The 57,671-nt window shown below is 35.6% G+C and carries 43 protein-coding genes, 1 tRNA gene, 3 rRNA genes, 2 pseudogenes and 1 riboswitch (2 of these 50 cut by a window edge); of the genes and pseudogenes, 20 read left to right on the top strand and 29 right to left on the bottom strand.

Translation table 11 applies throughout. The annotated features are described in order from the left end of the window. The 7 genes and pseudogenes from NQ499_RS02530 to NQ499_RS02500 form a co-directional block, all read right to left on the bottom strand. On the bottom strand, positions 1-1,591 hold the 5' portion of the coding sequence (locus NQ499_RS02530; RefSeq protein ID WP_040390168.1) for a GDSL-type esterase/lipase family protein. Its footprint begins 353 nt before the window's first position; only the first 1,591 of its 1,944 coding nucleotides appear in the window; the start codon lies at positions 1,589-1,591; its stop codon lies off the left edge, out of view. 75 nt (positions 1,592-1,666) lie between these two features. Then, complete coding sequence (locus tag NQ499_RS02525; protein ID WP_006506768.1) at positions 1,667-2,890, bottom strand: SGNH/GDSL hydrolase family protein; 1,224 nt, start codon at positions 2,888-2,890, stop codon at positions 1,667-1,669. A 50-nt stretch (positions 2,891-2,940) separates the two neighbouring features. Further along, positions 2,941-3,024: transfer RNA gene (locus tag NQ499_RS02520), tRNA-Leu, on the bottom strand. Positions 3,025-3,070: 46 nt separating this feature from the next. Further along, positions 3,071-3,757: a DUF134 domain-containing protein gene (locus NQ499_RS02515; RefSeq protein ID WP_006506769.1), complete on the bottom strand. Its 687-nt coding sequence runs from the start codon at positions 3,755-3,757 to the stop codon at positions 3,071-3,073. 77 nt (positions 3,758-3,834) lie between these two features. Further along, a complete protein-coding gene (locus tag NQ499_RS02510; RefSeq protein ID WP_006506770.1) occupies positions 3,835-5,103 on the bottom strand; it encodes a galactokinase in 1,269 nt (422 codons plus the stop codon). A 322-nt stretch (positions 5,104-5,425) separates the two neighbouring features. Next, positions 5,426-5,599, bottom strand: a pseudogene (locus NQ499_RS02505) (family 1 glycosylhydrolase); the annotation flags it as partial. 426 nt (positions 5,600-6,025) lie between these two features. Further along, positions 6,026-7,627 carry a SulP family inorganic anion transporter gene (locus tag NQ499_RS02500; RefSeq protein WP_040390122.1) on the bottom strand — a complete coding sequence of 534 codons (1,602 nt, stop codon included), beginning with the start codon at positions 7,625-7,627 and terminating at the stop codon, positions 6,026-6,028. Positions 7,628-7,804: 177 nt separating this feature from the next. On the opposite strand from NQ499_RS02500, the gene NQ499_RS02495 reads away from it, so the two are divergent. Beyond that, on the top strand, positions 7,805-8,758 hold the full coding sequence (locus NQ499_RS02495) for an alpha/beta hydrolase (RefSeq protein WP_006506590.1): 954 nt from the start codon (positions 7,805-7,807) through the stop codon (positions 8,756-8,758). Between the two features lie 51 nt (positions 8,759-8,809). On the opposite strand, the gene rrf is transcribed toward NQ499_RS02495, so the two are convergent. The 8 genes from rrf to NQ499_RS02455 form a co-directional block, all read right to left on the bottom strand. Then, positions 8,810-8,918: ribosomal RNA gene (rrf, locus tag NQ499_RS02490) — 5S ribosomal RNA — on the bottom strand. A 61-nt stretch (positions 8,919-8,979) separates the two neighbouring features. Beyond that, positions 8,980-11,867, bottom strand: a 23S ribosomal RNA gene (locus NQ499_RS02485). 235 nt (positions 11,868-12,102) lie between these two features. After that, positions 12,103-13,632 (bottom strand): 16S ribosomal RNA (locus NQ499_RS02480). The 16S, 23S and 5S rRNA genes sit together here, the layout of an rRNA operon. A gap of 283 nt (positions 13,633-13,915) precedes the next feature. Next, positions 13,916-14,737: a Cof-type HAD-IIB family hydrolase gene (locus NQ499_RS02475; RefSeq protein ID WP_006504437.1), complete on the bottom strand. Its 822-nt coding sequence runs from the start codon at positions 14,735-14,737 to the stop codon at positions 13,916-13,918. A gap of 202 nt (positions 14,738-14,939) precedes the next feature. Beyond that, a complete protein-coding gene (locus NQ499_RS02470) occupies positions 14,940-17,666 on the bottom strand; it encodes a prolyl oligopeptidase family serine peptidase (protein ID WP_238319810.1) in 2,727 nt (908 codons plus the stop codon). 117 nt (positions 17,667-17,783) lie between these two features. After that, the gene (locus tag NQ499_RS02465) at positions 17,784-18,611 is read right to left on the bottom strand and encodes a helix-turn-helix transcriptional regulator (protein WP_006504435.1); all 828 of its coding nucleotides are present in this window, start codon (positions 18,609-18,611) and stop codon (positions 17,784-17,786) included. Positions 18,612-18,725: 114 nt separating this feature from the next. Next, on the bottom strand, positions 18,726-19,139 hold the full coding sequence (locus tag NQ499_RS02460; protein WP_006504434.1) for a very short patch repair endonuclease: 414 nt from the start codon (positions 19,137-19,139) through the stop codon (positions 18,726-18,728). Positions 19,140-19,151: 12 nt separating this feature from the next. After that, a complete protein-coding gene (locus tag NQ499_RS02455) occupies positions 19,152-20,651 on the bottom strand; it encodes a Sau3AI family type II restriction endonuclease (protein ID WP_006504433.1) in 1,500 nt (499 codons plus the stop codon). 142 nt (positions 20,652-20,793) lie between these two features. On the opposite strand from NQ499_RS02455, the gene dcm reads away from it, so the two are divergent. Continuing rightward, positions 20,794-22,050 (top strand): DNA (cytosine-5-)-methyltransferase, encoded by a 1,257-nt coding sequence (dcm, locus tag NQ499_RS02450; RefSeq protein WP_006504432.1) that lies wholly within the window; start codon positions 20,794-20,796, stop codon positions 22,048-22,050. A 25-nt stretch (positions 22,051-22,075) separates the two neighbouring features. Here dcm and NQ499_RS02445 read toward each other — a convergent pair whose 3' ends face one another. Together NQ499_RS02445 and NQ499_RS02440 are read right to left on the bottom strand one after the other, a co-directional pair. Beyond that, positions 22,076-24,013, bottom strand: a complete 1,938-nt coding sequence (locus NQ499_RS02445) for a hypothetical protein (RefSeq protein ID WP_006504431.1) — start codon at positions 24,011-24,013, stop codon at positions 22,076-22,078. A 35-nt stretch (positions 24,014-24,048) separates the two neighbouring features. Continuing rightward, positions 24,049-25,266 (bottom strand): restriction endonuclease, encoded by a 1,218-nt coding sequence (locus tag NQ499_RS02440; RefSeq protein ID WP_006504430.1) that lies wholly within the window; start codon positions 25,264-25,266, stop codon positions 24,049-24,051. A 269-nt stretch (positions 25,267-25,535) separates the two neighbouring features. Here NQ499_RS02440 and NQ499_RS02435 point away from each other — a divergent pair, with 269 nt between their 5' ends. Beyond that, on the top strand, positions 25,536-26,318 hold the full coding sequence (locus tag NQ499_RS02435; protein WP_006504429.1) for a MurR/RpiR family transcriptional regulator: 783 nt from the start codon (positions 25,536-25,538) through the stop codon (positions 26,316-26,318). Between the two features lie 20 nt (positions 26,319-26,338). Here NQ499_RS02435 and NQ499_RS02430 read toward each other — a convergent pair whose 3' ends face one another. Both NQ499_RS02430 and NQ499_RS02425 read right to left on the bottom strand, forming a co-directional pair. Next, a complete protein-coding gene (locus NQ499_RS02430) occupies positions 26,339-27,124 on the bottom strand; it encodes a Nif3-like dinuclear metal center hexameric protein (RefSeq protein ID WP_040389549.1) in 786 nt (261 codons plus the stop codon). Between the two features lie 37 nt (positions 27,125-27,161). Beyond that, positions 27,162-28,493 (bottom strand): PTS sugar transporter subunit IIC, encoded by a 1,332-nt coding sequence (locus tag NQ499_RS02425; RefSeq protein WP_006504427.1) that lies wholly within the window; start codon positions 28,491-28,493, stop codon positions 27,162-27,164. Between the two features lie 352 nt (positions 28,494-28,845). On the opposite strand from NQ499_RS02425, the gene NQ499_RS02420 reads away from it, so the two are divergent. Next, the gene (locus NQ499_RS02420; RefSeq protein WP_006504426.1) at positions 28,846-30,072 is read left to right on the top strand and encodes an alkyl/aryl-sulfatase; all 1,227 of its coding nucleotides are present in this window, start codon (positions 28,846-28,848) and stop codon (positions 30,070-30,072) included. A 34-nt stretch (positions 30,073-30,106) separates the two neighbouring features. Here NQ499_RS02420 and NQ499_RS02415 read toward each other — a convergent pair whose 3' ends face one another. The 5 genes from NQ499_RS02415 to NQ499_RS02395 form a co-directional block, all read right to left on the bottom strand. Beyond that, complete coding sequence (locus NQ499_RS02415; RefSeq protein ID WP_081455786.1) at positions 30,107-31,726, bottom strand: prolyl oligopeptidase family serine peptidase; 1,620 nt, start codon at positions 31,724-31,726, stop codon at positions 30,107-30,109. Positions 31,727-31,847: 121 nt separating this feature from the next. Further along, positions 31,848-32,543, bottom strand: coding sequence for a MurR/RpiR family transcriptional regulator (locus NQ499_RS02410; protein ID WP_006504424.1), 696 nt, complete (start codon positions 32,541-32,543; stop codon positions 31,848-31,850). Beyond that, complete coding sequence (locus tag NQ499_RS02405; protein WP_006504423.1) at positions 32,540-33,289, bottom strand: MurR/RpiR family transcriptional regulator; 750 nt, start codon at positions 33,287-33,289, stop codon at positions 32,540-32,542. Before NQ499_RS02405 ends, NQ499_RS02410 begins: the two co-directional genes overlap by 4 nt. A gap of 77 nt (positions 33,290-33,366) precedes the next feature. After that, on the bottom strand, positions 33,367-34,152 hold the full coding sequence (locus NQ499_RS02400; RefSeq protein ID WP_006504422.1) for a Nif3-like dinuclear metal center hexameric protein: 786 nt from the start codon (positions 34,150-34,152) through the stop codon (positions 33,367-33,369). A 45-nt stretch (positions 34,153-34,197) separates the two neighbouring features. After that, the gene (locus tag NQ499_RS02395; protein ID WP_040389548.1) at positions 34,198-35,424 is read right to left on the bottom strand and encodes a hypothetical protein; all 1,227 of its coding nucleotides are present in this window, start codon (positions 35,422-35,424) and stop codon (positions 34,198-34,200) included. 139 nt (positions 35,425-35,563) lie between these two features. On the opposite strand from NQ499_RS02395, the gene NQ499_RS02390 reads away from it, so the two are divergent. Beyond that, positions 35,564-36,907 (top strand): MATE family efflux transporter, encoded by a 1,344-nt coding sequence (locus tag NQ499_RS02390; RefSeq protein ID WP_006504420.1) that lies wholly within the window; start codon positions 35,564-35,566, stop codon positions 36,905-36,907. Positions 36,908-36,926: 19 nt separating this feature from the next. Here NQ499_RS02390 and NQ499_RS02385 read toward each other — a convergent pair whose 3' ends face one another. The 3 genes from NQ499_RS02385 to NQ499_RS02375 form a co-directional block, all read right to left on the bottom strand. After that, on the bottom strand, positions 36,927-37,793 hold the full coding sequence (locus NQ499_RS02385) for a DMT family transporter (RefSeq protein WP_006504419.1): 867 nt from the start codon (positions 37,791-37,793) through the stop codon (positions 36,927-36,929). Positions 37,794-37,839: 46 nt separating this feature from the next. Further along, the gene (locus tag NQ499_RS02380) at positions 37,840-39,429 is read right to left on the bottom strand and encodes a Cof-type HAD-IIB family hydrolase (protein ID WP_162013141.1); all 1,590 of its coding nucleotides are present in this window, start codon (positions 39,427-39,429) and stop codon (positions 37,840-37,842) included. An 80-nt stretch (positions 39,430-39,509) separates the two neighbouring features. Continuing rightward, positions 39,510-39,827: a single-stranded DNA-binding protein gene (locus NQ499_RS02375; RefSeq protein ID WP_006504417.1), complete on the bottom strand. Its 318-nt coding sequence runs from the start codon at positions 39,825-39,827 to the stop codon at positions 39,510-39,512. 123 nt (positions 39,828-39,950) lie between these two features. Between NQ499_RS02375 and NQ499_RS02370 the strand changes: the two genes are divergently transcribed. Continuing rightward, on the top strand, positions 39,951-41,219 hold the full coding sequence (locus NQ499_RS02370; protein ID WP_155812557.1) for an O-acetylhomoserine aminocarboxypropyltransferase/cysteine synthase family protein: 1,269 nt from the start codon (positions 39,951-39,953) through the stop codon (positions 41,217-41,219). A gap of 202 nt (positions 41,220-41,421) precedes the next feature. Next, on the top strand, positions 41,422-42,672 hold the full coding sequence (locus NQ499_RS02365; RefSeq protein WP_259848588.1) for an RNA-guided endonuclease InsQ/TnpB family protein: 1,251 nt from the start codon (positions 41,422-41,424) through the stop codon (positions 42,670-42,672). A 93-nt stretch (positions 42,673-42,765) separates the two neighbouring features. On the opposite strand, the gene NQ499_RS02360 is transcribed toward NQ499_RS02365, so the two are convergent. After that, positions 42,766-43,134: a desulfoferrodoxin family protein gene (locus tag NQ499_RS02360; protein ID WP_006505171.1), complete on the bottom strand. Its 369-nt coding sequence runs from the start codon at positions 43,132-43,134 to the stop codon at positions 42,766-42,768. Positions 43,135-43,365: 231 nt separating this feature from the next. Here NQ499_RS02360 and NQ499_RS02355 point away from each other — a divergent pair, with 231 nt between their 5' ends. Further along, positions 43,366-43,773, top strand: coding sequence for an RrF2 family transcriptional regulator (locus tag NQ499_RS02355; RefSeq protein WP_040389732.1), 408 nt, complete (start codon positions 43,366-43,368; stop codon positions 43,771-43,773). Between the two features lie 27 nt (positions 43,774-43,800). Here the strand turns inward: NQ499_RS02355 and NQ499_RS02350 are convergent, their stop codons facing one another. Beyond that, positions 43,801-44,637, bottom strand: a complete 837-nt coding sequence (locus NQ499_RS02350; protein ID WP_006505173.1) for a DMT family transporter — start codon at positions 44,635-44,637, stop codon at positions 43,801-43,803. 150 nt (positions 44,638-44,787) lie between these two features. Between NQ499_RS02350 and NQ499_RS02345 the strand changes: the two genes are divergently transcribed. The 12 genes and pseudogenes from NQ499_RS02345 to NQ499_RS02290 form a co-directional block, all read left to right on the top strand. Then, a complete protein-coding gene (locus tag NQ499_RS02345) occupies positions 44,788-44,979 on the top strand; it encodes a DUF3006 family protein (RefSeq protein ID WP_006505174.1) in 192 nt (63 codons plus the stop codon). A 10-nt stretch (positions 44,980-44,989) separates the two neighbouring features. Further along, positions 44,990-46,720: an ABC-F family ATP-binding cassette domain-containing protein gene (locus tag NQ499_RS02340; protein ID WP_006505175.1), complete on the top strand. Its 1,731-nt coding sequence runs from the start codon at positions 44,990-44,992 to the stop codon at positions 46,718-46,720. A 499-nt stretch (positions 46,721-47,219) separates the two neighbouring features. Further along, the gene (locus NQ499_RS02335; protein ID WP_040389733.1) at positions 47,220-47,540 is read left to right on the top strand and encodes a hypothetical protein; all 321 of its coding nucleotides are present in this window, start codon (positions 47,220-47,222) and stop codon (positions 47,538-47,540) included. A 141-nt stretch (positions 47,541-47,681) separates the two neighbouring features. Beyond that, a riboswitch (ZMP/ZTP riboswitch) is annotated at positions 47,682-47,767 on the top strand. Between the two features lie 38 nt (positions 47,768-47,805). Beyond that, on the top strand, positions 47,806-48,984 hold the full coding sequence (locus tag NQ499_RS02330; protein WP_040389734.1) for a phosphoribosylaminoimidazolecarboxamide formyltransferase: 1,179 nt from the start codon (positions 47,806-47,808) through the stop codon (positions 48,982-48,984). Between the two features lie 37 nt (positions 48,985-49,021). Continuing rightward, entirely contained in the window at positions 49,022-50,017 is a 996-nt protein-coding gene (gene murB / locus NQ499_RS02325) for a UDP-N-acetylmuramate dehydrogenase (protein ID WP_040389735.1), read from the top strand. 64 nt (positions 50,018-50,081) lie between these two features. Further along, positions 50,082-53,285 (top strand): DEAD/DEAH box helicase, encoded by a 3,204-nt coding sequence (locus NQ499_RS02320; protein WP_006505178.1) that lies wholly within the window; start codon positions 50,082-50,084, stop codon positions 53,283-53,285. Between the two features lies 1 nt (position 53,286). Beyond that, on the top strand, positions 53,287-54,267 hold the full coding sequence (locus tag NQ499_RS02315; protein WP_006505179.1) for a LacI family DNA-binding transcriptional regulator: 981 nt from the start codon (positions 53,287-53,289) through the stop codon (positions 54,265-54,267). A gap of 115 nt (positions 54,268-54,382) precedes the next feature. Continuing rightward, positions 54,383-54,652: a PTS transporter subunit EIIB gene (locus NQ499_RS02310; RefSeq protein WP_006505180.1), complete on the top strand. Its 270-nt coding sequence runs from the start codon at positions 54,383-54,385 to the stop codon at positions 54,650-54,652. A 10-nt stretch (positions 54,653-54,662) separates the two neighbouring features. After that, positions 54,663-55,013 carry a hypothetical protein gene (locus tag NQ499_RS02305; protein WP_259848587.1) on the top strand — a complete coding sequence of 117 codons (351 nt, stop codon included), beginning with the start codon at positions 54,663-54,665 and terminating at the stop codon, positions 55,011-55,013. A 203-nt stretch (positions 55,014-55,216) separates the two neighbouring features. Further along, positions 55,217-55,366 carry a hypothetical protein gene (locus NQ499_RS02300; protein WP_259848555.1) on the top strand — a complete coding sequence of 50 codons (150 nt, stop codon included), beginning with the start codon at positions 55,217-55,219 and terminating at the stop codon, positions 55,364-55,366. Between the two features lie 117 nt (positions 55,367-55,483). Then, positions 55,484-57,304: a transposase gene (locus tag NQ499_RS02295; RefSeq protein ID WP_259848586.1), complete on the top strand. Its 1,821-nt coding sequence runs from the start codon at positions 55,484-55,486 to the stop codon at positions 57,302-57,304. 209 nt (positions 57,305-57,513) lie between these two features. Next, positions 57,514-57,671, top strand: a pseudogene (locus NQ499_RS02290) (glycoside hydrolase family 32 protein); its annotated part runs 661 nt beyond the window's last position; the annotation flags it as partial.

Here is a 57,671-nt window from a genome sequence, read left to right as displayed (position 1 = left end):
ACCAAGCACCATGTCCATTGACCTGAGACAATGTATTCTTACCCCAGTTGATCTTGCCATTTTCCACATAGTACCATGTCCCATGATACTGTACAAGGTTTGTATAATGCCAGTCAATCTTACCATTCTTCACATAATACCAAGTCCCATTATAAAGTACAAGACTAGAGTAGCTGGTCTGATGAACACCGTTATGAATATAATACCATTCATTATTGAAATAAGTGAGTCCCTGATAGTTCCAGTTGATCTTGCCATTTTCTACATAATACCAAGTACCATGACCATTAACCTGACATAATGTATTTTTATTCCAATTGATCTTACCGTTTTCTACATAGTACCAAGTCCCATAATATTGTACAAGATTTGTATAATGCCAGTTGATTTTACCATTCTCTACATAATACCATGTACCATTATAAAGAATCAGATTATTATAATCTGTATCTAAAACACCATTAACGATATAACACCATTCACCATTAATATAAGTCAATCCATTACATGAATGATTCACTACACCATCAACTATATAATATGTCTTTCCATTATAGTCTACTAAACCTGTATAATCCTTATCTAGCTTACCATTATGAATGTAATACCAGTCTCCATTAAAATAAACGACTGTATTCTTGTTAATTACAAGACCATTTTTCACATAATACCAATAACCCTTATTCTTTACTGGACCATTCATATTCTTATTTGTATGACCATTGATCAAATAATAGGTTGTTCCATTATATGTCCATGAACCAGTGTAAGATGTATCCACTTCACCTGCATCCACTTTATAATATTCATCTTTATACTTAATAGCACCGGAGATGGACTGATCCACAATACCATCTACCATATAGTAATTGTGATAAATACCTGTTGTATTTATAAAATAACCATTTGAAGTGGCATAAGTGCCTGCTCCTATAGTAATAGTAGAGGCATAAGAATTGACTCTTATATCTTCACATTTCATTAAATAGCCACCAATTGTTTCACCAATGGCTTGATGACCTTTCACATTAGGATGATAACCATCTGATGCGAAGTAATTCTTATTTTCATTTAAGGCATATTCACTATTGGTGATATAAAAACCACCTGCTTCTTTTGTGCCATCTTTATATGCTTGGATGACATTCTTAAATCGCGAATGATCACTTGTAGCATCTCCTGTCATACCAACAAGAATCTTTGCATCAGGATATAATCTCTGTGCTTTTTTTACTGTTTCATAGACTTTATTCTTAATAGTGTCATAGGAATAAGCCATATCATTATAGCCACCTGCAATGACTACATATTTCGCATTCTTTCCTTTTCCATCCTCTAATAAAGTACTAAATGTCTTACCCGATAACTGAGCAACAAATCCTATACCACCATAAGATTCCTGTGTATAATCAAGTCCTGCTTTATGACTTGCCTGAACATACCACACATCATCTCCAGTAATCATTCCATCGCTAGAATAACCCTGCGTATAAGAGTCTCCAATATATTGTACAAGATCATGATTCTCTGCATAAACAGGTGAACTCATGCAAATAAGTAGAAAAATGAAAACACCTATTATTTTTTTCATAATTACCTCCATATAAAAAACGTGGATACCCACGTTTCTATATATATTCTTGTTTTATATTTTTGTCAATAGTGTTTACTTTAACCAGCGAATTTCATCACCATGAATATAATACCATGAACCATTATAGAGATTAGAGTTACTATAGCTATTCTCTAAAACACCATTCTTAATATAACATAACTGACCATTCATATGAATCATGCCTGTTTTACTAAAGTCTACCATACCATTCACAACATAATAGTTCTGTCCATTGTATTCTACTAATCCTGTGTAGCTCTTATCCATCTTACCTTGATGTACATAATACCATTGATCATCAATCTGCATTAAAGTATCCTTATTCGCAACAACACCATTTTCTACATAATACCAAGTTTTATTTGCTTTTATGGAACCTGTAATAGTCTTATCTGTATGACCGTTTGTAAGATAATACTGCTGATCATTATAAGACCAGATTCCTGTGTATGATGTATCTACTTTACCTTCATCCACCTTATAATATTCACCATCATTTTCTACAATACCAGTCTTAGATGTATCTACAATACCATTGACCATATAATAGTTATCATAAAGACCTGTGATATTTATAAAGTGTCTATTCTTAACTGCATAAATACCTGCACCAATCTTAATAGAAGCAGCTTTTGTATAGACAGGCACATTATTACATTTCATGAAATAACCACCTATTGTTTCACCAAGAGCACGCTGTCCATATTTATTAGGATGATGACCATCGGATGAAAAATAGCTCTGATTACCATTTAAGGCATTTTCACTATTAGTAATATAAGTACCTCCTGCTTCTTTTGTACCATCCTTATATGCCTGCATAACAGTCTTAAAATGTTTATTTACAGAATCTCCTGTCATACCTACATAGACCTTTGCTTTTGGATAGAGTGTCTGTGCCTTTTTCACTGTTTCATAGACTTTATTCTTAATTGTCTTATAAGAATAATCCTTATCATTATAGCCACCTGTAATGACTACATATTTCGCATTTCTTTTACCTTTACCTTCATCTAATAAAGTACTAAATGTACGACCATCAGACTCCTTCACAAATCCTACACCACCATACGACGCTGCTGTATATTTGAGATGTGCTTTACGGCATACCTGAACATACCATAAATTATATCCCACGATCATACCTTCACTAGTATAACCTTGTGTATATGAATCACCAATAAACTGTACAAGATCATTGGAATAAGCATCAACAGATGGAGTCAGGCTTATACAAAGTACAAAGGTAAGGAATAAACCGAATAACCTTTTCATATAGAACCTCCTCTTACTAAAAAAACGTGGTCTCCCACGTCTTGGACCATTGGTGCTCGGAATGGGATTTGAACCCACACGGCATAAGCCACCAGTACCTGAAACTGGCGTGTCTACCATTCCACCATCCGAGCATTCAACAGTGTTGATTTTATTCTCGTTTTATTTATTTGTCAATTACTATTCATGATGACATTCGCAATTATCATGACTGCATCCACAAGTTGCTTCTGCATCAGGAGTTAAAGTACCAGCTAAATAAGCTTTCACTACAGCATCACAATCACCAGTTACTCCACCCACTACATTAATATTAGAACCACTTAATGCCATAATAGCACCTCTTCCAATACCACCACAGATCAATACATCTACATTCATATTAGATAATAAGATAGCTAATGCACCATGACCTAATCCTTCTGTACCTACAACCTGTGATTCTTTGATTTCATTATTTTCAATATCATATAATTTAAACTGTGAAGTTTTACCAAAGTGTTGAAACACTGATTCATTTTCATAAGTTACTGCAATTCTCATAATATGTTCTCCTTTTACGTCTATCACAGGATATCCTGCCTTTTTTACACATTCATTACATTCAATTCTTAAAGGATAGCCTTCCATTATACTGCGTGCTATCTTTTTTCTTGCCCCGGCATATATTTCAGTGACTGTTGTACGTGAGATATTCATTTTTTTAGCACACTTAGCATGAGTATAAGATTTATAATCAATTAAGCGTATGACTTCAAATTCATCTAAAGCAAGCTCTATATAGCCTCTTTGAGGAATACCATCAGGTACAAACATATTGTAGTCAGGAACTCCTGTAATTGTCCTTGATCTCTTTGGTCTAACCATACACGCCTCCAGTTACTGACATATGTCGGTAACATTATATCACAAACACTATGAAAAAAAAGCAGTTTTTCGCTGCTTTACAACAATCTAATAGCGCCTTGTTCTCTTGTATAAATCACATGACATGATCCTTTTCCTAAAATAGAATCCATATAAGCAACATAGTCTTTTAATCTACTCGTTTTCACAAAGGCAAGCATGGTTCCTGAGAATCCTCCACCATTGACCTTTACAACTCCATCATCACCTAAGAAATTCTCACTTAAGACAATAGCTGTTCCAACATTTTGGCAACGTGTACTTCCCTGTGGATAAATATTCTGAAGTGCTTTAAAAGTCGAATCGCCCGATTCTCTCACTAATTTAAGGAATGTATCAAAGTCTCCCCTTTCAAGAGCTTCTGACTGCTTTAAAACACGTTCTTCTTCTTTAAAGAAATGAAGTGCTCGAAGTGCTGGTCGATCTCCTACTCTTGCTCTAACAATACGATAATTCTTCATAAACTCATCATAAGAGACTTCTCTTAAGACATCTTTCTTAAAGAAGTGAGCGACCTTAATCATTTCTGCAGGCACTGCATCATAATCAGCTGTAGTATCTGATCGAATCAGATTAGAATTCACACTGCATAAAGTATAATCAAAATTAGAAAAATCAATATTCAGTTTATAAATATCTGGTGAATTAAAATCTTTAAAATCCACTTTAATAAATCCACCTACACAGCAGACACATTCATTCATTAAACCACTTGGTTTACAATAAAATGTATTTGTCGCAAAGCGACCAATCTGGACAAGATATTTATTTTCAATCTGCCCTTCATTATATAGATGGTTAATAATTGTACCAATCATAATATCAAAGTTAGCACTTGAACCTAGACCTACATTTCTAGGAATGCTGCATTCAATATAAGCATTAAAACCACCAATATGATAATTCTTCTGGTTCAATCCAAATAAAACACCATTGATCAATGATTCCATTGTACCTTTCTTGGCTTCATTATATTTTATATTTTCTGTATCTATTTCATTAATACTCATTTCATTATAGATTACTTTTGCATAGCGTTCTTGTTTCGCAATTATCGCAATAGAATCTAACTGAATAGCAGATGCAAGTACACGTCCACGCTGGTGATCTGTATGATTGCCACCAATTTCACATTTACCTGGAACACTGATGATCATAATATCCTGATCACCAAAATAATCAATAAAGGACTGGACGGCATCTTTGTATCTGAGTATCTGTTCATCTAATTTTTCTGAATAGATTTCCTTTAATATAGAAATCATTTCACCACTAGAAAGTCTTTTCATTACATCAGATGCTTTCATGATTTTACCTCCTTTTTTGTAATCGGTCGCATTTCTATTTTAACACTTATTTCATCTAATACAATGTTTCTAGGTCTTTTTTAACTGTAATCTTACATAATCAATTTATATAATATTTGTGCATAATGTGCATAACTGTGAATAATTCATTTTCATGTGTATATATCGTATATTTTTAAATTGTATGTAAACTACAGTTTTAAAGCACCTATTTTAAGGTGTTAAATAGCCTTACTTATACACTAAGACTATTTAGGTTTTGTAATGACTTTGTCATTATATGTAAACGAATACAAAAAAAGAATAGTGATTATTCACTATTCTAGTCATCTAATGCAGCTCCATTTGTTTCAATAATATGCTTCATCCAGTTATAAGACTTTTTCTTTGTGCGCTTGAGTGTACCATGTCCTTTATCGTCCATATCTACATAAATAAAGCCATAGCGTTTCTTCATTTCACCAGTGGATAAGGAAACTAAATCAATAGGTGCCCACATATGAAAAAAAGTAGGTTTTCCTACTTTTTTTCCAACATTTCAATAACTTTACTGACTACTCCCATGGGCAAGCCCGTGGGGTTCTTACTGTCAAGTTTAGCTTGTAATCGTACATCATTTTCAGACTTTGGAATACAAGTGTAAATCTATTTAAGTAAGAACTTTTATTACCAAGCAGTCCAACGACCACATTAACGGTAAATTTCTATCTTACGATATGGAAGTATAATCAATCTCCCTGATGTTTATTTTATACTATTTTGATTCCACTATTCAATACTTTGATTCTATTAGTCTCAATTCTTTTAATTAAGGCTTCTTCTTTACTGTAACACTTTCCAAATTCTGAAATACATCCGTCTCTATCTATAGTAAAAATTATGTGGCTTTCATCCCATAGGCAAGCCTAGGGGTTTTTCGCAACTAATTTATAACATCCCAATAGAATACGTCTTCACCTACATATGTATCAAAATGATGTCTTCTTAACTGTCTCATAACATTATTTTGTACACCTGTAAAATAGAACTGTACTTTATGTGCACGACATAACTCTACAACATCCATTAATTCATGAATACCTGAATCATCAATAGAAGGAACACCTCTTACTGAGAGAATGATATGATCACATCCATCGATGAGTTCTCTTACTTTTGATAAGAGCTGATCCTGGTTTCCAAAGAATAAAGGTCCTGCGACATAAACAACACGTGTTGTAGAATGGTTATAATTGATTTCTTTATCTAATCTATGTGGTTCAATGGCACTTGTTTCAACATGTAATGAAGAGTTATTAATCACAAACAAGAACATTGAAACACAGATACCTAATACAATTGCGACTGTTAAGTCAAAGACAACTGTTGCAAGCATAGTGACTAAGAACTGTGTCATGCTTGTTTTAATACGGTTTCTAAATATAGATTTGATTTCGTCCCATTCATTCATACGCCATGCCGTCATAATTAATACCCCAGCAAGAGCTGATAAAGGAATCTGTGACATATAAGGACCTAATACAAACATAGAAATAAGTAATGCGATTGCATGGAAGATACTGACTAATCTTGTCTGTCCACCTGCCTTGATTGCGACACTTGTACGTGCAATAGCGGCAGTGGCTGGTACCCCACCAAAAAATGGAATGACCATATTACCTACACCTTGCGCAAATAGTTCCATATCTGCATCCAGCTTTTCATTTTTCATCTTACCCGCACTTGCGCCACATAGTAATGATTCAATCATCCCAAGCATTGCAATACTAAAAGCAGGAATAATAAGATGAGTTACAGTTGTAAGATTCAGACTAGAAATAGATAGTCTTGCATCTGGAAATAATGTAGTAGGAATCTTACCTACGACTGTTACATCGAACTGTCCTACGATATTTACAATTAATGCGATAATAATACCAGCCAAAGATGATGGGAATACACTTGCCCATTTCTTAGGCCAGATCAACATAATAAAGACAACAAGTAAACCAAACATTAAAGCATACTTATTAATAGGAAAACCTAATTTAAAATAAGATAGTAGCTTTTCAATTGTATTGCCTCCTTTAGAAGTCACACCAAAGAAGTTATCAATTTGTCCTGTCGCAATGATAATCGCAATACCACTTGTAAATCCTGTAATAACACTACTTGGAATAAAAGATACAACCTTACCAAATTTAAATAATGAAGCAATCAATAACATGACCCCAGAAATAAAACTGGCTACAAATACACCCTGTAAACCATAAGTAGTAGATAAGCCAATAAGAATGGCTGACATAGCCCCTGTCGGTCCTGAAATCTGATAAGAGGCACCTGATAGTCCCCCAATAAGTAAACCAGCGACAATGGCTGTAATTAAGCCTGCACCTGCATCAGCGCCACTACTAACACCAAAAGCTAAGGCAAGTGGTAAAGCGACTGCTGCAACAGTTAAGCCTGCTAGTATATCCTTAACTAACTTTTGTGAGTTATACCCCTTAAACTCACTTTTTAATCTTAAAACATAGTTGTTTAACACAATACTCCCTTTTCCTTTCAAAAAAATACCGTTTCAATATAACATAGAATTCTTAGAAAGTAGAGAAGAAATATTACTTTTACATAATCTATATATTTGTATGTTTTTTAATTCTTTGATATTAAAACTATTAACTTCAAACCAATATTAGTATACAATACAGCCTGAGGTGACTATATGAAAAAAAAGATTATAGGATTGATTGTATTGATATTATTATGTGGAAGTATTGGTGTCGGTCATTATTTTGTGAATTATGCATTGTCTCCTGCCAGTAACTCGAGTGAACGAAATGTGAAGACAACAGTACATGCTTCAAATAGTAATGAATTGATTATGAATAAGAATAAAGAGGATGAGATGAAGAAAGCAGATGCTTTCTATAAGGAAACATCCTTAACATCAATTACAAGTAAAGATAAGTTAAAACTATCTGGTAATTATAAAACTCAAGACACGCATAAGTGGGCTCTTATTATTCACGGTTATAAGGTGGATAATAGAAATATGATGCCTTTTGGAAGAACATATTATGAGCATGGCTATAATGTATTATTACCTGATGATCGTGCTTCTGGTAAGAGTGAAGGAGATCATATTGGTATGGGTTATCTTGATAAGGATGATATGATGCTCTGGATTAAGTGGATACTAAATAAAGATCCAGAAGCACAAATAGTAGTACATGGTGTATCTATGGGTGGTGCAACGACTATGATGTTGTCAGGAGATAATCCAGAACAGGTCGTTTCTTATATTGAAGATTGTGGTTATACGAGTGTATATGATATATTCTCTAGCGAATTAGATAAGAGATTTGGTTTACCTCCATTCCCTGTCATGGATATATCGAATATTATGTCAAATATTGAAGCAGGTTATGATTTTAAGAAAGCAAGTAGTTTAGAAGCAGTTAAAAAATGTAAGAAACCAATGATGTTTATTCATGGTACGAAAGATGATTTTGTCCCTTATTCTATGGGATTAGAAGTATATAAGGCTGCAAAGTGTGAGAAGGAATTATATAGTGTCAAAGGTGCAACACATGCCAATAGCTTATATATGAATCCAGACGCTTATTGGAATAAAGTATTTAAGTTTATTAATGATAAGACATCTATCGCAAGATAGATGTTTTTTTGTACTAAAAAAGCCCTCCTGGCGGAAGGCATAAAAAAAAGGACCTGGCAGCTTGCTATTGTCGCGTCTTCACACTATCGTCGCCGTTATGATGCTTAACTTCCGTGTTCGGGATGGGAACGGGTGTGTCCATCATGCTATCGCCGCCAGATCCTCGAGGGATCCCTCAAAACCAGATACGTCATCTCTACTATTCTCTACTCTTTCCAATCTTGGCCAAGTCCTCGGCCTATTAGTACCGCCCCGCTAAGCACATCGCTGCGCTTGCACTCGCGGCCTATCAACCTCGTCGTCTTCGAGGGGCCTTACTTGTCGCCAATGGGAGGTCTCATCTTGGAGGGGGCTTCACGCTTAGATGCCTTCAGCGCTTATCCCGTCCGGACTTGGCTGCCCAGCTGTGCCACTGGCGTGACAACTGGTGCACCATCGGTCCGTCCACCCCGGTCCTCTCGTACTAGGGGCAGCTCTCCTCAAACCTCCTGCGCCCACGACAGATAGGGACCGAACTGTCTCACGACGTTCTGAACCCAGCTCGCGTACCGCTTTAATGGGCGAACAGCCCAACCCTTGGAACCGACTTCAGCTCCAGGATGCGATGAGCCGACATCGAGGTGCCAAACCTCCCCGTCGATGTGAACTCTTGGGGGAGATCAGCCTGTTATCCCCAGGGTAGCTTTTATCCGTTGAGCGACGGCCCTTCCATTCGGATCCGCCGGATCACTAAGCCCGACTTTCGTCCCTGCTCGACCTGTATGTCTCGCAGTCAGACACCCTTATGCCTTTGCACTCTATGCATGGTTTCCATCCATGCTGAGGGTATCTTTGGGCGCCTCCGTTACTCTTTGGGAGGCGACCGCCCCAGTCAAACTGCCCGACTGACACTGTCCCGTGGCCCGTTGCCTCCGGTTAGGACCTAGATGCATGAAGGGTGGTATCCCAACAGCGGCTCCCCGTACGCTGGCGCGCACGGCTCACAGCCTCCCACCTATCCTGTACATCATGCATCCAAGCCCAATGTCAACCTGCAGTGAAGCTCCATGGGGTCTTTCCGTCTAGTCGCGGGCAACCTGCATCTTCACAGGTACTAAGACTTCACCGAGTCTACAGCTGAGACAGCGCCCAAATCGTTACGCCTTTCGTGCGGGTCGGAACTTGCCCGACAAGGAATTTCGCTACCTTAGGACCGTTATAGTTACGGCCGCCGTTTACTGGGGCTTCGGCTCGCTGCTTCGCTTGCGCTGACAGCTCCCCTTGACCTTCCAGCACCGGGCAGGCGTCACCCCCTATACTTCGGCTTGCGCCTTCGCAGAGAGCTGTGTTTTTGGTAAACAGTCGCTTGGGCCGTTTTACTGCGGCTCCATTTCTGGAGCACCCCTTCTCCCTAAGTTACGGGGTCATTTTGCAGAGTTCCTTAGCTATAGTTCTCTCGCTCACCTCAGGATTCTCTCCTTGCCCATGTGTGTCCATTTTCGGTACGGGCCGATGCGTGTTGTGCTAGAAGCTTTTCCTGGAAGCCTGCTCTCAGCTTTTCCGTACTTGCCGCAGCTTTCCGTATGCTTCGCGCCTTCCCCCTGCGCGCACCGGATTTCCCTGGTGCGCAGGTATCTCGCTTGCCCCAGCTATTCCAGCAGCTGGTTGCCTGAGCCTTCTCCGTCACTCCATCGCCACACATCGGGTACGGGAATATCCACCCGTCGTCCATCGGCTACGCCTTTCGGCCTCGCCTTAGGTCCCGACTATCCCAGAGAGGACGAGCCTTCCTCTGGAGACCTTGGGCCATCGGTGCGTGGGATTCTCACCCACGTGCCGCTACTCACGCCGGCATTCTCTCTTCCATGCGCTCCACATGCCCTCTCGGTCATGCTTCTCCGCTGCATGCAATGCTCCCCTACCACATTCCTGTCCATAGCTTCGGTGTCATGCTTAGCCCCGGTAAATTATCGGCGCAGAGTCATTCGACTAGTGAGCTGTTACGCACTCTTTGAAGGATGGCTGCTTCTGAGCCAACCTCCTAGTTGTCTGCACGTCTCCACTTCCTTTTCCACTTAGCATGCACTTTGGGACCTTAGCTGATGGTCTGGGCTGTTTCCCTCTTGACGACGGACCTTATCACTCGCCGTCTGACTGCCGCAGATGACACCGTGACATTCGGAGTTTGATTATGCTCAGTACCGCGGGATGCGGCCATCGCATATTCAGTGCTCTACCTTCACGGCTCTCTCGCTGCGACGCTAGCCCTAAAGCTATTTCGGGGAGAACCAGCTATCTCCGGGTTCGATTGGAATTTCACCCCTAGCCACAAGTCATCCGCCAACGTTTCAACGGGGGTCGGTTCGGTCCTCCATCGGGTCTCACCCCGACTTCAACCTGCTCATGGCTAGATCACCCGGTTTCGGGTCCACGACCTCAGACTATGTCGCCCTGTTAAGACTCGCTTTCGCTGCGGCTCCGCATCTCCTGCTTAACCTCGCCTGCTGATCGTGACTCGCCGGCTCATTCTACAAAAGGCACGCCATCACCCTTTGACGGGCTCTGACTTCTTGTGGGCATGCGGTTTCAGGTTCTCTTTCACTCCCCTCCCGGGGTTCTTTTCACCTTTCCCTCACGGTACTGGTTCGCTATCGGTCACAGAGTAGTGTTTAGCCTTTCGGGATGGTCCCCGATGATTCCGGCAGGATTCCACGTGCCCCGCCGTACTCAGGTGCCGCCTCGATCCATGTCGAGCCTTCGGATACGGGTCTCTCACCCTCTGCGGATCCCCTTCCCATGGGATTCTCCTGACTCTTCATGTCATCTTTCTCGGCGGTCCTACAACCCCGGACTATGTCCGGTTTGGGCTCCTCCGCTTTCGCTCGCCGCTACTTACGGAATCGACTTCTCTTTCTCTTCCTGCAGGTACTTAGATGTTTCAGTTCCCTGCGTATTGCCCCGTCATGACGGTCGTCATGCGGTCTCCGCTTCGAAAGCGGAGGGGTTTCCCCATTCGGATATCGGCGGGTCATCGCGTGCTTACCGCTCGCCGCCGCATTTCGCTGTTCGCTGCGTCCTTCATCGCCTCTCTGTGCCCAGGCATTCTCCGTACGCCCTTTCTTCCTTGACCTTGTGATTGGTTCTCTTTAGTTCGCTTGAGTATTTCTGTTCTTAGTATTTTTTGCCTTCAGACCAGATGTACTAGACCTTCTTATCTTTGTTTGATTTCTCGATCTCACTTACATCTTATCTTTGTGTGCAGAAAGTTTTTAAAACTTTCCATTTGATGATCATATCTGATTTTCAAGGATCTCTCCTGAGTGCCAGAGCACTCAAAACTGAACATTACACGTCTGTCTCCCTAGAAAGGAGGTGATCCATCCCCACGTTCCCGTAGGGATACCTTGTTACGACTTCACCCCAATCATCAGCCCCACCTTAGACAGCTCCCTCCCTTGCGGGTTGGGCCGCCGGCTTCGGGTGTTGCCAACTCTCATGGTGTGACGGGCGGTGTGTACAAGGCCCGAGAACGTATTCACCGCGGCATGCTGATCCGCGATTACTAGCGATTCCGGCTTCGTGCAGTCGAGTTGCAGACTGCAGTCCGAACTGGGAACGGGTTTCTGGGGTCCGCTCCGGCTCGCGCCTTCGCTTCCCTCTGTCCCGTCCATTGTAGCACGTGTGTGGCCCAGGTCATAAGGGGCATGATGATTTGACGTCATCCCCGCCTTCCTCCTCCTTGCAGAGGCAGTCTCGCCAGAGTCCCCAACTCAATGATGGTAACTGGCGACAGGGGTTGCGCTCGTTGCGGGACTTAACCCAACATCTCACGACACGAGCTGACGACAACCATGCACCACCTGTCTTCTCTATAGCTATGAGGATGTCTCCATCCCTTTTAGATCGATGTCAAGACCTGGTAAGGTTCTTCGCGTTGCTTCGAATTAAACCACATGCTCCACCGCTTGTGCGGGCCCCCGTCAATTCCTTTGAGTTTCATTCTTGCGAACGTACTACTCAGGCGGGTCACTTATTGCGTTGACTGCAGCACCGGGGTTTGACCCCCGACACTTAGTGACCATCGTTTACGGCGTGGACTACTAGGGTATCTAATCCTATTTGCTCCCCACGCTTTCGGGAATGAGCGTCAGTTGCGGCCCAGACCGTCGCCTTCGCCACTGGTGTTCCTCCATATATCTACGCATTTCACCGCTACACATGGAATTCCACGATCCTCTTCCGCACTCTAGCCGCCCGGTTTCCATGGCTTACCGAAGTTTAGCTTCGGTCTTTCACCACAGACCCTTGCGGCCGCCTGCTCCCTCTTTACGCCCAATGATTCCGGATAACGCTCGCCACCTACGTATTACCGCGGCTGCTGGCACGTAGTTAGCCGTGGCTTTCTGGTAAAGTACCGTCACTCGCACACCATTTCCTGTGTCCGACGTTCTTCCTTTACAACAGAGCTTTACGACCCGAAGGCCTTCTTCGCTCACGCGGCGTTGCTCGGTCAGGGTTTCCCCCATTGCCGAAAATTCCCTACTGCTGCCTCCCGTAGGAGTCTGGGCCGTGTCTCAGTCCCAATGTGGCCGTCCGCCCTCTCAGGCCGGCTACGCATCGTTGCCTTGGTGGGCCGTTGCCCCGCCAACTAGCTAATGCGCCATAGGTCCATCCCTGCGCTATCCTGTGAAGGATATTTGGCATGAGCTCCATGCGGTGCTCATGGCTATGCGGTATTAGCAGGAGTTTCCTCCTGTTATCCCCCGCACAGGGGCAGGTTACCTATGTATTACTCACCCGTTCGCCACTCATCTTCCGAAGAAGATTCGTTCGACTTGCATGTATTAGGCACGCCGCCAGCGTTCATCCTGAGCCAGGATCAAACTCTCCACGAAAATATGTGAAGAGCTGATGTTCAGCTCATCAATTAAATGTTTTCAAATAAATCTGACGTGTATCTGTTCAGTTTTCAATGTTCTGTCTCAGCCCGTCTCCCGGACTGCCTGTCTATAATACCTAAAATATCGGAACTTGTAAAGCATTTTTTTGAATTTTATTCAAAATTTATTTCTAAATAGAGTTTTTAGCCCTTCTGCGCTACATAATTTTATTTCGATTAATTTTAGTATTATTTCTCTAACGCTCTTTATAGTTCAAATATAGCAAAAAGAGAAGCATTTACTCCTCCATTAAATACATCTCTATAACCTCAGCACATCCATCATGATCATTATCCGATACAATTACATCACTGATTTCTTTAATACTCTCTTTCGCATTACCCATTGCAACAGATAATCCTGCAACCTCTAATGCTTCCTTGTCATTATCTGCATCACCTACTACTATAGTCTCTTCAATAGAGATACCTAAATGATGACATAACTGTTTTAATCCAGTTCCTTTATCTACACCTTTCGCATTCATTTCTAAACCTGTTGCTTCTGAATCTTTCATCTCTAATTCTAGTCCCGCTTCTTTAATAGCTTTTCTTGTATGATCTCTTGCAGCTTTTGAGTGATGATAGATGTTAAGCTTATGTACTGAATAAGGATTACCTATATAATAGTCATAGATGTTATCTACTTTAGTAGTGACTTCTTCATACATTGGCTGGTAGACACCCATATAATAATCATTCATATGTGGTACTTTGTCTTTTTCTACGACAGATGTAATACCCATTAAATGAACCATCTCATCCGTTTCCTTACCAATTTGAATCAATGTTTTGACTTCTTCTTCACTTAATGGTGATTCATAGATACTTCTTTCTTCTTCATAATCATAGACAAGTGCACCGCTGACACAATTCACATAGCGTAGTCTTGGCAGCACTTCTCTATACTCCTTAAGTTCTGCAGGACATCGTCCTGTATTAAGTATTACAATCTTACCTGCCTCTATTGCCTTATTAATAGCTTCTACTGTTTTAATAGAAATCTTCTTTTCACTATTAAGAAGAGTACCATCCATATCAAATGCGACTAACTTATACATACTTTAATTCCCCCTTTTATATGTATCATATTCTATCACAATATAACCTATATATAGGAACAGTTTTATAATATCAAAAAGAGGAACTATCTAGTTCCCCTGTTGTCCTAACCATTCCCATGTGTTAAGATCCCCATCATGACATGTAATAAAAAGAGAGACTACATACATAGCCTCTCCTGCAGCATTTTTCAATAAAATTTTATCTTACTTGTTCTCTTCTCTTTAAGTAGATATAAGCACCAGCTGATGCAAGCATCATGAATGATAAACCAGTTAATGCAGTTTCATCACCAGTCTTAACTGTACCATCAGTCTTAGTATCAGTACCTGGTTTAGTAGTTGGTTTAGTAGTTGGCTTAGTAGTAGGTGTAACAACAGCTGAAGTTGCTTTAGCCTGCTGTCCTAACCACTTCCATGCATTTAAGTCACCATCATAACATTCATTGTTGTCCCAATAGATCCAAGACCAATGTCCGTTATATTCATATGCAGAACCATCTTCGTTCTTATATTCACCACTTGTATCTCTTACATCATCAAAAGCTGATACATGCACATTCTTAGCACCTGCAGCAAGTAATCTCTTTAATGTAGGTTCAGTACATAATGTGTAATCAACAGTTGTATCTGTCTTAGCATATGTAAACCAGATAGGCATATCCTTGATTGCATTAATTTCTGCATCAGTAATATACTGATCCTGATATGCTTCACAAATAGGGAATGCAGCAGCAAAGTAATCTGGATGCTTTAAGATCATTTCCATAGTCATGTAACCACCATTAGAGCAGCCACCAATATAGATCTTACTTGTATCAACATCAGGATTATTCTTTACATAAGTATCAATTAAATCAAATAAACCTTTAGCGTAGATAGAACCCTTATCACCGTTCTGGTATTCACCATTACCGCCATCCATCCACATAGTTGGACACTGAGGAGCAATAACATACGCATCATTCATATCTTTCTGGAACTGATCTCCAGCCATAGCTGTTACTTCATTTGCAAGTAAGTCAATAGAAGTATCTGTTCCACCTTCACCAGCACCATGTAACCAGATGACTAAAGCGTTTTTCTTGCCATCTTTCTTAGGTGTATATTCAGCATAAGAATAGTTAATACCATCTACAGCTTTATAAGATTTCTGAGTCCATTTATCTAACTGTGGACATAACTTACCTTCTTTTTCTACATCAATGTCTGCAACAACATCTAAGTTATTGATTTCTTCTTCCCCAGCAGTTAAAGTCGCACCACTTGCAAGTGATACATGTAACTTATAAGGGTTACACCAGCTATTAAATCCAGTTGATGGACGATAAATAAATGGTGAACCATCACTAGGAGATACATACATTTCAATAGTAATATATTCAGATGCAGTATTTACTTTATTACCTTTATCATCTGAAGTATAAGCAGCAGTGACTTTTCTATCACTTGAAACAAGACCTTCTTCACCAGTTGTCCAGTTTAGAATACCATTCTTTTCTTCTACAACCTTTAAGTTAGAGGCATCTACAGAAGTAGAATCAACAACCTTATCAAGTTTTACAATAGTCTTTCTAACTGCAGGTCCCCAGTCTTCACCAGTTACAAATGCTTTCTGAGTTCCTTTTGCAGTAACTGTTTCAGCCTTAGTCTGTTTAGCCATCCATTTCCATAAGTTGACACCATTTTCATCATAACATTCATTATTATCGAAATATGTCCAAGACCAATGTCCATCATACTGATGTGGTTGACCATTTTCATCATTGAAACGTCCTGTTGTATCATGAACATCTTCAAATGCTGAAACATGAACTTCTTTATTACCGGCAGCTCTTAATCTTTGAGCTAATGCAGCAGTTGTATTTTCATAATTTACTGTTGTATCATTCTTTGCATGAATGAACCAGATTGGAAGATTCTTTAGAGTGTTGATTGTTTCATCAGACACATCTTGACTATTCTTAGCTGCACAGATTGGATAAGCAGCCGCAAATGCTGTTGGATAATCAATAATCATATCCATAGTGAACTTACCACCAGCACTACATCCACCAATGATCACTCTATCAGGATCAATATCAGGATTAGCCTTTAATGTTTCCTGAATTAAGTTATATACAGTAGAAGTCTTAGTAGCAAATGATCTCTGTGGAACTAGTACATAGGCACCATTCATAGTCTTCTGGAAATCAGTACCACCTAATGCAGTTACCTTATTACATAATAAGTCAACCTGTACATCAGTACCTGTTTCTCCAATACCATGATTCCATACAACTAAAGCATTCTTATGATTATCTTTCTTTGGAGTATAAAGTGAATAAGACACTGTATCTCCATTATCAGTATACTTTAGAGAACTGTATTTATTATCTTTGAAAGAGAATCCGTCTAACTGTGGACAGATCTTTCCATCACCTACAATATCAATTGTAGGATCTACTGTTACTTTAGTAATTGTATCAGTTGCAGTCTTAATATCTTCCCCCTCTACAATTGATACATTTAACTTATAAGGGTTAGCCCAGTTATTACGCCAAGCACTACCATCCCATATAAATGGATTTCCTTCACTTGGTGAAATAGCCATTTCAACAGTCACAATATTAGAGTCTGTAGTTACTTTATCTCCATTCGCATTAGAAGTATAAGCATCTACAATAGTACGTGTTGTAGTTGTTTCACCTGCAGTCTGTTCGACTTTAAAGTCTCCCTTAGAAACAGAATCTGCTTTGATTGTCTTGTCTAAAGTCATAATTGACTTCGTTACACCACTTCCCCAGTCATCACCAACTAGGTAAGCTTTTTGTGTACCTGTTGCTTCATTCGTTCCTGCTGCAAGAACGGGTAAGTTTGTCATGGACATGACCATCATGGCACTTACCAAGCAACTCATTGCTTTCTTACCATTATTCATTGTTTTCATTCCTCCTATAGGAACAATTATAATAAATGTAAACGCTTTACTTAGGTAAAAAACTAATATAATTAGGTCACTTTTCACATATTTACACATAATAAAAATACAGGAATAACCCTGTATTTACTTACAGTCATGTCTAAATTGGTTAGGGGTACAATGATACAAATCTTTGAATACTTTATTCATCGATTTTACATTGGGAAATCCACACATAATCGCAATATCAATAAGTGGTAGATCAGAATCAAGCAAAGCCTGTCTTACTTCTTTCGCACGTGTCTGAGATATATAGGCCTTTATTGTCATACCAAGATTTTCTTTAAAGAGTTTAGAAAGATGTCCTTCTGATAGATGAAATACATCAGAAAGTACTTCTATTGTTAGATCTTCCTGATAGTTATCATCAATATAGTTAATAATAGAAGTAATGCGATGTTTATTCTTTTCACTCTTTAATTCTACTTTATCTTTCTTCTCTATAGAAAGGTGTTCTACTAGTAAATAGATCAAATGATATAAAGCAGAATAGATAAGTAAATCTTTATGGTTACTATCCGTTTCATAGTATTCATTTATAAGAAATAGCTGCTTTTTAATCAATGTGCCTACTTCTTCATCTGGCTGTTTAAAGTATATATGATCTATTTCAGGATAAACTTCTTTTAGGAAGTGATAGTTGATTTGTAATGCTAAACCTATATAGGGTTTGGGTCTTCCTGATTCAAAAGCATGAATGCTTCTAGAGTTTATTATGAAAGGCCTATTGTTTTCTTGGTAGAGTTTATAGTATCTTCCATCTACCCAGCCATATTCTCCATTACATATAGGTAATACGATTTCAAGGCTATTATGCCAATGTTTATGAATAGGTTCGCATATGTCTCCTTCAAATCGTATGAGTTTTATAGGCAAGTTTAAATCATCGTTTATTTTTTCATATTGAATCATTGGTTCACCCTCCCTATGTAAGCATTATCAATAATAACATAAATGAAAGAATTAATGTAAGAATGTGCAGTTTTAAAAAATAGAAAAAGGAACATCCTGCTAGAGGGTGTTCCATCATTGTGTTATTTCTTCTATGAGTAGTTTCATTCTGTGATCAAAGTCTTCCTTGATTTCACATTCCCAAACTACTATCACTTTATAATCAAGTTGTTGGAGAAGATTATAGTTCTTCACATCGTTCTCCACATTTCTATCAATGTGTTTTATCCAATATTCCTTCCTTGATTGTGGGTATCTTCCATATTTGCAACCATAGTGATGATGCCAAAAACAGCCATTAATAAATACAACTGTTCTATATTTTAGAATTACTATATCAGGAGTACCTGGCAAACTCTTATCATTCTTACGATATCTAAACCCATGATGCCATAAATACTTCCTTACCATTGTTTCAGGCTTATTATCTTTACCACGAATACGACTCATTACCTTTGAACGTTGTTCCTGAGTAAATACATCAGGCATATTCTCACCTTCTTAATCTTTTAAAGGTAAATATTTATTCACTAACCCTAATACATAATCATTATTCAAGAAGAAACACTGCTTAGTAATAATGGTACCATCAAGCAATTCATCACCATCAGTTTGTACATTTCCTGAGCCAATTATTGTACCATCTTTGAACACATAAACTGCTTTATTAGCATGTGGTCTTACATGAACAATCAAGTCATCAGTTTTAGATGGAAGATTATTGTGTACAATTGGTCCGTTCTTGTTTTCACTGATTGTAAAATCTATTCCATGCTTGGCAAGATACACTGTTCTTTCCCAAGCTTCACGTACCTTTCCGTCCAAATCACTTTCAGGCATTGCCCATAAGAAAGCCCCTCTAAATCTGTATTCGTATTTAGAATCGTCTATTTCATCAAATACACAGAACAAATACTTTTCGTTAATGAACTTATTTCTTAATTCAGAATCTTCCCAATTCTCTTCTACAATATCCTTAAACTTAAAAGCAGGGAAACTCATTGATTCCTTTATAGTTCCGTTCTTCTTAATACGGATTGTTTTGATCTTAATATTTGCTTTATAGAATTCATCATAATATTCATCAATATCTTTACTCTTAGTTTCTGGTGAAGCATTCATCATTCTTGCAATATAACTTCTCAAATAATTAAGAGATTTTCTATTCACTGGTGTTTCAATCATACCATCTATTTCAGATAGTGACTTACCATAGTAAGGCGTAAACAAATATTCTATCATCCTATCAAAGATATTATCTCTTCCTACTATACCAGTCGCTTTCATCAAGCTCTCTTTTGTAATGGCATTGTCATTAAATACCTGCGACCTTAATAAAGCTGTCATATATTTAGGCTTTAGTGAGAACGCTCTTCTTTTAGCTTTAACTGAGCTAAATGGTTGATCAACAAAAGAAGTAGCTGCAGTAGCCCCTTTTGTACATGCACTTAGATAATATGTATCTGATTCAGAAATATCTTCAGCATGACCACTTTTAATCTTATCAATAATAATGTTATAGTCGTTAATTATGATCTGCTTATCTTCTTCTGGTATGTCTTTAAATTGATAAAGAAAAATCTTATCTACACATAAATCATAGTTCATCTTCTCAGGCTCATTGAAATAGAACATTAAAAGCACTTTATTAAGTTTGTCTAAAACATGGCTGTCTTCAAAAGAGACATTATAATCCTTCATATAGTTGATCATTGTGACAACTAGTCTTTCTTTTGCTGAAACCATATCCTTTTCTTTTCCTACTCTATTCATTGGAGTCACTTTTAATTCCACTCCTAATTCTGGGAAGTCTGCTTCTTGTCGGCTATCAATGCCCTTATGGAATAATCCTTCTTCAATGACCTGTCCAATCTTTCCTTTATTACCACCGTTTAAACGATTATTCACATCATATTCTTTAAAAGGAACACCTAAAGAAGACTGAGCTGTTTCCAATAGTTCTTCTATGCTTTGATAAACTTTATTTTTTTCTTCACTCACACTTACAATCCTCCTTGAAAAATGATAATATATAGATCACTTTGCCTATTGATCGATAATTCTATTTAATGTATAATAGATGTGTTATGGGCTCATACATAAAAATGTAATTATATTATAACATAAGACGGAGGAAGTATACATGGAACTAACAGTTGTAGAACTATTTGCCGGTGTAGGTGGATTTAGAGTAGGATTGAATGATATCAAATCATTTGATGAAAATGATAAAGCTATCGAAAATAGAAATTGGAAATTCGTTTGGGCGAATCAGTTTGAACCATCTACAAAAACACAACCTGCATATAACTGCTATTGTACAAGATTTGGTGAAGAGCATACTTCCAATACAGATATTCAAGAAGAAGTAGCTCACCTAGACGAGGATACTGATTATATTCCTAATCATAGTCTTCTTGTAGGAGGTTTTCCTTGCCAGGACTACTCAGTCGCAAGATCACTAAGCGGTGAAAAAGGGATTGAAGGTAAGAAAGGTGTTCTTTTCTGGTCAATCGCAAAGATTTTACGTGTAAAAAAGCCACCTTTTGTATTATTAGAAAATGTCGATAGATTACTTAAATCACCTTCTAAACAGCGTGGTAGAGACTTTGGTATTATGCTTAGAACTTTCAACGATGAAGGTTATGATGTAGAATGGCGTGTTATAAATGCTGCTGAATATGGAGCAAGACAGAGAAGAAGAAGAACATTCATTTTTGCATGGAGAAAAGATACAAAGTATGCAAAGACACTTTCTGATATAAAGATTGAGGATATTATCGCAAAGGATGGATTGTTTGCAAAACAATTCCCAATCAACTTGATTGATACTCCTATTAGAACTTATGATGTGACTTCTTATGAAGATACTGTAGAGATGACAGAGAAATTCCAAGCAAATTTTGAAAATACAGGTTGTATGGTAAATGGACAGGTTGTAACTTTTAAGACTGAGCCTCAGTTTAAAGAACCAATTCCTTTAAAAGACACTTTACTTCATAATGTAGATAAGAAATTCTACTTAAATGATAAACAGAAAGAGAAGTTTGAATACTTAAAAGGTGCTAAACGAATCACAAGAACAAATGCAGAAGGTTTCACTTATAACTTCTCTGAAGGAAAGATTGCTTATCCTGAAAATATTGATTTACCAAGTAGAACTATGTTAACAAGTGAAGGTACAGTTAATAGAAGTAGTCATGTTGTTGCAGACCTAGATACAGCAGAAAAGAGAATTATCACTCCAATAGAAGCAGAAAGATTACAGCACTTCCCTGATAACTGGACTAATACAGGAATGACTGATAGACAGAGATATTTCATGATGGGTAATGCATTAGTAACATTCATCATTAATACATTAGAGCCTAGATTAGAAGAGATTATAAAAGCAGAGTAGCCCTATGGATACTCTGCTTTTTGAATCATTCTTTTTCAATCGTATCTTTATCCGTTTTCATCTTATCTCTTTCACAAAATTCATCATTTATTTTAATGATTATAAGAACCACTATTTTAAGTAATTCTATATAATCTCTATATTGCACTTCTGTATCCATTGGATATGTAGCATGTAGATACTTATTTCTTAAATCCAGTCCATTACTAAACGATGATTTGTTCAATGCATAGTTCAGATAATCAACTTCAGGTTTTGAAAACAAAGTGCTGGAACGAACCAATTTTCCTTTTTCAACCATTTCATCTAAAACAGCTTTATAGGAAGGCATTTTATAATCACAAACAACTTCATGATCATATAAATCTTTTAAAATTGCAACTGGTTTTCTAAGATAAACTACTTCATCTTTTGTAAGACCTAAATCTCCTTGCTCTATTAGCCAATCAATATCACCTTTCTGATAATCTTCAAAATCAGAATATAAAATTTCCTCATTGATTAAAAGCTCATACAAAGTAGAATACTTATCTTTTGTTCTTTCTATAAAAGATAAGGCTGTCTGATCAGAAAATAGTAATAACATTTCTGTTTTAATAGTGCTTTTGTCATTTGAATAAGCATACTTGTTTTTTATAAAACTAGGCAAATTTTCAACAAATAAATGTTCTGATGACATTTCATATAATTCACGGTCAATCTCATCATTCTCAACATACATTCTAAATTGTTTTAAAACACCTTCCATTTCAGAAGCTAAATTTTTGAATTTCTCAAGGTATGTAGTAGCAGTTGACGGTGTAAAGCGAAATCCTTTTGCCGAAAATTCTTCTATCAAATACTCTTCAAAGAACCATCTAAATACTTCCTCAATATTTATTTTATGTTCATTTAAGAATTCAACATAAAATTTCATCTGTAATGCGAATAAATCTGACCTAAATCCAAAAATCGTGTTTTCAGTATATGAACGTTTGCCTTTAACGGAAAAAAGTTGTTCAAGTAAACCTGTATCTGATTCTAACGAAACAAAATTACTTCTATAATTCCAGTCTGTCATCTCAAACACATAGATAAAGTTATTTAAGATTGTTGGATAATCAAGATACTTTTCAAACCATCTCACATCATATGTGATTAGTTTAACATCGCCTTGATCTTCACATCTTTTTATTTCATCTTGTTTTACAAATTTGACTACTATACTATATCCAACCGAATGTACATCTTCCTTATTTTCTTGCCAAAATCTTTGAAATCTACGTGTCGCATTTAATCTTAATTTGTCACTAATTGGGCATCCATCCGATGACTGTGCATCCATAATTAAATTCAAAACATTTGGATCAACATTATCAGAATCAATGTACTTTTGAAAAATACTCTCATATTCTGAAGCTTCAAAACTCTTTGGAAAATAATAGTCTATCGACTCAGCTCTCATATATTTTTCAGATAATAATTGTGCAGTCTTATGTGATTCACGCAGTACAAATGCTATCCCCTCATCATAGTTTTTTACTATTTTTTCTTGCTTCAATATAGTGCGTAATGGAGACTCTTGATTTTTAAGATACATAGCAAAAGATTCTTCCTTCACTCTTTCATAAACTTTAAAACGAGCAAAAAGAACCCAAAAATCACGAATGTAGATACTCGCAACATCATTAACATAGTCAAGCCAATTATTTTCATTGATTTTTGAGAATAATTTACCTATTACAGAAGTCATTGAATTGACTTTCTGTTTTCTATTATAAAACTCCTCATTTGTCCAAACTTTCGAAGCGCTAACTGCATTATATAGTTGCTGTATGTTATACAATTCTAACACAGCATTAATGTCTATATATTCACTATTTTTATCAAAAGAAAAAATAATAGCATCCGCTTTTTCTAACTGTATAGAATTAGCCATATCTCCTTTGCCATAAAATTTGACACCATCATAATCTGGACGCATATATTACCTCCTCTTTCTCAAAAATATACTTGTCATTATTTGTCTTGTTCCCATTCTTTTCTTCTACTATCAATACTGTTCAAATACTCATCTATATTTTCACTAGTAATAGAATTTATTCTAAGTATTCTCGCAATATCTGTTGCAGTAACAACTAATATAGGATGACCATCTTCAACAACCTCTTGATAAGCTTGCTCATCAACATAGCTCGTTGTTATTAAAATACCAAACTGTCTATATCTAATTCTAGATATAAGTCTAGACATCTGTTTTATACCTATGCCATTAGTCTCAGCATAGCACATAGCTTCTAATGCACAATCAATCTTTAATGGAGCATTCACTTTACCACCACTGTTAATGGAATAGTATCCAATAGAATCTCTTCCACCATCTCTCCATGGACGAGTCAGATTGAAATCCACAAAATGATTATCCATTTTCATCAATAAATCCATCGCACATGATTCAAAGCCATATGGATTATCTTTATAATGTTCCCTAATAGCATCAACACACTTCTTGCCTTCATCATCACACTGTAATTGATCACACTTACTAGGAATATGAATAATCTTAGGTGCCTTCAACGCTTCTATCCCATCTCTACCTTGAGAAATAAACTTCTTCCATACATCAGGTGCAACATCTATACTAGCCGAATGATCCTCAGATAAAGATTTAATCCAATCTCTAGAAATACCTTTCCCCTTAGTATCTAGTATTGTAAAGTAAGCTTCATAATTCTGAAACTTTTGGCCATTCAATGAACACCATAATGCAACTAAATCTCTACCTGGCGATATATTACTATTTCCAGGTGCAGCTAAACCTAAAAACTGGATATCTCTTCCATTTCCAGTTTTTTTAAACACAAAGAAAGGTGGCATATCTTCTAGATTATTACTATTAAGTAATTCAAATACCTCTTCTAATAAAAGGTTACCTTTCTTCTTTGTGTTTCTTATATCATTTCCAGGTTTTCTATTATCACCATAATATCTGAATACACCTGTTTCCTCATCAAGAAAGTCTGGCCATTCTAATTCTTCCATAGAAGTATATAAAATGACATAAGCAGGTAGTCTGCTTCCATCTCTTCTATTCACTCTTCTAAATCCACCAGCGTTTCCACACGGAAAAAGATGAGATAAAGGATCAGAGCCTAAATTCGGGGCTGTCCCACCTTTATAAACACAACCTATTTGCAAATCAGCATTTTGTAAGTCTTCAAAAGCAACTTCTACCATTATTTCACTTCCTTATATAATAATCTCTTATAAATATATTACGCTATATTAATCTTATCTAACAACAGTTGCATGTACAAGAACAATTATTTTAACTCATGCCTTCCCTTAATAATTATCAAGATTCATCTACACTACCAATTCGCATACAAATAAGCTTTTTTATACGATAAATTAACAATATCCAAGTAGAAATATGAAACATTATAAAAACTTCATATATAATAGCCATTTATCATGTATAATACACCTAAAGGGGTACACATCATATGAACTTAAAAGAAAAAATCAGTATTTACTATACCAATCTTACACCAACAGAAAAAAGAATATGTACTCTCATAATGAAAGATCCTTCTATCATTATGGAACATAACATTATTGAAGCAGGTGAACTATGTCAAACTTCTAAATCTGCAATGCTTAGATTCGCCAAAAAACTTGAATATAGAGGGTATTCAGAGTTCAAATATTCTGTTGAAGAGTATTATAAAAATGAAAATTTGGATAATGTTGAAAACACACAAAATACTATTCTTTCACAAATATCTAATAATTATGCACTCACTATTAATCAAATAGGTAACTCTTCCTATGATGGACAATTACAAGAGTTAGCACAGCTATTAGATGAATATCCTTATGTAAAATCTCTAGGTATTGGTAACTCTTCATTCTGTGCTAGTCAGCTCGTATATTCCTTATATTCATACAATAAGTTCTTCGAAGCTGTAACAGATCAACCTCAGTTCACATATCTTAATAACTGTCTATCAAAAGATTATTTACTTATTATCTTTAGTGTTTCAGGATCAAATACTTATCTAGACTTGCTTAAAACAGCAAAACGAAAAGGTGCATATACTGTACTTATTACAATGAACAATGACACGACATTAAAGAATTATGCAAATATGGTTTATTATCTACCTTCTACTGTTGAACCTAGAAGTCAAACAACTGTTTTAAAACAATTCGATAATAGAACAACTCTTCACTTTTTCGCAGAAATCATTTCATACTATTACGGATTATATTCCGAAAGAAAATAAGCACCTCAATTAAGAGATGCTTATTTTTCTATATGATAAATACCATATTTGTTAGGAACATAAGTAAATGAAACTTCTTGAAGTTGTTCATTGAGATACTTAGCAAGGCATTCAATTCCTGGTGCTTCACAAGTCATATGATTAATAACAATAAGAGGTAAGTCATTATCCATCGCCCATTGAACCGCAGTCCAGTTATTGATACCATCGTCACTTACTAAACAGGCATCAACTCCATGTTCAGACATTTGAAAAACATCTGTGCATGCTCCAGTACCTATTCCTAATCTATTTATTTTTTTATTCTTATCACCAATCACTTCAATGCCATACTGATAATAAGGCTTGATTTGTTTAATGATATGCTGCGCTAATTCTTCAACTGTCATATTTACATCATTCGCAAATCTTAAGAATGAATAATCATGTGACTCTTCGAAATTCAAATCTAATACTTTTGCCCAGCAATCTTTTACACCATATTTTGGATATAAATCCCATAAATCATGACATCTATATAACGTAATATCATGTTTTTCTAGTAATGCTTCTTTTTCTTTCTGTGCTTTATAAACAGCTGTAGGAAGTGATGTTGATGCCATATAGAATGCATTTTCATGTGTAATAATAAAATGCACATCATGTTCTATTGCATACTGAATAATTTCTTTAGTAGCAACCCAGCAAACAACTACTTTATTCACGTCTTTTTGATCATCCCCAAATAGAATGCGGTCTCTTGTACAACTTCTATTGACCCACTCACCTTGTGATTCTAATAAATCTAAAATTTGTCTAACTCTCATATGTCCTCCTTTAAAAAACCTGGAGAATAGGATAACCCTATTCTCCCTGTTCAGATAATTTCTCATCTTCTAAATCCATCTGTTTATCATAAGATTTCATAAATGGAATGAAGATAATAATGTTGATTGCAAATAAGACAAACCAAATAATAATAGCACGATAATCCATAGTTGAAAGGAATGCATATAGTGGTGCAGGTAGAGTCCAAGGAACACTCATACATGTCTTATTCATAAGACCTGCAGCTGTTGATAAATATGCAACAACTAAATTAATAGCGACACAAATCATACTTGGAATGAATGTTAAAATGTTTAATACTGTTGGAACACCAAATACTAATGGTTCATTGATGTTAAATAATGATGATGGAATTGCTAAATGTCCTAATGAACGTAATCTCTTATTCTTACATACAAAGTTCAAGTTAAATAGAATTGCAAGATAAGCGATAGCTAATCCAAAGATAAATGTAAAGTTACCTGCAATAATGTTTGGAATTTCTTTGTTTGCATTATATGCAGCTAAGTTAGCAACTAAGTTACCAGTGAAAATTGGTGTAGTAATAGCACTTACCATATTGTCACCATGAATACCGAAGAACCAGAATACTACTGTTAATAATACGATAAATAACATAGATGGTAATGATGCTGTCGCTGAGATAAGTGGTGAGAAAACAGTAAATACAAGATTAGTAAGACCAGATCCTAATGTTGCAATACATACCTGATCTAAGAAGATAAAGAATAAAATATCAACAACCATTGGCAATAAGACTTCGAATGGCCCAGCAACCATAGGTGGCACACCGGCTGGCATTTTGATTTTGATATTTTTTTCGATCATGAAATGGTTAATTTCTATTACAACAAGTGCAACGATAATAGCTGCAAACATAGAACCAGAACCAAGACCACTTAAATTGATATAACTACCATCTTTAATAGTCTGTGGAACTGCTGCAATACATAAGAAAGTAAATAATGCTGTAATCGCATTTGGGAAAGCTTCCATTTCATAATGCTGTGCTAAACGATATGATACGCCAAGCACTACATATACAGAAATGATTCCAATTGTTAAGTTAAATGGAATTGTAAGAATTGAAGACCACTGAGTAGCCCATGTCTTCCATGCGATTAAAAAACTAAAGAAGAAATTAGTAGGTTTCATAACCTCTAAATCAACTGGTGGGTTCGCAATCATAAGTGAAATACCACCAATAACTGTAAGTGGAATTAAAATTGTAAGACCATCTCTTAATGCGGCAAGATGTCTTTGTGAAGCAATCTTTGTTGCTACTGGTACAACTTTTTCTTCCATCACTTTTTGAAACTTGTCAAAAAAAGCTTTTAATTTTTCCATAAACAATGTCCTTTCTATCCTTTGTAAGTGTTTACAGATATGATTATATTCTTGTTGTGAAATAGTGTCAATATATTTTGATGATAAATGGGAATTTTCTCATTAATTGGGCTTAATAAACTAAATTCCACGCTTAATATCATTATTTTATTATATTGATACTTTTTCTCATTATTTCATTGAATCATTTATTGTGATTTCTCAAAATCATAGCACATAAAAAATCTTTTTAAATATAATCTACCTTCAGCAAACTAACGAATGAAATCATGAGCCTCTAATATTTACCTCAAAGTGCCTACTACCCTCCTATCTAATTCTCTAGTAGAATACATATAGGAGGGTATTTAACATGAGTGAACAACTATTAATCAAACATACACAAGAAACATTTAAAAAACATTTCTATGAAATCAATGATTACATTCTATTCTTCTATTCCTATGGTCATAGTAATGCAACTGCTATTATAGGTAATAGTTCTGTTATCTTAATAGATACTCTAGACTCTAATGAATATTCACAAGACTTATTGAATGACTTAAGAAAGTATACAGATAAACCAGTGAAAACATTAATCTATACTCATGGTCATCCAGACCATAGAGGTGGTGCAGGTACTTTTAGAGATACTGTAGAAGAAATCATAGCTTTTACACCATTTAAAACACCTTTAAAGTATTATGAAAAGATTGATGAAGGATTAAGAAAAAGAGGAACATATCAACATGGATATACTCTTACAAATGAAGAAGCAATATGCCAAGGTATTGGTATAAGAGAAGGTAAGGTTACTGGTCATGGATGCTATGATTTTATCTCTCCTACTACTTTATATACTGAAGATAAAGTCATAAGAGATATTGATGGTATACATCTAGAGTTATATAGAGCACCAGGAGAAACTGATGATCAGATCTGTATCTGGATCAATGATGATCAGGTTCTCTGTACGGGTGATAATTATTATGCTGTTTTTCCAGCATTATATGCTATTAGAGGTACACAATACAGAGACCTTGCTACATGGATTGATTCTTTAGACCTTATTCTTTCTTTTGATGCAAAAGTTCTATTACCAGGGCATATACATCCTTTATTAAACAAAGAATTAATCCAGAACCAAGTAGGTCAGTTTAAAGAAGCTATCGAATATATTCTCTATAATACCCTAGACTGTATTAATAAAGGTCTTACTCTAGATGAAACAGTACAAACTGTTTCATTACCAGAAGAACTTAAGAACTCACCTTACCTGCAGGAATATTATGGAACTGTAGAATGGGCTGTTAAAAGTGTTTATACAGGCTATGTAGGATGGTTTGATGGTGATCCTATCCATTTATTACCTGTCAGCAATCAAGAATATAATAGTGTATTATTAGATCTTATTGGTGAAGAAAAACTATTAGAGAAGATTAAAGACTGTATGTCTCATTCACAATATCAAATAGCCTTACAATTATTAGAACTCATAGACAATAAAGAACTAAAAAAAGAATGTCTACTACAACGTGCAAAACAAGTAAGAAGTGCGAATGCGAGACATTATCTAATTGCAGCTAGTAAAGAGTATTAAAAAACAGGTCCCCTCGGACCTGCTTTAGTGCGTATTAAGCTCTTTTTCTTCTAATAAGAATGATTCCAAAAGCGGCTACTACAAACATTGCGATATATGCTGCAAATGTAGTTGTATCACCAGTCTTTACTGGATCCTTCTTAGTAGTAGTTTCAGTTTTGTTTGTTGTATCTGTTTTGTCTGTTTTGTCTGTCTTATTTGTTGTATCTGTTGATGGTTTGTTTTCTGGAGTAGTAGGCTTTTCAGGTTCTACTGGAGCAGCATCTTTCATATATGTAGCTGCCCAATTCCAGATATGAGTACCTGATGCATCAGATGGGTTATTTCTCAAAGTATAAATCCAAGACCAATGGTCACTGTATTTAACTGTTTCTTTCACACCATCTAAATTATAATCTTCTTCAAATTTAAGTTTACCACAAGGTCTAGTTTCACCTAATGAGTCAACTTTATCTTCTAAATCTACTGTATCATATAATGATAATTTATATTTACCATCTTTAGTTTCACTAGTAGTGAAGCTTGAATTAAATTCCTGTTCTACTCGAGTAGTAGTTAATTCAGCACCATCAGTTAAGATCTTAAAGATTCTCTGTGAACATACTTCTGACTTAACGCTAGTGTCTGTCTTACCCTGTACTAACCAGATAGCTGTCTTAGAATTCTTAAGGCTAGCTAATTCTTCATCAGTTGGAGTTTCTCCACCTCTAATAGCTGCTGTATCTAATGCAGGACAGTTAATCATAGCTGCAGAGAATAAATCAGGATATGCAATCAACATTCTAGTAGTCATATATCCACCAGCTGAACATCCACTTACTACAACCTTATTAGGGTTAATATTGTATTTCTTGATAACTTCTTCGATTTCTGTTTTAGCTTTTTCTAATAAATTATCTCTTTGAGCATAGTACCAAGTAGCTGGTGCCTGGAAACTCATTACATGAGCACCACCAAAGATGTTCTGAGCTTCATCAGTAGCCCAAGCAACAGTACCTCTATTTGCAAGCATCTGAGCAACGTTATTCTGAGTATTATAACCTTCTAAGTCCCCTTCACCATTACCATGGAACCAAACAACTAACTTATCAGCACCCTTTGCTTCATGGAACTGATAATTGATTCCCTGAGAGCCTTTAACTGAAGTGAACTTTGCTGTTTCTTCATCAATAACAGTATTATCACAAGTGATTTCTCCAGTGATATCTTCTAAGTCTCTACCATCTACTGAAGTTGCTTTTAAAGCTTCATTCTGAGTAATAGTATAATTAATCTTACCTGGATAGTTTCTACTTTCAGATAACCAAGTTAAAGTAGCACCTTCTGATTCATTCATATAAAGTGTTACCTTACCACCTGCAACTTCTACCTTTTCAATAGTACGATCAGCATCGCTATAAACTTTCCCGTTATTTGAACCAATCTGTACATAGTTAGTTGCATGAACTGTATAAGTATCTTTATCAGCGCCAGACACTTTTACACCATCACCGTAGTCAATTACAACTTTATTGACTACCTGCCCAGCATCTGTGACTTTGCCATATAACTGAGCTACATAATTACCTGCTGCCTGAACAGGAACTACAAACACCATTGCAACCATCATTGCAACACTTACAACAACTGAAAATACATGTTTCATCTGTTTCATGTCCATTTCCTCCTGTAATAAATATATCAGAAAGAGTATATGAAAGCGATGGCATAAAACGTTTTTAGTTTTTATTTTATAACCATTATTTTTTTAAAACAGAAAGGGTTCACAAAATGAACTACTTTTGTATATTATCTAAGATTCCATATATATTTTCAAAAATCATGCAGAGATGATGTATTCTATCTGCTATACATCTCTCATCAATTTCTATATAGTTTTCATTTAATTCCTTCTTCTTTGCGACTTTCCCTATATAGATATGTTCTATATTTCTTTGTTCCAATGATTCCATTAAAGTAATATATTCATCAAGATACCCTAATTCAAATCCTAGATTAGAATGAAAAAGAGAGACAAAGAATACAATATCATCCGATGTCACATTGAGCTGTATCAGCTGTTTCATAGGAAGAGATTGATACAGCTGAAAATCTATAGGTATTTTTGTATCTCGGAAAATCTGCTTATAGACAAGTAATGGGGCAAGAGAACTCTCATCTCCTAAAACAATAATTCTTTTCTTATCTTTAATCTTATCCCAAAGTAACTCATCATACTGACAGGAACGATAAAGTGGTCTCGTAGACAACTCATAATACAGCTGATATTGAACAGCAGTAAAATTCTTATAGCCTAAATCAATAGAATAACGTCTCAATGTTGATTTAGAAATATCTAAGTCTTCTAAGATATCATTCACTTTATATTCAATGATAGAATGACGATTCTCTAAAAGGTAATGTGTAATACGATAAGTATAGCTTTCTCTATCCGATATACTATCTAACATATTCAACTGTTCTAATATCATAAGTAATTCTCCGCATAATAGTATGTAATTTCTTGTATATAATAATCCAGGATCATATTCTCTAATACTTCATCTAATCCTTGAGGAATCGTAAGTCCATAAGCATCTTGTAAATAATCATAATGTCCTATAGTAATCATCTTTGGATTATTCTCTTTCATTTTATTAAGTAACCAAGGATTTAAGTCTACAATTCTTCCTTCCATACTTAATAATATGACACAATCATCTTTCTCAGGAGTAAAGAAGTTTGTTTTATATATACTATCTTTTACAACAAGCTTCCCCATTACATAGAAATCTATCTGCATTCTAGAAAAGTAACTAGCCATCTCATCAGAACCTATAAGTATTACTCTTTTACTATTATAAATCATCTCACATACTTCTTTAACCCATGACATATCTATGAGTCTTTCATAATCTTCTGATTTAAGAATACTAGAAAATACCTTATGAAGCATCTCATAATCTTTATCATTGATTCTATTTTGTATCTGTACATAGCGAATACGCATATGACTAGAAAATAATGCTTTAAAGATCATATACTTCTTATAGCCATAAATACGAAAGAATCGATTTAAGCTAGAAGTAGAAACAAAACATCTTTCTGCGAGTTCATTAATAGTTAAATAATCTAATTCATGTCCATTCTCTAATAGTCCTAAGGCAATCTGATAATTGATATCACGTACTTCTGGATTATTAATAAACATGAATAAGGCATTAAAAAAACAATTCATCGTATTCCTCCCTTACAGTTATCATACCATGAATTGTTTTTATACTTCATTTTTTTCAAATTCGTGCTTAAAAATGCTTATTCATCCATATGATATATACCATAATCATTGGATACAAAGGTAAAAGTCACTTCTGGAAACTGTTTAGACAAGTACTCTACCATATGTTCCATACCTGGTGCTTCACATGTCATATGATTAATCACTATAAGTGGAATATCATGATCTACTGCCCACTGAACACCTATCCAGTTACTTACACCATCATCACTGACTAAACATGCATCTGCACCTTCTTCATACATTTCAAATACATCTGTACAAGCCCCTGTACCTATGCCTAATCTATGTATTATTTGAGTCTTATCTCCTATGATTTCTATACCTTGCTGGTGATATGGTTTAATCTTATTAATAATATGCTGTGCACATTCTTCTACTGTCATATTAATATCATGAGTATATCTATAATAAGAATGATCATGTGATTCTTCAAAATCTAGATCTAATGTGCTAGCCCAGCTATCTCTAATGCCATATTCAGGATAGACATCCCACAAATCATGGCATCTATAGATAGTAATATTATGTTCCTTTAATAATGCTTCTTTTTCTTTTTGTGCTTTATATATAAGTGTAGGTAATGATGTAGATGCGAGATAGAATGGATTCTCATGTGAAATAATGAAATGTATATCATGTTCTACCGCATATTGAATCACTTTATTTGTCGCTACCCAGCAAGTGATAACTTTACTTATTTTTGTTTGATCATCCCCAAACAATATACGATCTCTTGTACGGCTTCTATTCACCCATTCACCCTGTGATTCTAATAAATCTATGATATCTCTAATTCTCATATATGTTCACTCCTTTCTTATAATTATACACAAAAAAAGACATTCTTAATCAAGAATGTCTACCTGGATTGCATTAATTGTCATCAAACTTGTAAAGTCATTAATAGATAATGTACCTACAATCTTTACTGTCTGTCCCTGTTTAAACTTATCAATCTTATATCCTGGAGTATAGATGATTGTATCAATACCACCTACATTAGGAATAAAGAAGCTTAACTTGATACGATCATAATAATCCTTTACAGGAGCACTATGAATCTTTAAACCTTCTATAGAAACAAGGGTCTTTTCCTGTCCTATGCCAAATGGTGATAATACCTGTAAGTATTCTTCTATATTTGTCTTAGATAAGTCTGAGATTTCTAATGGAATCACATCTTTTTCTGTACCATCATCAATATAATCTTCATTAATGAAGTATCCAGCATTGATTTCATCCGCAATAGGTGCAACAGAACGGAATTTACCAGTACCAGGACAACCATAAATCAAATACTTAACCATCTTTTTCGCATTATTTAAAGATTCAAGGTAATGTGCCATCTTATAAGTAATAGAATCAGCCATAACCTGTTCATTATATGTCTTCTTGAATTCTCTTTGACGCATATTGTTTTTCTGTCTTGTCTTAGGTGTTAATGCAATAAATTCAATCGCATCAAAACGACAATCATTTAATAAACCTAAAGTCTTCTTTAAATGATATCGATTAGAATTACGTAAAGGAGTTCCTTCAGCCTGAATACCAATACCTGCAAGAGAAGCTAAATACTGATTCTCTTTACCAAGTAATGTATTAATAAGCTGTAATACAAGTAAGCTCTGTGCAACATCTTCATCCTTATAGTGACCACCAGGTACTAATGGATAAACATCATTTCCATTTCTTACTTCTAACTGATCTCCTAAGATAATATGAAGACCAGGACCAAAATCATCCTGAGGACCATCATAGAATTCAAAAGCTGATTTTCCTTTAGCCATTAAAATACCTAGGAAGATCATAGCACTTTCTAATAAATGATGTAGTTCTGTACTCATGATACAAATATGAATCTTAGACTTAGAAGCACATGCTTCTTTAATGAGATTCACTACTGTTTCACCATTCTCTAAATCTGTAAAGTTATAATAGAATGGTGTGTTGAGTGCTTCATAGTCTTCTTTTGTAAAGCCTCTATGCTCAACATATTTCGCAATAATAGGATTCACTTCATATGAATCCATGATTTCTTTTGTATGAGATAATTCAACTTCGTGAAATATCATTTTTTCACTCCCCTCTTTCCAAAACAATTATAACGAATGGGACTCTAAAAAAAAAGTGTTACTTTCATTTACTCTTTTTGAAACTTCTCAACACCTTTATTTTTAATATGTTAGACTATAGTCATGAGGAGGGGATTTGATGAAGAAAGATCAATATCAAATGGATATGACGCACGGTCCATTGCTTGGTAAGATCCTAATATTTTCTATACCATTAATGTTTTCAGGGGTGCTGCAGTTATTATTTAATGCAGCAGACGTTATTGTGGTAGGACAGTTTGCTGGTCCACGTTCTATTGCGGCAGTAGGTTCTACATCTTCTGTTGTCAATCTATTAGTTAGTTTATTTATTGGTTTATCTGTCGGGGTCAATGTACTTGTTGCACGTTTTATTGCCTCACAAAGAGACAAGGATACCCATGAAACAGTACATTCTGCCATACTACTCGCAATTGTCTTTGGCTTGATCTTTGCGATTATTGGTGTGACATGTGCCAGAATGATTCTAGAAGCGATGGAATCACCGGATGATGTTATCAGTCTTGCAACAACCTATTTACGTATCTATTTTGTAAGTATGCCTTTTGTCGCTTTATATAACTTTGGGGCTGCCATATTACGTGCCATTGGTGATACAAAAAGACCACTTATATTCCTTATTGTAGCGGGTGTTATAAATGTCATATTAAACTTAATATTCGTTATTATATTCAAGATGGATGTAGCTGGTGTCGCACTTGCGACATTTACGGCTGAACTTGTTTCTTCAATACTTATTATTCACTGCTTGATGAAAACAAGTACTGTCATTCATTTAGATATTCATGCTTTAAAGTTCCACAAAGATAAGGTGATTCAGATATTCAAGATTGGTTTACCTGCAGGATTACAGGGTGCTATCTTCTCTATTTCTAATATCCTGATTCAGTCATCTATTAACTCATTTGGTTCTATTGCGATGGCAGGTAATGCCGCAGCAGGATCACTTGAAGGATTTGTCTATCAGTCTATGAATGCCATCTATCAGGCATGTATCACTTTCACAAGTCAAAATTATGGTATTAATGATAGAAAGAGAGTCGATAAAGTCCTTGCATTATGTATTGGAATAGTCACAGTTGTAGGACTTGTTTTAGGTAATCTTGTCTACTTCTTTGCGGATGAACTGATTCGTATCTATACAACAGATGTACAAGCCATTGCCTATGGTCATGAAAGATTATTATATATATGTGTACCTTATTTCATCTGTGGCTGGATGGATGTCATAGTCGGTTCATTAAGAGGTTTAGGTTATTCTACTATTCCTATGATTGTATCTTTAATAGGTGCATGTGGACTAAGAGTCTTGTGGATTCTTACTATCTTCCAATATTTCCATACACTTAATTCTATTTATTTATCATATCCAGTGACTTGGATAGTTACTGCAGCAGCCCATCTTATTACTTATATGATTCTAAGAAAAAAAGCTTTTAGCTAAAAAAAATCCATTCAGAATTTTAATTCTGAATGGTTTTTTTGTCTGGTAACTGTGCAATAATAATCGCAATAAACATGAGTACACAGCCCAATCCTTCTTTGATTGTAAGACTCTGACCTAAGATCACCCATCCTGCAAGTACTGAGAATACAGATTCCATACTCAACAAAATAGAAGCTACTGTAGGATTCATACCCTTCTGTCCAATAATCTGTAATGTATAGCCTGCTCCACTTGATAATAATCCAGCATAGAGAATAGGCACGCATCCTGCCATGATATTATGCATAGATACATCTTCAAATAAAAACATAGGAATAGTATTTAATAATGCACATGTGAAGAACTGAATACAGCTCATCTTTACACCATCTACTAAAGGTGAATAGTGATCAATGACAAGAATATGTAATGCGAATACACAGGCACATGCACATACTAATAAGTCACCTTTACCTAAAGAAAGTGATCCTGTCATACATAATAAGTAAAGACCAATCACTGCTAAGACAACAGAGATACCAATCTTAGGACTTAACTTCTTCCCTAAAAATAAGCTAAAGAATGGTACAACGATTATATAAAGTGCTGTAATAAATCCTGCTTTACCTACAGTTGTATACTGAATACCAAACTGCTGTAGGGCACTTGCTAGACCTAATACAATACCGCAGGCAATTCCTCCTGCCCATAATTTCTTATCCTTGAAGTCCATTGTATGATCAAAGAAATAAATAAGTGGTAATAAAACAAGTCCACCTAAATAACTACGTAAGGCAGTAAAAGTAAATGGTCCTACATAATCCATACCTGCACTTTGTGCTACAAAGGCACAGCCCCAGATGAAGGCTGTAAGCAGTAGTAATAAATGATTTTTATAACGCATGATTTTCCCTCCTACAAAGGGGTATTCTACATGAAATCATCATTACTTACAAAAGATATTTATCTACGATTACTTTTATTCCATCATGATCATTATCTAATGTGATTTCAGTGGCTAGATTCTTAATTTCTTCTGTTGCATTCCCCATCGCAACTGCTTTACCAGCACTCTGGAATGCTTCAATATCATTCCCACTATCACCCATCATGATTGTATTTTCAATAGGGATATTTAAGTAAGATGATAGAGATTCAAGTCCTGCTCCTTTAGTAATACCTAAAGGTGTGACTTCAATAGCTGTTTCTTCTACTACAGCACAGCTGACTGGAAATACTTCTAGTTTCTTTAAAAGCTGATTCATTGCATCAACACTTGGATTATATAAACAGAACTTAAGGATTTCATCCTTATGAACTTCTGCATATTCATAAATATCTTCTACAACAAATGCACGGCTTTCAAACATAGATTGATAGATAGCCATATTGTAGTAAGGCATATTTTCTACATCTTTTTGAGAGGCAATAGAATGCGACGAATCGAGTAAATACAACATCACATCCTCTTTCTTCACAATATCCATCATCTGTGTAAATACATCTGTATCAAAAGAATGAACTTCTAATGGCTGATCATTCTTAAAATCATAGATCAAACATCCACTTAATAATATTCCATAATCACAGAAATCTAATTCACCTTCATAGTCTTTTAATTCTGCCAGCCCTCTTCCTGTACATAAACAGATGCTCTGTCCCTTTTTGTTTGCTTCAATTAAAGAAGCTGCTGTATTTGGCGAAATCGTCTTATCAGACTTTAGAAGTGTACCATCCATATCGAGTGCCAAAAGATATCTTTCCTTGATCCATCCATAATGCAGACAAGCATTGTAGATACCATCCTTGTTGGCATCAGTAGTCACATAAGTGGCTTTCTTCTTTAATTCATCTATACCATTACCCATCGCAATACTTGTCCACTCTGGAATAAACATAGACAAATCGTTCTTTTCATCACCAAATACGACAACATCTTTAATATCACCACCAAGATGTTCCACCATACGTTTAATACCCTTGCTCTTATCTCCTGGTTCCACAAACAAGTATTCCTTATGAAAACGACACCAAGGTAACTTCTTTAAAGATTCCAGTTTCTCTTCTTCACCCTTAAAGCAGGCAATATATACTTTATAGATTTGATCATAATCACGTGGATCTAAACCTTCTACCACTTCTGTCTTCATATAAATATCATGAGTAAACTCATAAAAACGATCATCCGGTGCAAGTCTTCTTGTTTTGTTGTCAGGAGAAAAAGCCCATATCATACCCTTCTTCTCACATTCATCTATTAAATCAAGACATAATTGATAATCCAATGGTTCTATGCCTTTTAACTGATCATCAATAGTAATTCCATTCCCTCCATCACTGATCATATTATGAAAACCTAATTCATGCATATAATCATGTGCCATGGCATAACTTCTACCTGTCGCAATCGCAATAAAATGACCCTCTGCTTCTAGCTGTTTTAAAGTATATTGTGTTGATTCAGGAATATACTGATCTCCTGGTGTTCCTACAGCTAAAGTCCCATCAATATCAAAGAAAAAGTATTTTCTATTCATCATGTACCCCTCACTTTCGAGATACATTATACACGCATGAACATCCATATCTCAATCATCATTCATGCGTGTTTTTGCATATTCTAGAATGAATAGCTAGAATCTTCACATACCATATGTTCTGGATAGACTTCCATTGCATAAGAAGTTGTTCCTGAACGATTTGGATAAAAACGTCCTCTAACACTTCCTTCAATAGACACAGACTGACCCTTTTCAAAGTGGTCTACAACATACTGTGCTTTCTCATCCCAGATTACACAACGTATATAATCATAACGTGGTCTATCTTCTGTCCCTCCTTTCGTAGTAAGTAAGAAAGAACCTCTAAGTATTCCATTTCTAGATTCTTTCACTTCTGGATCAGATGTAATCTGACCTTGTAATTTAACTTCATTCATATTTTTTTCCTCCTTCTATATACTTATTCCCTAAAATAAGAATAAATTACTTAAGATTTTTAAAAAAAATTTAAATCCCTACAACCCTTATGGTATATAATGTTTAAAAACGGAGGAGATTATATGGAATTAGAAACAAAAGCAATCCATGAAGGCTGGAAGCCTGGTAATGGAGAACCTAGACAGTTACCAATTTATGAGAGTACTACTTTTAAATATGATTCAAGTGAAGAAATGGGCATGTTATTTGATTTAGAAAAAGATGGTTATTTCTATTCACGCTTACAGAACCCTACAAATGATGCAGTAGCCGCTAAACTTACTAGCATGGAAGGTGGATATGCTGGTATGTTAACAAGTTCAGGACAGGCAGCTAACTTCTTTGCGATTTTTAATATCTGTGAAGCAGGAGGACATGTTGTTGCTTCTGGTAATATTTATGGAGGTAGCTATAACCTACTTTCAGTAACTATGAAGAAAATGGGTGTAGATGTTACCTTTATTAATCAAGATGCATCTGTAGAAGAAATCAATGCAGCATTTAAAGAGAATACTAAGTGTATGTTTGGAGAAACATTATCAAATCCTACAATGGAAGTATTAGATATTGAAAAGTTTGCGTCTATTGCGCATGCACATGGTGTCCCTTTAATTGTGGATAATACATTTGCGACACCTGCCAATTGTCAGCCTATTAAATGGGGTGCTGATATTGTGACTCATTCTACAACTAAATATCTAGATGGTCATGCATCCGGTGTTGGTGGCGCTATTATTGATAGTGGAAACTTTGACTGGATGAGTCATGCAGAAAAATTCCCAGGGCTCACTACTCCAGATGATAGTTATCATGGAATCACTTATGCAAAGAGATTTGGTAAGGCCGCTTATATTACTAAAGCCACTGCACAATTAATGCGTGACTTAGGATCTATTCCTTCACCATTTAATAGCTATTTATTAAATATTGGAATTGAATCATTACCAGCACGTATGCGTGTACATTGTGAAAATGCCTTAAAGGTAGCTACATACTTAAAGAATCATCCAAAAGTAGAATGGATCCACTATCCAGGACTAGAAGATGATAAATATCATGAAGCCGCAAATAAATATATGCCTCATGGTACATGCGGTGTTATGTGCTTTGGTTTAAAGGGCGATAAGAAAGAAGCAGTGACTTTCATGGATCACCTACAGCTTATTAACATCGTGACTCATGTAGCTGATGCAAAGACTTGTATTTTACATCCTGCTAGCCATACACATCGTCAGATGACAGATGAACAATTAAAAGAAGCAGGTGTTGATCCAACACTTATTCGTTTATCTATTGGTTTAGAAAACCCAGATGACTTAATCAAGGATATTGAAGAAGCATTAAAGTACTAAAAAAGACTGCTCAAATGAACAGTCCTGAAACGGAATTTGTGCTTTTTTATCTATAGATACAACACAACATCCCCACCCCAACATAAAATATGGTTGGGGTTTTTTATCGATATTACATTTGATTGAGAAATTTTGGATTAGTGAGGGTATAAGATATATAGGAAACTTCTTTTCCTGAATCTACAGAAAGGAGGCTAAATATATGTATCTTACAGTCAAGCAGCAGGTAAAGCATCTGTCCAAGGAAGACTATCGTTCCATCAAGGAATTATGTCATATTGCAAAGAATCTTACTAATCAGGCAATCTATAACATCAGACAGCACTACTTTGCAGAAGGCAAGTATCTCAATTATGAGAAGAACTATGCACTTCTGAAGTCGTCTGGTAACTATAGAACGCTTAATTCCAATATGGCACAGCAGATACTGAAGGAAGTAGATGGTTCATTCAAATCATTCTTCGGTCTTCTTAAAAAGGCAAAGCAGGGAAAGCATGCACTTAAGGACTGCAGACTTCCACGCTATCTTCCAAAGGATGGATATACTACACTCGTCATTGGATTTGTAAGACTTAAAGGGAATAAGCTCATACTTCCATATTCAAACAGCTTCAGAAAGACACATAAGGCTGTTGAGATTACTATTCCACCTATACTGCTTGATAAGAAAGTGAAGGAAATACGTATCATACCAAAGGCAGATGCCAGGTTCTTTGAAATTCAGTACATCTATGAAGCTGAATGCATTCAAAGGAATCTCAATACAACAAATGCACTGGCATTAGATCTAGGTATCAATAATCTTGTCACTGGAGTATCAAGTAAAGGTGAAACATTCATCATCGATGGAAGAAGACTGAAGTCCATTAACCAGTGGTTCAACAAAAAAAATGCAAGATTACAGTCCATCAAGGATAAGCAGGACTATGGCAGGAAGCCGACCAACAGACAGAAGGCATTGGCACGCAGGCGTAACAATAGAATAAATGACTACATGAACAAGACTGCACGCAAGGTGATTGATTACTGTATCGATCATGATATTGGAACTCTTGTTGTGGGCTATAATGAAACCTTTCAGAAGGATTCCAACATAGGCAAAAGAAACAATCAGACTTTCGTCAATATTCCATATGGAAAGCTGAGAGACAAGCTTGAATATCTCTGTGAGCTGAATGGCATCATACTTGTAATGCAGGAGGAGTCCTACACATCAAAGGCCAGCTTCTGGGATAAGGATGTCATACCAGTCTATAAGAGTGATGATACTGAAGAATACCATTTCAGTGGAAAGAGAATACATCGTGGACAGTATAGAACAGCGAGTGGACAAGTTCTGAATGCAGATGTAAATGGTGCATTAAATATCATGCGTAAAAGTAGCGTTGTGGATGTAAACATCCTATACAGTAGAGGCGAAGTGGACACGCCTATAAGAATAAGGATTGCCTAGCAATAGGTGGAGACTTAAATATCAATCTTCTTAAACGGATGCGTAAGCATCTAAAAAAACCGACTTAATAAAATATTAAGTCGGAGTAGTTCACTATGCTTTCCATAAACCATGAAGATTGCAGTAGTCATAAGCTGCCACAACTTCATCACCTTCACCAACATAGAATACAGCTTCAGGCTTATCAGAAGGTGTTAACTGTTTAAACTGAGTACCATTCTTAGTTTCTAATACAATTAATGTAATGTAGTGTGCTTCAGTCATAGGATGTTCTACTGATCCTACAGATACTGTTACTTTATTATCTTCTACTTTCACTACAGGAACATGCTTTTCAACTGCGGCATCAGTTGTATTTGGTGTTAATTCCTTCATAGGTTCACCACAACAAACGACTGGTACACCAGAATCCACAAAATGAGTGATAACATTACCACAATGTTCACAACGATAGAATTTCATATTCAATTCCTCCTTTATCTAATACTATCATAACACTTTTAGAACAAGACTACGAATGATATGCTTTCTTTTAATATTTTTCCAGTCAAAATTGTAAAAGTGTTGATTACAAAAGGCTTTTTTTTGAGTGTTATTAGTGAATTTTTTCCAAAATAATCTTGTAAATATTTACAAAAGGCATTATTATGTAAATGGAAATAATAATAGAAGTTTTATATGGAGGTGATACGTATGACTAGTGATTTTAGTATTGCTGTCCACGCTCTCGTCTATTTAGGTAAAAACCAAGACCTTATTTCTAGCGATGAACTTGCAAAGCATATTTGCACTCATCCAGTACGTGTAAGACGTGTTATGATCAAATTGAGAGAAGCGGGCCTTATTAAGGCTAAAGCAGGTGTTGATGGAGGATATCGTCTTGATAAAGAAGCTGATGATATTACTTTATCTGAGATTGCGAAATCTGTCTCAAATGATTATATCCATGTGACTTGGCACAATGGAGAAGATGGAAGAGAAGCCATTAAGGACTCTAAAGTAGAACAAGCCATTGATTCTATTTTTGTAGATCTTAATGAAGCGTGTGACAATTTGTTGAAAAACAAGACCATCGAGGACATTATGAATATATCGAAGTAGAAATGGTCTACAATCAAAAGAAGCAGCCTAGATGGCTGCTTTTTTAAAGTCTAATACTAAGTTTAAGATAATGCCCCCTACAACCATTCCTGCACCAATTAAACTGATACCAGATATTGTCTCATGGAAGAAGATAAAAGCCCACAGAGGCGCTAGAATGACTTCTAACATGCAAATAAGATTGGCTGTAAAAGCTTCTGTACAAGAAATACCTAATGCAAGAAATATACCACCTAAACACATTGGAAAGAAACCATAACCACATACACCAAAGGCATCAGTAATATGGAAGTTAGGAAGTCCTCTAAAGACAATTAAGCCTACTGTAAGAGAGAACATATAAGCAAATATTGTCGAAGAGAAAGCTTCAGCCTCTTCTTTGTTGTTGAGGTAGAACTGCATTCCAAAGCAGGCTCCTGATATAATTGCGAGTATATTTCCTAATAGATGCGAGAAGGAAAGAGTATCCGCAAAGAATAGTGCCATACCGATAAAGACAATCGCAATGATCCCCATTTGTCTTTTTGTCGGTAATTTACGTAAATCAATTGATTGATAGATCAATACAAAGATTGTTGATGAGTATTGTAATACAATCGCATTGGCCACTGATGTGAGCTTATTGGCATAGATGAATGTTAAACTCATAAGGAACTGAAAGACCCCCACTGTAACTGTCATTTTATTGAATACCAGCTTCTTATGATGAATGATCATACTAAGAGGTATTGCGACAATAGAACTCATCATTGAGAATCCCAGCCCATTTAAGTGGCTTGCACGTATAAATAAACCTGCAAGTGACCAGCAGAATGCTGTCATAAGCAAGAAGAATACACCTTTTGTACTTATTTTATTTTCCATAATACAGCCACTAATAATGCGATAATTAAAGGAATAAGCACTGGCACAACAACACATAAACCAAATAAAAGAATATTATTCATAAAAGTTCACACTCCTTTTCCCCATTATAGCATGCTATAATGAGGAAAACAAAGAGGAGATGGAATCATGTGGGTTGTTGAAAGAATTGATGAAAAAGGGTATTATCATCTAGAAAACTTAAAGACAGGTGAAACCATTTTAAAGAGAGGTTTAAATGCACATGAAAATGATGTATTAGATGAATGCTTCCGTGTTTTACCTGAAGAGACTAAGAAGAGAAAACAAGAAGTGGATGATTTATTCCACTCTCTTTTATAGAGGTGACTACATGTTAATTAATATACAGAATTTATCTTATGCGATTGGTGAGAGACAGTTGTATAAGAACTTGAATATGATTGTAGAGGATACAGATAAGATTGCCTTAGTTGGTGTCAATGGAACAGGTAAGAGTACTTTATTAAAGATGATTGCCCATCATGACAGTCCTGCAATCACTTATAAGAAGGATCTAAAGATTGCTTATTTACCTCAGAATCCTGTATTTAGAGATAATGAAACGATTCTTAATGAAGCAAAACATATTCTTAAGGATGTCCCTGAATATTCTATTAAGTCTTCTTTGACACGTTTTGGTTTAGAAGATATGGATCAGGTAATCAGTACTTTATCTGGGGGTCAGAAAAAACGTTTAGCTCTTGCTATCGTATTACTGGAAGAATGTGATTTACTTATTCTAGATGAACCGACTAACCATCTAGATACCCCTATGATTGAATATCTAGAAAAATATTTAATTAAGCGTTCTAAAGGGTTACTTATGGTCACTCATGATCGTTACTTCCTAGAACGTATTACAAATAAGATCTATGAATTAGATAGAGGTGAGATTTTCCCTTATGTAGCCAATTATTCACACTTCCTAGAATTAAAGGCAGAAAGAGAAAACAATGCCTTACAGGCACAAAGAAAAAGAAACCTCTTCTTAAAGAAAGAATTAGAATGGGTCAGAGCAGGTGTTCAGGCACGTTCTACTAAGAGTAAAGACCGTTTACAGCGTTTTGAAGAATTATCTTCTATTGAACAAATTCAGGAGAAAGGAACTGTTGAACTTATAGATACTACAAGTCGTTTAGGTAAGAAGACTATTGAGTTAGTGAATGTGTCTAAAAGCTATCCTGATAAGGTGATGTTTAAGCCATTTTCTTATTTATTTAAGAGATTTGACCGTATAGGTATATTAGGACAAAATGGCTGTGGTAAGACAACGTTACTCAATATGATTGCAGGTATTATCACTGATTATGATGGTGAGATTATTATTGGTGATACAATCCGTATGGGCTATTTCCAGCAGCATTTCCATTATGATGATCCTACAATGAGAGTTATTGATTATATTAGAGAAACAAGTGATAATCTAGAAACAAGTGAAGGTACACTTAGTGCTCGTAATATGTGTGAACGTTTCTTATTTGATGACCATGCCCAATATACACAGATTGGTAAGTTATCAGGTGGTGAACAGAGAAGACTTTATTTATTAAAGGTTTTAATGGGTGCACCGAATGTATTACTATTAGATGAACCGACGAATGACTTAGATATTGAAACATTGAATGTATTAGAAGATTATCTAGATACATTTAAAGGTATTGTGATTACTGTATCCCATGACCGTTATTTTCTAGATCGTATTGTGGATGGTTTATTTGTCTTTAAGGATCAGGAAATTCATTATGTGAATGGTGGCTATAGTGCTTCTATTGATATCACTAATACTAAGAAAGAAACAGAATCTCAAAGAGAAGACTATCGTAAACAGGCTAAAGAAAATAGAAAGAGAAGATTAACCTTCAGTGAAAAGAAAGAACTAGAAGGTATGGATGATCTTCTTATGAATCTAGAAACACGTTTAAGTGAAATCGATGAAGAAATGGGAAGTACCCAGGATTTTGAAAAGCTCGATGAATTAAGTAAAGAACGTGATGAAGTTGAAAAGACTTTAGAAGAAAAGAATGAACGTTATCTAGAACTATTAGAAATAGAAGAAAGCTAAACGAAAAGAGGAACCCATTTGGATTCCTCTTTTGCTATATAAGGAGAAGCATTAGACTCATTTGAATAATTTATCAAACCCATCTTATTGATATTGAGTTCTTTTTATTATTAGACTTTTTATGGATTCAACATTTTATTAGAAATTTTCATTTCTCATTTAATATAAGATCGAATCTTACTATAATCGCCGTATTTCTTCATTTTACTTTTCGGTTCGTTAGACTAGGAAGTCAAGTAACATGTCTTATATTTAATGTTTTATCTTCTGTCTTCTCTTTTCGCTTATATCATACATTATCATTCGCATGAATGCAAGCGTTTTCATCTAATTTTTATAAAATGAAAATTTATTGATAAATAGATGCTTTTTCACAAATACAATTGACGTTAGTATACATATACTATACAAAACAACTACGCCAGCGGTAGAAGTACTCTAAGTGAGCCTACCTGCGCAAAAATCTCCTTGTCTATCGACAGGAGGTTTTTGTTTTCAAATGAAAAAGCTATGGCTTTTACATCACCATAGCTTTTTCTGCTGGATACTAGGATTACATCTTTTGGATTCAATTTCCAGCATCATAGATAAATGGGAAAACCTTTTTATAGCCTTCCAATATATAGATCAACGTACCTTATTATTATATTCAGGAGCTATCTCCCGTTTCCACCCATCATATAAACCATACATTATCGATATTGCATATAAATCATTATCGGTGGATAAATACGTTTTTCCTAATTTAATTGAGTATCCTCAATGGATACTCAGTCACAGTATCCCATGGGAATCTCTCCTTTCTGACCAAGTTCTTTGAGATGAATGTATATGTTAAGGAGGTCTTCCTCCTCTCTTTCTGACTTAATTATAGCCTAATAATTACAATTATGCAAGCGTTTACATTCTATTTTTATATAATGAAAATGCTTGTTTTATTATATTCTTTTATCTATAATGACATTAGTTATATGACTGACGGAAGTGGAATTGACCACAGGGAGTATAATAAATCAAATGAAGAAGCCGACCGTCTGGGCAAAGAAGCCTGGAGTATGTGTCGGCTTCTTTTTTTGGAGGAATCTATGAAAGAATTAGAATTAAAGTATGGCTGTAACCCTAATCAGAAACCTGCTAAAGTGTTTATGGAAGAAGGAGAACTTCCTTTTACTGTCTTAAATGGTAAACCTGGTTATATCAACTTATTAGATGCTTTTAATAGCTGGCAGCTAGTGAAGGAATTAAAGGAAGCAACTCATATGAGCTGTGCGGCAAGTTTTAAGCATGTATCTCCTGCTGGTGTAGCTATCGGGACACCTTTAACTGAAGTAGAAAGACAGATGTATTTTGTAAAGGAAAGTGCTGAAGTGTTAAGTCCAATCGCTAATGCATATATTAAGGCAAGAGGTAGTGACCGTATGAGTTCATATGGTGATTTCTGTGCTCTTTCTGATGTATGTGATGAAGTAACTGCTAAGCTTATTAATCGTGAAGTCAGTGATGGTATTATTGCGCCTGGTTATACAAAAGAAGCTTTAGAAATACTTAAGAAGAAAAGAAGAGGCACTTATTGTGTATTACAGATGGATCCCCATTATGTACCTAATCCAGTAGAAATTAAACAGGTATTTGGTATTACATTCCAGCAAGGTAGAAATAACTGCGTGATTAATGAAGAGATGTTTAAGGATGTTGTATCTAAGAATAAAGATATTCCTGAACATGCATTACATGATTTAATCCTTTCTATGATCACATTAAAGTATACACAGTCTAATTCTGTATGTTATGTCAAGAATGGTCAGGCTATTGGTATTGGAGCTGGCCAGCAGTCTCGTATTCATTGTACAAGACTTGCTGGTAATAAGGCAGATGTCTGGTTCTTACGTCAGCATCCTAAGGTATTAGGTTTACAGTTTGCAGATGGTCTAAAACGTGCTGAAAAGGATAATACAATTGATGCGTATGTATCAGATGATTATGAAGATGTACTTGGTGAGGATGTATGGCAGAACTATTTCAAGGTAAAACCAGAAGTATTCACAAAAGAAGAAAAGAAAGAATGGTTAAAGAAGAATACAGATGTTGTACTAGGTAGTGATGCATTCTTCCCATTTGGAGATAATATTGAACGTGCCCATAAGAGTGGTGTAAAGTATGTGGGTGAGCCTGGTGGTTCTATTCGTGATGACCATGTTATTGATACATGTAATAAGTATGATATGGTTCTTGCATTCACACATCAGAGATTGTTCCATCATTAATGCACACTTTTGAAAAAACTATGTTATAATGCACTTTATGAGAATAAATGAGAATGTAGAAATCAAGGAACTCACTACAATGCGCCTAGGCGGTCTAGCGCGTTATGTGATTGAATTAGAGACCGTAGAAGATGTAGAAAAAGCTTACTTATTTGCAAAAGAACGTCAGCTTCCTGTATTTATTTTAGGAACAGGAAGTAATGTAATTGGAAAAGATGAAGGTTTCAAGGGGGTTATTCTTTTAAACCGTATTAAGGGTATACGTTCTATTGATGAATTAACAGTTGTTGCAATGGGTGGAGAACTACTTGATGATCTTGTTGCTTTCACTACAGAAAAAAATTTATCTGGTATTGAAGCATTGAGTGCTATTCCTGGTACAGTAGGTGCTGCACCTGTACAGAATGTAGGTGCTTATGGTCAGGAAATTGTACAGGTATTAGACTCTGTTCTTGCTTATGATTTAAAGGAAGAAAAGTATGTCACTATTAAAGCTGAAGATATGAAGCTAGGCTATAGATCAAGTATCTTCAATCATGGTGAAGATGCAGGACGTTATTTGATTATCTCTATGACTATTCACTTAAGTCATGATACACTTACTCCTCCTTTCTATACTTCTTTACAGAATTATGTAGAAGAACATCAGATTACTGATTTCTCTCCTAAATCTATTAGAGAGATGGTGACTGAAATACGCTGGTCCAAGCTTCCTAAACCTGAAGAAATGGCAAGTTCTGGATCATTCTTTAAGAATGTTTATTTAGATGATGCTGAAGCTGATCGTTTAAGAGGCATGAATGTACCGGTATGGGAAGGAAATAAAGTCCCTTCTGGATGGTTGATAGACCATGCTGGATTAAAGGGAATGGTTTTCCATGGCATGCGTGTATCTGAGAAAGCTGCACTGATCTTAATTAATGAAAGTGCACAAAGTTATGCACACTTAAAACAGGCTAGAGAAGAAATCGTTTCTATTATTAAAAAGAAATATGGTTTAACTCTACAACAGGAACCTGTTGAACTGGAATAAATTTTATTCCAGTTTTTTTGTGTTCTTTCTTATGATATAATTAGTTAGATTAGGAGGAATTGCTATGTTATTTATCACTGATAATGAATTTGAACGTGTTGTATCTAGAGCACGTAACCGTGATATTGCACGAGAATATTATCGAAGAGATTATGTTGTGAATGTTTCTATTACAACTGATAATCGTGGTTATTATCATATTTCTGGTAAGGTTATGATTAATGGTAATATCTATCTTCCTCGTGTTCTTGTAAATCCCAATTCTAAAATAGTTTCTACAGACTGTAATTGTATTTATGCCGATGAATATACAGCCTGTGGTCATATAGGTGCCCTTATCTTAAAGGTTCAGGAGTTATCTCCTAACACGTTCCCTTATCGTTATGCTGTTGATTTACAAAAGCGTGCACAGGAAGAAAAGAAAAGTGCTATGAGAGAACGTCTTTTATGGGAACAGCGTATGCAGGAATATAGACGTAAAGAAAGAGAAAAGGAAACCAATGAACTGACTGATTATATTAAAAAACAATTAGTGAATCAGTTTACACCTGTTGATTCTACACCTGTTCATTTAAGACTATATGCAGATGACTGGCAGTTTGGCATTACTTTAAAGATTGGACGTAATAGAGATTATATTGTAAAGAGTATTCCTAATTTTGTGACACAAATGCAAAATAATGAATATCATACGTATGGTAAGACACTCGCTTTTGTGCATAATCCTGATATTCTTGATGAACCTTCAAAGAAGATTTATCAATTTATTTTAAGATATTATCATTCACATTTATCTAGTAATAACACTTTATTCATCAATGATGATAATGTCGATGCTTTCTGGGATTTACTTGAAGAAATCCCTCAGGCAATGCATCCTTTTGCTCGTTTAGAGGATGAATTACATCCTGTTGTATCAGTGTCTAAGGATAAGCATGATACAATTCTAGAATTGGACACAGACCTCTCACCTTACTATATTGGTAAGAAGAACTTATATAGTTATAGCCCTTCTACACATTCTTTTACACGTTATCGTTTTGATAAGCAGGGAGTAAGTGTTGAGTTATTGAATCGATTTGATACATTACAGCGTCTTTATGTATCTCATGATCAGTTAGAAAACTTTACACGTTATATTATTTCTCCTACAAAGAAATATATTGAGTATGTAGGTCTAGAAGATAAGATTAAGGAAGAAACGCATCTAGAAATCTATGCAGATGTAGATGAAGATGAATATGCTTTGATTACTTTAATGGGAACATATGAGGATGGTAAGCATGATATTCTTAAAGATGATGTACCTCATTCTTTAAAGGCAGATTTGATTATTAGTTTCCTAGAGAAATATAATCCTGATGATATGTCAGGACCTATGCGTTTTGATACACATCGCGATGAAACCATTGATATGATTCATGATGGTTTAAATCACTTGAATAAGTTGACAGATGTTTATGTATCTGATTCTTTACAGGCTATTGGTTCTAAGAAGTCTATGAACTTATCTGTTGGTATTAAGGTTTCCCATAATTTATTAGAAATGAATCTGGATTCTTTAGATGTTCCTAAAGAAGAACTGGCTGATATTATAGCAAGTCATCAGAAGAAGAAACGTTATCATCGTTTAAAAAATGGTCAGTTACTTTATATTGATACACATGAATTAGATGAGTTAGGTCAGATGATGGATCAGTATCATATTCTACCTAAAGATATTTCTGAAGATGGTACTATTGATTTAAATCTGAATAGAGCTCATCAGATGGACTTAGCCACTCAAGGTTTTGAATATGTACAGGTCAATCGTGAAGAATCATTTAAGGATGTATTAGACCATTTAAAGAACTATACACATCATGAACATCCTTTAAATGAGCGTTATGCACCTATTTTAAGAGATTATCAGAAGGAAGGTTTCCAATGGCTTTCTACTATGAATGACCTTCATTTTGGTGGTATTCTTGCCGATGATATGGGGCTAGGTAAAACGATTCAGATTATGAGTTTATTAGAAAGTAATGAACATCATTTCTCTGTTATTATCTGTCCTGCTTCATTGATTTTAAACTGGTTAGATGAGTTTAATAAGTTCTCTTCTCATTTAAAGGTGACTTGTGTTATGGGAAGTGCGAAGGAACGTAAAGAGATTATTAAAAGCTATAAACAGTTTGATGTTATGATTACTTCTTATGACTATATTCGTAAGGATTATGAACAATATAAAGGTATCACATTTGATTTTATTGTCTTAGATGAAGCACAGTATATTAAGAATCAGAAAACTAAGAATGCGATTGCAGTAAAATCATTAGAAGGTAAACAGCGTTTTGCGTTAACTGGTACACCTATTGAAAACTCACTGGCTGAGTTATGGTCCATTTTTGACTTCTTAAATAAAGATTATTTATATAACTATCGTTATTTTAAGTCTCATTATGAAGCACCTATTGTCAAGGATCATGATGAAGAAACACAGACACAATTACAGAAGATGATTTCACCTTTTGTATTAAGACGTACGAAGAATGAAGTATTAAAAGATTTACCTGATAAGATTGAAAATACTGTACTTGTAGACTTCAGTGAAGATGAAAAGAAGCTCTATTTAGCACATTTAGCACAGGCCAATCAGTTATTAAAGACTTTAGATGGTTCTAAGGACCGCATTCAGATTCTTGCGATGTTGACAAAGTTAAGACAGATCTGCTGCGAACCTCGTATTGTCTTTGATGATGTAAAACATAAGTCTTCTAAGATGGAAGCATGTTTAAATATTATTCAGACATATAAAGATAATAACAAGAAGATTATTGTATTCTCGTCATTTAAGAGCTTATTGAATCTTCTTGCAAAAGAATTAGATAAGAGTAAGACATCTTATTATATGTTGACTGGTGATACAGAAAAAGAGAAACGTAAAGGATTAGTGGATGCTTATCAGAACGATGATACAACAGTCTTCTTAATTAGTTTGAAGGCTGGAGGTACTGGTTTAAACTTGACTGCTGCAGAAGGTGTTGTTCATTTTGACCCTTGGTGGAATATGTCTGCACAAAATCAGGCAACTGATAGAGCATATCGTATCGGTCAGAAGAATAAGGTATTTGTATATAAATTGATTATGGCTGATTCTATTGAAGAAAAGATTCAGACATTGCAGGCTGCAAAGAAGGATCTTGCAGATCGTTTTGTGGAAGGTAATAGTGGTTCTATTACGACTATGAGTGGTGAAGAAATCATGAGTTTATTTAGTGAGGATTAACATGAAGAAGATGACTATGGCCGATATTGCGAAAGTTGCAGGTGTGTCTAAGACAACTGTTTCTCGTTATTTTAATGGTGGCTATGTAAAAGAAGAAACACGTCAGAAGATAGAGAAGATTGTGAAAGAGTATGATTATGAACCTAATGTGCTTGCTGCGAATTTAAAAGCCAACAAGACACATACCGTGGGTATTGTATGCCCTACTCTTACTTCATATGCTTCTAGTCGTATGATGATGAACATTGATCAGTTCTTAAAGAAACATCATTATACGACAATTATCATTAATACAAATCATGATGAACTCGATGAAATCAAATCTATTACTAAACTTATGCAGCTAAAGGTGGATGGAATTGTCCTTCTTGCAACATCTATCACAATGGCACATAGAGATATTGCCTCTAAGAGTTCCATTCCTATTGTCTTTATGGCGCAGGCCTATGATGATGGTGTAAGTGTTATTAATAACGATTATGAAGCAGGTTATAAGATAGGTGAGTATATTTATAATAATGGTCATAAGAATGTTGTATATGCAGGAGTAAGCAGAAAAGATGTGGCTGTAGGAGTAATTCGTAGACAGGGTGTTTATGATGGCTTACAGGATGTGCATCCTCATTTTCTAGAAACAGACTTCTCTGTGGAAAAGACAATAACTCGATTAAATGACTATTTAAATCATCATGAATGTCCTACTGCCATTATTTGTGCAACAGATACGATTGCGATGGGATGTATGAAGGTTCTAAAAGACCACGGTTTACGTATTCCTGAGGATGTTTCAGTAACTGGATTTGGTGGCTATTGGACTTCTACTGTAATGTCCCCTGCCCTTACAACTATTAAGTTCCATTATGCCCATGCTGGTCAGATGGCTGGACAAATTATTCTTGATATGATTGAAGAAAAAGAGGTCGAACGTGCTACACTTATTGACTTCACATTTATAGAAGGAGAAAGCGTCAGAAGTATCTGATGCTTTTTTTATAAAAAAAGTGGTATCGGTTCCATATTTTTGTTGGCAAAGCATTACATGTGGTTTATGATACAGATGTGGTATCGGTAATGCACTGATAAAGGAGGAAATTTCAATGGACTACAACAAAGTCGCAAAAGAAGTCATCTCCCACGTTGGTGGACCTAAGAACATCAAAAAGGCATTTCATTGTGCTACACGTTTAAGATTGATGTTGAAGGATCCATCATTTGCAGATGAAAAAGCTTTAGAATCTGTAGATGGAGTTAAGGGAACATTCCTTGTCCAGGAACAGTTCCAGATTATTTTTGGGAGTGGTGCTGTTGATGCCAATACAGATGTTGTAGAAATAGCGAATCCAGTCGTAGAAGCTAAGGTTGCATAAGGAGATTTTTATGAAGGAAATGTATAAACTAAAATATCATCTAGAACCTGTATCTGGATGGATGAATGATCCTAATGGGCTTATAGAAAAAGATGGAGTATATCATATCTATTATCAGTATTCTTACGAACCTGAAGGTGGATTAAAGTATTGGAAACAATTCACCACTAAAGATTTCCTTTACTATCAGGATGAGGGGATTGCCCTCTCTCCTGATCATCCTCATAATCAAGGTGGTGCTTATTCTGGGTGCTGCTTCAATGATCATGGATTATTACGTTATAAATTTGTGGCGAAAAAACCACACGCTTGCGTGTGGGATGAAAGCCACATTTCACTTGATATATACTTAGAAAAATGATATATAATCTATGTATATTAAAGTATAGAAAGTAAACAGATCATTAGTAAAAGTAACTATGATATAAGCATACATACAACACAACAACCATCACTGTAATCAGAAAAATCCTAATAATGCTGCACATATAGCGAACAATAATAACCATGCAGAACAGTGTAATCCTAATAATTCAGCATATCATTCAAGTTGTGGAAAAAGTAATGGCACGAACTAAAAGTGACAATGTACAAATAAATATCTCCATTCCTGCCGGATGGAAAACAGAACTTGAAAACCTTGCACGTATCTATTCTGCTGAGGAAGGTGAGAGTATCATATTTCTTGACTTGCTTCGTATTGAAAATATCTGATACAGTATCACATCATTAGGTATTCTAAATTCATATTTCTGGTATTAAAAGGTAATGTAGAGGAAATATTGAAACAGATATCACAGAAAAATCTATTACCACATTAAGGCTCTTGAAGTGAAGCCTGACCATATACATGTCTTTGTAGATGTACCACAAACTGCTGCTCCCTGTGATGTTGTAAGGACTTTTAAAGATATAAGTGCTATTGAACTATTCAAGGCATTTCCACAATTAATACAATTCTATGCAGGATGCGGTATTTTATGGTCTAGAGGATATTTTGTATCTACAGTAATTAAGATAATATTAAGGAGCAGAAAAATGATAACTGATAAAGAACATAAAAGACATCTTAAACAATTTCATAAGCTTTCTGACAGGCATATCCTGGCTGCTGAAACTGATATGTCTTCTTCTGATATACAAAAAGTTGTAAAGCTTTCGAATAAGATCAGAAAAGCAGGCAACGAACTTGTAGGTCTTATGAGAAAGAATTATAACCAGCTTATGCGTACAAAGAGATACCGAAAATTACTATTTCTTTATGGTAATTCTAAAGATAAGGATAAACGAAAAACTTATGCCAAACAGCTTAATGAAATGCAGAAAGCTTATAATATTACATGGGAATACTGCAGAACGTCCATGATTCCAATAGGCAAGAAATATGGTGTAGACGCTGTATTCGCTCTGACTAAAGCCGAAGATATATGGCGTGGTATTGAAAAATGCTTATATGGTAATGGTAATGCCATTCATTTCTCAAGATATGGAGAACTGCCTTGTATTCGTGCAAAGCAGATAAATCGTGGTTTACCTATATCCGTTACAGATAATAAGCTGCAGTTCAAACTTGGCAGGATGGTATTTGGAATACAGGTAAATGATAGATTCCAGCAGGATGAAGTAGATGCTGTTGTATCATATCTTGCCGAATCTGAGATCTTGGATAACAGGGCTGTTAGTATTCTTATTAAAGATGGCTGTTGCATAGATACATACAGACCCTGCTATGCTACGCTTGTTCCCAGGATGATAAGAGGTAAATACAGAGTATATTTACATTTAACCATCGAAGGCAGGGCAAAACCTAAATATGATAGATTTGGCAATCCAAGACATAAATATGGCAAAGGAATGATCGATGCTGATATTGGTACACAGACAGTTGCCTATACTTCCGATACAGAAGTAGGACTTAAGAATCTTTCAGAGCATGGCAGCAGTATTCAGACTTCTGAGAGAAAAGAACGTCTGCTATACCGTGCTATGGACAGGTCAAGACGTGTAACTAATCCGCAGAATTATAATGATGATGGTACTGTTAAAAAAGGTCGCAAGACTTGGAGATATTCTAATCATTATAAGAAGTTAAAAGAGAAACACTCTGAATTATGTCGCATCAATGCCATAAACAGACAGCTTGCAATAAATGAAGACACTAACCATTTAAGAAGTCTTGGAGATGTATTTATCACAGAACCTAAAAATGCAGGCAAGCTTATGAGACGAGCCAAAGAAACTACGGTCAATAGTAAAGGCAAGTTTCATAGGAAAAAGCGTTTTGGCAGATCCATAAAGAATAGATGTCCTTCTGGGTTTCAAGCTGCTGTAGAACAGAAATTCAAGGTATCAGGTGGTATATATATTGAAGTATCTAATGATTACAGAGCAAGTCAATATGATCATACTGTTGATGACTATATTAAAAAGAAACTATCTGACCGAATGTATAAGCTGCAAGATGGGACAGAGGTACAAAGAGACTGGTATTCATCATTCCTATTATACTGTTACGATTACAGAACCAAAGATATAGATAAAAGCAAATGCATTTCTGAATTTGATAAGTGTTACAACAAAGAAAAAGCCCTAATCGAATGGATTAAGGTTAACGAGATCAAGGTATTAAATAGCGGAATTAAGATAGCGTAAAACATATTCAGGGAGATCGATTATACTTCCTTACGAAAGTAGAAATTTACCGTTAATGTGGTCGATGGACTGCTTGGTAATGAAAGTTCTAATTCAAATAGATTTACACTTGTAACTCCAAAGTCTGAAAATGATGTACGATTACAAGCTACACTTGGTAATCAGAACCCCACGGGCTTGCCCGTGGGAGTAGTCAGTTCTATACTGGTAATGTAAAGCTGCCTGGCGATTATGATTATATTAATGCAGGTAGAGAACATAATGTGATGATGGTTGATTCACAAGATGGGCTTGTATTAGATCATAAGGAAGTTGTGCTTTACAACAAGGATTATCCTCAAAACATGTCTTGTCATGTAAGAGATCC

Origin of the sequence: Catenibacterium mitsuokai, from assembly GCF_025148785.1 — a bacterium.
Classification (GTDB): Bacteria; Bacillota_I; Bacilli_A; order Erysipelotrichales; family Coprobacillaceae; genus Catenibacterium; species Catenibacterium mitsuoka.
This window is presented reverse-complemented; position numbering and strand designations above follow the sequence as displayed.

Coding starts and splice junctions, on each gene's coding strand:
- NQ499_RS02440 (WP_006504430.1), bottom strand. CDS start 25,266: ATGGTAGAAGTTGCTTTTGAAGACTTACAAAATGCTGATTTGCAAATA.
- NQ499_RS02465 (WP_006504435.1), bottom strand. CDS start 18,611: ATGATTCAATATGAAAAAATAAACGATGATTTAAACTTGCCTATAAAA.
- NQ499_RS02435 (WP_006504429.1), top strand. CDS start 25,536: ATGAACTTAAAAGAAAAAATCAGTATTTACTATACCAATCTTACACCA.
- NQ499_RS02355 (WP_040389732.1), top strand. CDS start 43,366: ATGACTAGTGATTTTAGTATTGCTGTCCACGCTCTCGTCTATTTAGGT.
- NQ499_RS02510 (WP_006506770.1), bottom strand. CDS start 5,103: ATGAAAGCATCTGATGTAATGAAAAGACTTTCTAGTGGTGAAATGATT.
- NQ499_RS02305 (WP_259848587.1), top strand. CDS start 54,663: ATGAAGGAAATGTATAAACTAAAATATCATCTAGAACCTGTATCTGGA.
- NQ499_RS02375 (WP_006504417.1), bottom strand. CDS start 39,827: ATGAATGAAGTTAAATTACAAGGTCAGATTACATCTGATCCAGAAGTG.
- NQ499_RS02525 (WP_006506768.1), bottom strand. CDS start 2,890: ATGAAAAGGTTATTCGGTTTATTCCTTACCTTTGTACTTTGTATAAGC.
- NQ499_RS02345 (WP_006505174.1), top strand. CDS start 44,788: ATGTGGGTTGTTGAAAGAATTGATGAAAAAGGGTATTATCATCTAGAA.
- NQ499_RS02460 (WP_006504434.1), bottom strand. CDS start 19,139: ATGCCTGATGTATTTACTCAGGAACAACGTTCAAAGGTAATGAGTCGT.
- NQ499_RS02385 (WP_006504419.1), bottom strand. CDS start 37,793: ATGCGTTATAAAAATCATTTATTACTACTGCTTACAGCCTTCATCTGG.
- NQ499_RS02515 (WP_006506769.1), bottom strand. CDS start 3,757: ATGGTTAGACCAAAGAGATCAAGGACAATTACAGGAGTTCCTGACTAC.
- NQ499_RS02410 (WP_006504424.1), bottom strand. CDS start 32,543: ATGATATTAGAACAGTTGAATATGTTAGATAGTATATCGGATAGAGAA.
- murB (WP_040389735.1), top strand. CDS start 49,022: ATGAGAATAAATGAGAATGTAGAAATCAAGGAACTCACTACAATGCGC.
- NQ499_RS02340 (WP_006505175.1), top strand. CDS start 44,990: ATGTTAATTAATATACAGAATTTATCTTATGCGATTGGTGAGAGACAG.
- NQ499_RS02400 (WP_006504422.1), bottom strand. CDS start 34,152: ATGAGAATTAGAGATATCATAGATTTATTAGAATCACAGGGTGAATGG.
- NQ499_RS02320 (WP_006505178.1), top strand. CDS start 50,082: ATGTTATTTATCACTGATAATGAATTTGAACGTGTTGTATCTAGAGCA.
- NQ499_RS02390 (WP_006504420.1), top strand. CDS start 35,564: ATGAAGAAAGATCAATATCAAATGGATATGACGCACGGTCCATTGCTT.
- NQ499_RS02380 (WP_162013141.1), bottom strand. CDS start 39,429: ATGATGAATAGAAAATACTTTTTCTTTGATATTGATGGGACTTTAGCT.
- dcm (WP_006504432.1), top strand. CDS start 20,794: ATGGAACTAACAGTTGTAGAACTATTTGCCGGTGTAGGTGGATTTAGA.
- NQ499_RS02445 (WP_006504431.1), bottom strand. CDS start 24,013: ATGCGTCCAGATTATGATGGTGTCAAATTTTATGGCAAAGGAGATATG.
- NQ499_RS02360 (WP_006505171.1), bottom strand. CDS start 43,134: ATGAAATTCTATCGTTGTGAACATTGTGGTAATGTTATCACTCATTTT.
- NQ499_RS02470 (WP_238319810.1), bottom strand. CDS start 17,666: ATGAAAACAATGAATAATGGTAAGAAAGCAATGAGTTGCTTGGTAAGT.
- NQ499_RS02425 (WP_006504427.1), bottom strand. CDS start 28,493: ATGGAAAAATTAAAAGCTTTTTTTGACAAGTTTCAAAAAGTGATGGAA.
- NQ499_RS02315 (WP_006505179.1), top strand. CDS start 53,287: ATGAAGAAGATGACTATGGCCGATATTGCGAAAGTTGCAGGTGTGTCT.
- NQ499_RS02420 (WP_006504426.1), top strand. CDS start 28,846: ATGAGTGAACAACTATTAATCAAACATACACAAGAAACATTTAAAAAA.
- NQ499_RS02300 (WP_259848555.1), top strand. CDS start 55,217: ATGGCACGAACTAAAAGTGACAATGTACAAATAAATATCTCCATTCCT.
- NQ499_RS02350 (WP_006505173.1), bottom strand. CDS start 44,637: ATGGAAAATAAAATAAGTACAAAAGGTGTATTCTTCTTGCTTATGACA.
- NQ499_RS02405 (WP_006504423.1), bottom strand. CDS start 33,289: ATGAATTGTTTTTTTAATGCCTTATTCATGTTTATTAATAATCCAGAA.
- NQ499_RS02495 (WP_006506590.1), top strand. CDS start 7,805: ATGAAAAAAAAGATTATAGGATTGATTGTATTGATATTATTATGTGGA.
- NQ499_RS02330 (WP_040389734.1), top strand. CDS start 47,806: ATGAAAGAATTAGAATTAAAGTATGGCTGTAACCCTAATCAGAAACCT.
- NQ499_RS02370 (WP_155812557.1), top strand. CDS start 39,951: ATGGAATTAGAAACAAAAGCAATCCATGAAGGCTGGAAGCCTGGTAAT.
- NQ499_RS02310 (WP_006505180.1), top strand. CDS start 54,383: ATGGACTACAACAAAGTCGCAAAAGAAGTCATCTCCCACGTTGGTGGA.
- NQ499_RS02365 (WP_259848588.1), top strand. CDS start 41,422: ATGTATCTTACAGTCAAGCAGCAGGTAAAGCATCTGTCCAAGGAAGAC.
- NQ499_RS02475 (WP_006504437.1), bottom strand. CDS start 14,737: ATGTATAAGTTAGTCGCATTTGATATGGATGGTACTCTTCTTAATAGT.
- NQ499_RS02415 (WP_081455786.1), bottom strand. CDS start 31,726: ATGAAACAGATGAAACATGTATTTTCAGTTGTTGTAAGTGTTGCAATG.
- NQ499_RS02395 (WP_040389548.1), bottom strand. CDS start 35,424: ATGATATTTCACGAAGTTGAATTATCTCATACAAAAGAAATCATGGAT.
- NQ499_RS02335 (WP_040389733.1), top strand. CDS start 47,220: ATGAAAAAGCTATGGCTTTTACATCACCATAGCTTTTTCTGCTGGATA.
- NQ499_RS02430 (WP_040389549.1), bottom strand. CDS start 27,124: ATGAGAGTTAGACAAATTTTAGATTTATTAGAATCACAAGGTGAGTGG.